This window comes from Microbacterium sp. (genome assembly GCF_036823965.1).
Classification (GTDB): Bacteria; Actinomycetota; Actinomycetes; order Actinomycetales; family Microbacteriaceae; genus Microbacterium.
Map to the genome: position 1 here is coordinate 54,351 of NZ_DAITBE010000010.1, position 51,861 is coordinate 106,211.

The 51,861-nt window shown below is 68.4% G+C and carries 55 protein-coding genes and 1 other RNA gene; 41 read left to right on the top strand and 15 right to left on the bottom strand.

Annotated elements, in window-relative coordinates:
- The first annotated feature begins 83 nt into the window (after positions 1-83).
- The 19 genes from V7Z82_RS15585 to V7Z82_RS15675 all read left to right on the top strand — a co-directional run bounded on the left by V7Z82_RS15585 (position 84) and on the right by V7Z82_RS15675 (position 14,777).
- Entirely contained in the window at positions 84-299 is a 216-nt protein-coding gene (locus V7Z82_RS15585) for a flagellar FlbD family protein (RefSeq protein WP_334152532.1), read from the top strand.
- Between the two features lie 2 nt (positions 300-301).
- Positions 302-1,111: a motility protein A gene (locus V7Z82_RS15590; protein WP_334152534.1), complete on the top strand. Its 810-nt coding sequence runs from the start codon at positions 302-304 to the stop codon at positions 1,109-1,111.
- Entirely contained in the window at positions 1,108-1,923 is an 816-nt protein-coding gene (locus V7Z82_RS15595; protein WP_334152535.1) for an OmpA/MotB family protein, read from the top strand. The genes V7Z82_RS15590 and V7Z82_RS15595 overlap by 4 nt, the downstream gene beginning before the upstream one ends.
- A gap of 33 nt (positions 1,924-1,956) precedes the next feature.
- Entirely contained in the window at positions 1,957-2,850 is an 894-nt protein-coding gene (locus V7Z82_RS15600; protein WP_334152536.1) for a flagellar motor switch protein FliM, read from the top strand.
- Complete coding sequence (locus tag V7Z82_RS15605) at positions 2,850-3,509, top strand: FliM/FliN family flagellar motor switch protein (RefSeq protein ID WP_334152538.1); 660 nt, start codon at positions 2,850-2,852, stop codon at positions 3,507-3,509. Before V7Z82_RS15600 ends, V7Z82_RS15605 begins: the two co-directional genes overlap by 1 nt.
- Positions 3,510-3,511: 2 nt before the next feature.
- Positions 3,512-3,976, top strand: coding sequence for a flagellar biosynthetic protein FliO (locus V7Z82_RS15610; protein WP_334152539.1), 465 nt, complete (start codon positions 3,512-3,514; stop codon positions 3,974-3,976).
- 126 nt (positions 3,977-4,102) lie between these two features.
- Positions 4,103-4,942 (top strand): flagellar type III secretion system pore protein FliP, encoded by an 840-nt coding sequence (gene fliP, locus V7Z82_RS15615; RefSeq protein WP_334152540.1) that lies wholly within the window; start codon positions 4,103-4,105, stop codon positions 4,940-4,942.
- On the top strand, positions 4,939-5,214 hold the full coding sequence (fliQ, locus tag V7Z82_RS15620; RefSeq protein ID WP_141871861.1) for a flagellar biosynthesis protein FliQ: 276 nt from the start codon (positions 4,939-4,941) through the stop codon (positions 5,212-5,214). Before fliP ends, fliQ begins: the two co-directional genes overlap by 4 nt.
- Positions 5,214-5,975 (top strand): flagellar biosynthetic protein FliR, encoded by a 762-nt coding sequence (locus V7Z82_RS15625; protein ID WP_334152542.1) that lies wholly within the window; start codon positions 5,214-5,216, stop codon positions 5,973-5,975. Before fliQ ends, V7Z82_RS15625 begins: the two co-directional genes overlap by 1 nt.
- Positions 5,972-7,075, top strand: a complete 1,104-nt coding sequence (locus V7Z82_RS15630) for an EscU/YscU/HrcU family type III secretion system export apparatus switch protein (protein ID WP_334152543.1) — start codon at positions 5,972-5,974, stop codon at positions 7,073-7,075. Before V7Z82_RS15625 ends, V7Z82_RS15630 begins: the two co-directional genes overlap by 4 nt.
- A gap of 42 nt (positions 7,076-7,117) precedes the next feature.
- Positions 7,118-9,184 carry a flagellar biosynthesis protein FlhA gene (locus tag V7Z82_RS15635; RefSeq protein WP_334152544.1) on the top strand — a complete coding sequence of 689 codons (2,067 nt, stop codon included), beginning with the start codon at positions 7,118-7,120 and terminating at the stop codon, positions 9,182-9,184.
- A gap of 89 nt (positions 9,185-9,273) precedes the next feature.
- Complete coding sequence (gene csrA, locus V7Z82_RS15640; RefSeq protein ID WP_334152545.1) at positions 9,274-9,522, top strand: carbon storage regulator CsrA; 249 nt, start codon at positions 9,274-9,276, stop codon at positions 9,520-9,522.
- A 143-nt stretch (positions 9,523-9,665) separates the two neighbouring features.
- Entirely contained in the window at positions 9,666-10,127 is a 462-nt protein-coding gene (gene flgN, locus V7Z82_RS15645; RefSeq protein WP_334152546.1) for a flagellar export chaperone FlgN, read from the top strand.
- 7 nt (positions 10,128-10,134) lie between these two features.
- A complete protein-coding gene (flgK, locus tag V7Z82_RS15650) occupies positions 10,135-11,541 on the top strand; it encodes a flagellar hook-associated protein FlgK (protein ID WP_334152548.1) in 1,407 nt (468 codons plus the stop codon).
- A 13-nt stretch (positions 11,542-11,554) separates the two neighbouring features.
- Positions 11,555-12,442, top strand: a complete 888-nt coding sequence (gene flgL / locus V7Z82_RS15655) for a flagellar hook-associated protein FlgL (protein ID WP_334152550.1) — start codon at positions 11,555-11,557, stop codon at positions 12,440-12,442.
- On the top strand, positions 12,439-12,837 hold the full coding sequence (locus V7Z82_RS15660; RefSeq protein WP_334152551.1) for a flagellar assembly protein FliW: 399 nt from the start codon (positions 12,439-12,441) through the stop codon (positions 12,835-12,837). The genes flgL and V7Z82_RS15660 overlap by 4 nt, the downstream gene beginning before the upstream one ends.
- A 3-nt stretch (positions 12,838-12,840) precedes the next feature.
- A complete protein-coding gene (locus V7Z82_RS15665; protein WP_334152552.1) occupies positions 12,841-13,404 on the top strand; it encodes a hypothetical protein in 564 nt (187 codons plus the stop codon).
- A 118-nt stretch (positions 13,405-13,522) separates the two neighbouring features.
- Entirely contained in the window at positions 13,523-13,837 is a 315-nt protein-coding gene (locus V7Z82_RS15670) for an HU family DNA-binding protein (protein WP_334152553.1), read from the top strand.
- 169 nt (positions 13,838-14,006) lie between these two features.
- Positions 14,007-14,777, top strand: a complete 771-nt coding sequence (locus V7Z82_RS15675; protein ID WP_334152554.1) for a sigma-70 family RNA polymerase sigma factor — start codon at positions 14,007-14,009, stop codon at positions 14,775-14,777.
- Here the strand turns inward: V7Z82_RS15675 and V7Z82_RS15680 are convergent.
- The gene (locus tag V7Z82_RS15680; RefSeq protein ID WP_334152555.1) at positions 14,732-15,847 is read right to left on the bottom strand and encodes an AAA family ATPase; all 1,116 of its coding nucleotides are present in this window, start codon (positions 15,845-15,847) and stop codon (positions 14,732-14,734) included. The genes V7Z82_RS15675 and V7Z82_RS15680 overlap by 46 nt on opposite strands.
- Before the next feature lie 311 nt (positions 15,848-16,158).
- Between V7Z82_RS15680 and V7Z82_RS15685 the strand changes: the two genes are divergently transcribed.
- From V7Z82_RS15685 to V7Z82_RS15695, 3 genes are all read left to right on the top strand, one after another.
- Complete coding sequence (locus V7Z82_RS15685; RefSeq protein ID WP_334152556.1) at positions 16,159-16,524, top strand: hypothetical protein; 366 nt, start codon at positions 16,159-16,161, stop codon at positions 16,522-16,524.
- 291 nt (positions 16,525-16,815) lie between these two features.
- Positions 16,816-17,061: a hypothetical protein gene (locus tag V7Z82_RS15690; RefSeq protein WP_045280156.1), complete on the top strand. Its 246-nt coding sequence runs from the start codon at positions 16,816-16,818 to the stop codon at positions 17,059-17,061.
- A gap of 51 nt (positions 17,062-17,112) precedes the next feature.
- The gene (locus V7Z82_RS15695) at positions 17,113-18,063 is read left to right on the top strand and encodes an L-lactate dehydrogenase (RefSeq protein WP_334152557.1); all 951 of its coding nucleotides are present in this window, start codon (positions 17,113-17,115) and stop codon (positions 18,061-18,063) included.
- A gap of 9 nt (positions 18,064-18,072) precedes the next feature.
- Here the strand turns inward: V7Z82_RS15695 and V7Z82_RS15700 are convergent, their stop codons facing one another.
- Complete coding sequence (locus V7Z82_RS15700; protein WP_334152558.1) at positions 18,073-18,837, bottom strand: SDR family oxidoreductase; 765 nt, start codon at positions 18,835-18,837, stop codon at positions 18,073-18,075.
- 100 nt (positions 18,838-18,937) lie between these two features.
- On the opposite strand from V7Z82_RS15700, the gene V7Z82_RS15705 reads away from it, so the two are divergent.
- On the top strand, positions 18,938-19,774 hold the full coding sequence (locus V7Z82_RS15705; protein WP_334152559.1) for a helix-turn-helix transcriptional regulator: 837 nt from the start codon (positions 18,938-18,940) through the stop codon (positions 19,772-19,774).
- A gap of 25 nt (positions 19,775-19,799) precedes the next feature.
- Here V7Z82_RS15705 and V7Z82_RS15710 read toward each other — a convergent pair whose 3' ends face one another.
- Entirely contained in the window at positions 19,800-20,648 is an 849-nt protein-coding gene (locus tag V7Z82_RS15710; protein WP_334152560.1) for an aldo/keto reductase, read from the bottom strand.
- A 42-nt stretch (positions 20,649-20,690) separates the two neighbouring features.
- Between V7Z82_RS15710 and V7Z82_RS15715 the strand changes: the two genes are divergently transcribed.
- From V7Z82_RS15715 to rnpB, 4 genes are all read left to right on the top strand, one after another.
- Entirely contained in the window at positions 20,691-21,113 is a 423-nt protein-coding gene (locus tag V7Z82_RS15715) for a YchJ family protein (RefSeq protein WP_334152561.1), read from the top strand.
- 36 nt (positions 21,114-21,149) lie between these two features.
- Positions 21,150-21,884 (top strand): zinc ribbon domain-containing protein, encoded by a 735-nt coding sequence (locus V7Z82_RS15720; protein WP_334152562.1) that lies wholly within the window; start codon positions 21,150-21,152, stop codon positions 21,882-21,884.
- Between the two features lie 22 nt (positions 21,885-21,906).
- Positions 21,907-23,604 carry a bifunctional 3'-5' exonuclease/DNA polymerase gene (locus V7Z82_RS15725; protein WP_334152563.1) on the top strand — a complete coding sequence of 566 codons (1,698 nt, stop codon included), beginning with the start codon at positions 21,907-21,909 and terminating at the stop codon, positions 23,602-23,604.
- A 25-nt stretch (positions 23,605-23,629) separates the two neighbouring features.
- Positions 23,630-23,986: RNase P RNA component class A (gene rnpB, locus V7Z82_RS15730), an RNA gene on the top strand.
- Between the two features lie 134 nt (positions 23,987-24,120).
- Here the strand turns inward: rnpB and ppgK are convergent.
- A complete protein-coding gene (gene ppgK / locus V7Z82_RS15735; protein WP_334152564.1) occupies positions 24,121-24,867 on the bottom strand; it encodes a polyphosphate--glucose phosphotransferase in 747 nt (248 codons plus the stop codon).
- A 69-nt stretch (positions 24,868-24,936) separates the two neighbouring features.
- Between ppgK and V7Z82_RS15740 the strand changes: the two genes are divergently transcribed.
- The 4 genes from V7Z82_RS15740 to V7Z82_RS15755 are packed head-to-tail and all read left to right on the top strand — an operon-like array spanning position 24,937 to position 30,448.
- Entirely contained in the window at positions 24,937-25,149 is a 213-nt protein-coding gene (locus V7Z82_RS15740) for a hypothetical protein (protein WP_045280164.1), read from the top strand.
- Positions 25,150-25,154: 5 nt separating this feature from the next.
- The gene (gene glnA / locus V7Z82_RS15745; protein WP_045280165.1) at positions 25,155-26,492 is read left to right on the top strand and encodes a type I glutamate--ammonia ligase; all 1,338 of its coding nucleotides are present in this window, start codon (positions 25,155-25,157) and stop codon (positions 26,490-26,492) included.
- 7 nt (positions 26,493-26,499) lie between these two features.
- Positions 26,500-29,475 (top strand): bifunctional [glutamine synthetase] adenylyltransferase/[glutamine synthetase]-adenylyl-L-tyrosine phosphorylase, encoded by a 2,976-nt coding sequence (locus V7Z82_RS15750; RefSeq protein WP_334152566.1) that lies wholly within the window; start codon positions 26,500-26,502, stop codon positions 29,473-29,475.
- Positions 29,476-29,524: 49 nt separating this feature from the next.
- Positions 29,525-30,448: a diacylglycerol/lipid kinase family protein gene (locus V7Z82_RS15755; RefSeq protein WP_334152567.1), complete on the top strand. Its 924-nt coding sequence runs from the start codon at positions 29,525-29,527 to the stop codon at positions 30,446-30,448.
- 53 nt (positions 30,449-30,501) lie between these two features.
- Here the strand turns inward: V7Z82_RS15755 and V7Z82_RS15760 are convergent, their stop codons facing one another.
- A complete protein-coding gene (locus V7Z82_RS15760; protein ID WP_334152569.1) occupies positions 30,502-31,644 on the bottom strand; it encodes an AI-2E family transporter in 1,143 nt (380 codons plus the stop codon).
- 285 nt (positions 31,645-31,929) lie between these two features.
- Between V7Z82_RS15760 and V7Z82_RS15765 the strand changes: the two genes are divergently transcribed.
- On the top strand, positions 31,930-32,766 hold the full coding sequence (locus V7Z82_RS15765) for an AraC family transcriptional regulator (protein ID WP_334152570.1): 837 nt from the start codon (positions 31,930-31,932) through the stop codon (positions 32,764-32,766).
- Between the two features lie 215 nt (positions 32,767-32,981).
- Complete coding sequence (locus V7Z82_RS15770; protein ID WP_334152571.1) at positions 32,982-33,590, top strand: hypothetical protein; 609 nt, start codon at positions 32,982-32,984, stop codon at positions 33,588-33,590.
- Between the two features lie 76 nt (positions 33,591-33,666).
- Here the strand turns inward: V7Z82_RS15770 and V7Z82_RS15775 are convergent, their stop codons facing one another.
- From V7Z82_RS15775 to glnA (V7Z82_RS15785), 3 genes are all read right to left on the bottom strand, one after another.
- A complete protein-coding gene (locus V7Z82_RS15775) occupies positions 33,667-33,939 on the bottom strand; it encodes a hypothetical protein (RefSeq protein ID WP_334152572.1) in 273 nt (90 codons plus the stop codon).
- 9 nt (positions 33,940-33,948) lie between these two features.
- Positions 33,949-34,431, bottom strand: coding sequence for a pyridoxamine 5'-phosphate oxidase family protein (locus V7Z82_RS15780; RefSeq protein ID WP_334152573.1), 483 nt, complete (start codon positions 34,429-34,431; stop codon positions 33,949-33,951).
- Positions 34,432-34,603: 172 nt separating this feature from the next.
- A complete protein-coding gene (gene glnA, locus V7Z82_RS15785) occupies positions 34,604-36,028 on the bottom strand; it encodes a type I glutamate--ammonia ligase (RefSeq protein ID WP_334152574.1) in 1,425 nt (474 codons plus the stop codon).
- Between the two features lie 158 nt (positions 36,029-36,186).
- On the opposite strand from glnA (V7Z82_RS15785), the gene V7Z82_RS15790 reads away from it, so the two are divergent.
- Complete coding sequence (locus V7Z82_RS15790; protein WP_334152594.1) at positions 36,187-36,597, top strand: RDD family protein; 411 nt, start codon at positions 36,187-36,189, stop codon at positions 36,595-36,597.
- A 43-nt stretch (positions 36,598-36,640) separates the two neighbouring features.
- On the opposite strand, the gene V7Z82_RS15795 is transcribed toward V7Z82_RS15790, so the two are convergent.
- The gene (locus tag V7Z82_RS15795) at positions 36,641-37,129 is read right to left on the bottom strand and encodes an ATP-dependent zinc protease family protein (RefSeq protein ID WP_334152575.1); all 489 of its coding nucleotides are present in this window, start codon (positions 37,127-37,129) and stop codon (positions 36,641-36,643) included.
- Positions 37,130-37,146: 17 nt separating this feature from the next.
- Between V7Z82_RS15795 and V7Z82_RS15800 the strand changes: the two genes are divergently transcribed.
- Positions 37,147-38,334 carry a RimK family alpha-L-glutamate ligase gene (locus V7Z82_RS15800; protein WP_334152576.1) on the top strand — a complete coding sequence of 396 codons (1,188 nt, stop codon included), beginning with the start codon at positions 37,147-37,149 and terminating at the stop codon, positions 38,332-38,334.
- A gap of 87 nt (positions 38,335-38,421) precedes the next feature.
- Here the strand turns inward: V7Z82_RS15800 and V7Z82_RS15805 are convergent, their stop codons facing one another.
- The gene (locus V7Z82_RS15805) at positions 38,422-39,132 is read right to left on the bottom strand and encodes a DUF4191 family protein (protein ID WP_334152577.1); all 711 of its coding nucleotides are present in this window, start codon (positions 39,130-39,132) and stop codon (positions 38,422-38,424) included.
- A 168-nt stretch (positions 39,133-39,300) separates the two neighbouring features.
- Between V7Z82_RS15805 and V7Z82_RS15810 the strand changes: the two genes are divergently transcribed.
- Positions 39,301-40,833, top strand: coding sequence for a hypothetical protein (locus V7Z82_RS15810; protein ID WP_334152578.1), 1,533 nt, complete (start codon positions 39,301-39,303; stop codon positions 40,831-40,833).
- Between the two features lie 7 nt (positions 40,834-40,840).
- On the opposite strand, the gene sucB is transcribed toward V7Z82_RS15810, so the two are convergent.
- The 3 genes from sucB to V7Z82_RS15825 all read right to left on the bottom strand — a co-directional run bounded on the left by sucB (position 40,841) and on the right by V7Z82_RS15825 (position 45,542).
- Entirely contained in the window at positions 40,841-42,616 is a 1,776-nt protein-coding gene (gene sucB / locus V7Z82_RS15815; protein WP_334152579.1) for a 2-oxoglutarate dehydrogenase, E2 component, dihydrolipoamide succinyltransferase, read from the bottom strand.
- Between the two features lie 67 nt (positions 42,617-42,683).
- Complete coding sequence (lpdA, locus tag V7Z82_RS15820; protein ID WP_334152581.1) at positions 42,684-44,057, bottom strand: dihydrolipoyl dehydrogenase; 1,374 nt, start codon at positions 44,055-44,057, stop codon at positions 42,684-42,686.
- A gap of 3 nt (positions 44,058-44,060) precedes the next feature.
- Positions 44,061-45,542 (bottom strand): leucyl aminopeptidase, encoded by a 1,482-nt coding sequence (locus V7Z82_RS15825; protein ID WP_334152584.1) that lies wholly within the window; start codon positions 45,540-45,542, stop codon positions 44,061-44,063.
- A 113-nt stretch (positions 45,543-45,655) separates the two neighbouring features.
- Between V7Z82_RS15825 and V7Z82_RS15830 the strand changes: the two genes are divergently transcribed.
- From V7Z82_RS15830 to V7Z82_RS15840, 3 genes are all read left to right on the top strand, one after another.
- The gene (locus V7Z82_RS15830) at positions 45,656-46,594 is read left to right on the top strand and encodes a proteasome assembly chaperone family protein (RefSeq protein WP_334152586.1); all 939 of its coding nucleotides are present in this window, start codon (positions 45,656-45,658) and stop codon (positions 46,592-46,594) included.
- A 168-nt stretch (positions 46,595-46,762) separates the two neighbouring features.
- The gene (locus tag V7Z82_RS15835) at positions 46,763-48,013 is read left to right on the top strand and encodes an RNA polymerase sigma factor (RefSeq protein ID WP_045280180.1); all 1,251 of its coding nucleotides are present in this window, start codon (positions 46,763-46,765) and stop codon (positions 48,011-48,013) included.
- The gene (locus V7Z82_RS15840; protein ID WP_334152588.1) at positions 48,010-48,717 is read left to right on the top strand and encodes a coenzyme F420-0:L-glutamate ligase; all 708 of its coding nucleotides are present in this window, start codon (positions 48,010-48,012) and stop codon (positions 48,715-48,717) included. The genes V7Z82_RS15835 and V7Z82_RS15840 overlap by 4 nt, the downstream gene beginning before the upstream one ends.
- Positions 48,718-48,865: 148 nt before the next feature.
- Here the strand turns inward: V7Z82_RS15840 and V7Z82_RS15845 are convergent, their stop codons facing one another.
- Positions 48,866-49,882 (bottom strand): sugar-transfer associated ATP-grasp domain-containing protein, encoded by a 1,017-nt coding sequence (locus tag V7Z82_RS15845; RefSeq protein ID WP_334152590.1) that lies wholly within the window; start codon positions 49,880-49,882, stop codon positions 48,866-48,868.
- Positions 49,883-49,963: 81 nt separating this feature from the next.
- Here V7Z82_RS15845 and V7Z82_RS15850 point away from each other — a divergent pair, with 81 nt between their 5' ends.
- Together V7Z82_RS15850 and V7Z82_RS15855 are read left to right on the top strand one after the other, a co-directional pair.
- Positions 49,964-50,668 carry an alanine racemase gene (locus tag V7Z82_RS15850; protein WP_334152591.1) on the top strand — a complete coding sequence of 235 codons (705 nt, stop codon included), beginning with the start codon at positions 49,964-49,966 and terminating at the stop codon, positions 50,666-50,668.
- Positions 50,665-51,705, top strand: coding sequence for an alanine racemase (locus tag V7Z82_RS15855; RefSeq protein ID WP_334152592.1), 1,041 nt, complete (start codon positions 50,665-50,667; stop codon positions 51,703-51,705). Before V7Z82_RS15850 ends, V7Z82_RS15855 begins: the two co-directional genes overlap by 4 nt.
- A 47-nt stretch (positions 51,706-51,752) precedes the next feature.
- On the opposite strand, the gene V7Z82_RS18140 is transcribed toward V7Z82_RS15855, so the two are convergent.
- A partial coding sequence (locus V7Z82_RS18140; protein WP_442927647.1) for a DUF7455 domain-containing protein occupies positions 51,753-51,861 on the bottom strand: 109 nt, incomplete at its 5' end.

Below are 51,861 nucleotides of genomic sequence, written 5' to 3' on the forward strand. Positions count from 1 at the left end.
GCCCGCCCTGGTTACCCGGGGCGGGCCGCGTCGCGATAGTCGGGGCTGCCCCGCCTCTCGCCCCATGCCCGGAGACCCACCCGATGATCATCGTCACCCGCCTCGACCGCACCCGGTTCGCGGTGAACCCTGACCTGATCGAACGCGTGCACGCATCGCCGGATACGACGCTGCACATGGTCGACGGCGGCGTCTACGTCGTGCAGGAGGGGCTCGACGTCATCGTCGACCTGATCGTCGCGTACCGCGCCCGAGTGCTCGACGCCGCACAGGCACTCGGCCGGAAGACGGGGGACTGACCGTGGATCCCGCATTCCTCATCGGCGTCTTCCTGGCGTTCGGTGCACTCGTCGCGATGATCACGATGGAGGGAGCGAGCTTCGAGGCACTGCTCATCCCCGCCCCGATGATCCTGGTGCTCGGCTCCACGATCGGCGTCGGCATCGCGAGCCACACGCTGCGCGATACGCGGCTGGCGTTCGCGAGCCTCGGCCGCATGGTGCGCGGTCCGAAGTCCACGCCGGAAGCGGTGATCCCGTTCCTGGTCGGCTATGCCGAGAAGGCGCGCGGTGACGGTCTTCTCGCCCTCGAGCAGGAGCTCGACGGCGCACCGGACGACTTCACCAGGCAGGCGCTGCAGGCTCTCGCCGATGGCACGGATGCCGAAGACCTGCGCATGATGATGGACGACGAGATCACCGCGACCTCGTCGCGCAACCGCATCGCCGCGAAGTTCTTCGCCTCCCTGGGTGGCTATGCCCCGACCATCGGCATCGTCGGCACCGTCGTCTCGCTCACGCACGTGCTCGAGAAGCTCGACGAGCCGGACCACCTCGGCCCGATGATCGCCGCCGCGTTCGTCGCGACCCTCTGGGGCCTGCTCTCCGCCAACTTCATCTGGAACCCGATCGCCGGTCGCCTCGGTCGCATCGGCGCGGTCGAGCTGGAGCGCATGACGCTCGTCAGCGAGGGGATGCTCGCGATCCAGTCCGGCAGCGCACCGCACCTGCTGCAGGAGCGCCTCGAGGCTCTGTCGACGGTCAAGCCGAAGCGCCGCAAAACCGATGACTCGAAGAGCGCCGAGCCGAAGGGCGCGGAGGAGCCGCGGTGAGCACTGCCCGTCGTGGCAGCCGTCGCGGGCACGAGGACGACGCGCACGACGAGCCGGACGAGCGCTGGGCGGTCTCCTACGCCGACATGGTGACCGTGCTGATGTGTCTGTTCATCGTGCTGTTCGCGGTGTCGAACGTCGACAAGACGAAGTTCGAGCTGCTCGCCAACAGCCTGGCGACCGGCTTCGGCCAGGAGGAGACGACCACGGGCGGCGCCGACATCTCGGAGGGACTCGTGATCCCACCGGAGATGGAGGATGAGCAGGGCGAGGCCGACCTCACGAACCGAGCCGCCGCGGAGTACGAGTCGCTCGAGGAGCTGCGCGAGCGGATCAAGGCGTCGCTCGCCGCACAGGGCCTGCAGGACACGGTCGACTTCGCGATCGACGATCGTGGCCTCAAGGTCGGCCTGGTCGGCGCCGAGACGTTCTTCGGCGACAACAGCACCGACCTCTCGGCGAAGGCCGATGGTGTGCTCGATGCGATCGGCGATGTGCTCGCGACCGTCGACAACCAGGTGAGTATCGAGGGGCACGCGGACCGACGACTCGCCGCCGATCCGTACCCGACCAACTGGGAGCTCTCGGGCGGTCGGGCGACGCAGGTCGCCCGCTTCCTGGTCGAGCACGAGACCATCGCCGGCGCCCGCGTGAAGGCCACCGCGTTCTCCGACACGCGACCGCTCATGGACGGCGACAGTCCGGAAGCCCTCGCCAGCAACCGACGCGTCGACATCGTCGTCGAATCGAACGAGGAGGACCAGGTGCGCGCACTGCTCCCCGCCCTCGCCGAAGCCGCAGAGAAGAGCTGACGCATCGTGTCCACCATCTCCGAGGAGACCACCATGACCGCAGCCAGCGTGATCGACGATCCGGCCGGCCGCTATCCCGCCTACGACTTCAGCCGTCCGGCGCAGCTCGGCCGTGACAGCATCCGACGTCTCGAGGCGTCGTTCGAGTCGTTCGCGCGGCTCTGGTCGTCGCAGCTGACCGCGAAGATCCGCGTGCGGACCCACCTGTCCCTCGACAGCGTCGAGCTCGTCTCCTATGAGGAGTATGCGCAGACCCTGCCGAGCACGACCGCGATGATCGCCGGATCCTTCGCCGACCGTGACGAGCCGTGCGTCGTGCAGTTCGGCCTCGACAGCGCGCTGCTCTGGGTCGTGCAGATGATGGGCGGGCGGAGCACCTCGCTGCCGGAGGCGCGCACCTTCACGCCGATCGAGCTCGCGCTCGTCCGCAACCTGATGGAGGGCACGTTCGAGCATCTCTCCGCCAGCATGGGAACACTGCTGCCGGGAGAGCCGATGTTCGGCGGCGTGCACTACAACCCGCAGTATCTGCAGGTGATCGCGGGATCTGCCGCGGTGATCGTCGCCCGGTACACGATGCGCCTCGGTGACACGCAGACGGTGGCCTCGGTCATGCTCCCCGCGTCTGCGGTCGTCGACCGCCTCGCGGCCTCGGGAGCGGATGCCGCGGCGGCCCGCGGTGCGGTGCACACCCGTGACCAGGTGCACAGCACGCCGCTCGAGATCACGCTGCGCCTCGCGCCGATCACGATCGGGGCGGGCGAGATCCTGAATCTCGCACCGGGCGACCTGCTGCGCCTTCCGCACCCCGAGACCACGCCGTACGAACTGATGGCTGGGCAGACGCCCATCGCCCGCGCCACGCCGGGCAGTCGGGGCTCGCGCCTCGCCTGCACGATCACGACCACCCACGAGGAGACCCACTGATGAGCACCTTCCACGAGACGGCCATCGCTGCGGCGATCGCAGGCAAGCTGCCGTTCGGCTATCCCGTCATCCCGACGCCCTCCACCGACCCCGGTGCGACCGGCGAGGCCGTGGCCGTGACCTTCACCGGCACACCTGGAGCGCGCATCGCGATCCAGGTGGTCGACCCGACCCACCTCGAGGACGGTTCGCAGGGCGCAGACCTCGCCGATCGCCTGCACCCGGTGTTCGAGGCTGCGGCCATCGTGCTCGGCACCGGCTCGCTCGGCGACGGCGAGCGCGTGAACGCCGCCGAGGTGTTCACCGCCTCCGGCACGCAGGTGTTCGACCTGGTCGACGCATCCGGCGCGATCGCGGCTCGCGCGTCGGTGCGCATCGACGGCGACCGTGCTGCCGCAGCGTCCACCGGCCCGCAGCGGCTGAGCCGCATCGCCGGTGTCGAGATGGAACTCGTCGTCGAGATCGGCCGCACGCGGATGCCGGTGCGCGACGTGCTCTCGCTCGAACCCGGTCATGTCGTCGAGCTCGATCGTGCTGCCGGGTCGCCGGCGGACATCAAGCTCAACGGCCGCCTGATCGGCCACGGCACGGTCGTCGTCGCCGACGGCGACTTCGCGATCCGCGTCGAGCGCATCCTCGACGGCGCAGAGAGCGTCTGAGCATGGACGAGGTGCTCGTCGCGCTGCGGATGATCGTCGCGCTGGCCGCAGTGCTCGGCCTCCTGCTGTTCCTCAGCCGCCGGCTGCAGAAGGCGGGCGCGAAGGGCGACAATCCCATGTCCGCGCTGCTGCCGAAGAAGCTCGGCCGGATGACCGGGCTCCGCCAGAGCCGCGTCACGCAGGGGCGGGGCGCGAAGGCGCGGCCGGAGAAGATCACGGTCGTCGCGCGCTCGGGGATCGGGGCGAAGGCGCAGCTCGTCGTGGCCGAGTTCGGCGGTATCCGCTACGTGCTCGGCGTCACCGAGCACGGCATCAGCGTCGTCGACACGCAGGAGGCGCCGCTGCCTGAGGAGGAGGTCGAGGCGCTCGACGAGGCCGATCAGGCGGATCCCACGGCTGACGCGTCGTCGGCGGACGACCTCGACATCTTCGACGACACGGAGCGCCCGCTGAAGTCGGTCGCCTGAGGGCTCCCGCGCCGGTCGCGCGTCGGTTACGCGATGCCGCCGATGTCGCGATAGTCCCCATCGAGCACGGATCGCTCGACCTCTCGGCTACGGATCGGCCACGTCTCCCATCTTCGGAGTGCCGCCGTGCCCGCAACCGCCCCTGTCGCCGCGCTGTCGGCGAGCGTGCGGTCGACGCGCAGGCGTATCTGGATCCTGATCGCCGTCGCGCTCGGCGTCGCGGCGCTGCTCGTGTGCTGGAGCGCCACCGGTGCGCACGCCGCGGCATCCGTCCTGCCGACCGAGACGAACGACGGCGAAGGCGTGACGATCAACGGCATCAACGGCACGCCGTCCGACAGCATCATGACGCTGCTCGGCATCACGGTGCTGAGCGTGGCACCTGCGCTGCTGCTGATGATGTCGAGCTTCACGAAGATCTTCGTGGTGCTGGCGCTCACCCGCAACGCGCTGTCGCTGCCGTCGATCCCGCCGAACCAGGTGCTCGCGGGGCTCAGCCTCTTCCTGACGCTGTTCATCATGTGGCCGGTGCTCACCGACATCAATGCGGTCGCGGTCGCACCGTTCACCGACGGACAGGTCGACTTCGGGCAGGCGTTCGAGCTCGCGCAGCAGCCCCTCAGAGAATGGATGCTCGCGTTCACGCGTGAAGAGGACATCGCGCTGATGTACCGCGCCGCTCAGATGGACAACCCCGCTGACGCGGCCGGCATCCCGCTGCAGACCCTCGTGCCGGCGTTCATGCTGAGCGAGCTCCGCGCCGCGTTCCTGATCGGTTTCATCATCTTCGTGCCGTTCCTCGTGATCGATCTCGTCGTCGCCAGCGCGCTGATGTCGATGGGCATGATGATGCTGCCGCCGGTGATGATCTCGCTGCCGTTCAAGATCCTGCTCTTCCTGCTGATCGACGGGTGGGGGATGGTCATCACGGCCCTCGTGCAGTCCTACAACGGGGGTGGCGGATGAACCCGGAAGCGGTCATCGACATCGGCCAGGCGGCGCTCATCCTCGCGGCGAAGCTCTGCGCGCCCCTGCTGATCACGGCACTCGTGGTCGGGTTCGCGATCTCGCTGCTGCAGTCGATCACGCAGGTGCAGGAGATGACCATCTCGTTCGTGCCGAAGCTCGTCGCCGTCGGCATCGCGCTGCTCGTGAGCGGGCACTGGATGATCGCCGAGATGATCGCCTTCACGAACGAGCTGTTCGCGCGGATACCGTCGCTGCTGAACGGCGGCTGATGAACATCCCGATCGACTTCACCTGGCTCGAGGCGACCGCGCTGGCGTGCGTGCGGATCACGGCGTTCCTCGTGATCGCACCGCCGTTCAGCCACGGCACCGTGCCGATGCGGATCCGCGCGATGCTGGGAGTCGGCCTGGCCCTCGCGGTGTCGCCGGTCGTCACGGTCGAGTACGAGCGGCTCGACACCGGGGGATTCATGCTCGCGCTGGCCGGGCAGGCGCTCACCGGTGCGCTGCTGGGCTTCCTCGTGATGCTGCTGTTCAGCGCGATCCAGGGGGCCGGTCACCTCGTCGACACCTTCGGCGGGTTCCAGCTGGCGCAAGCGTTCGACCCGGGCATGGCGGTGAACGGCGCGCAGTTCACCCGCCTGTTCCAGATGACGGCGATCGTGCTGCTGTTCGCGTCCGACGGCTACCAGCTCGTCCTCGGCGGGCTGTTCCGCTCGTTCGACGCGATCCCGGTCAGCGGCATGATCGATCTCGCCGAGCCAGCCGAAGCCCTGGTCGGCGCGACCGCGCAGATGATGCTCAGCGCCGTGCAGATCGCCGGTCCGCTGCTGATCGTGCTCTTCCTCGCCGACGTCGGCCTCGGGCTCGTGACCAGGGTCGCGCCCGCCCTGAACGCGTTCGCGATGGGCTTCCCGATCAAGATCGGCCTCACCCTGCTGCTCGTCGGCTTCGTCTACGCGGCCCTGCCAGGCGTGGTCGCCGCGATCGCGGATGACGCGGTCCGACTGCTGCTGGGGGTGACCGGATGAGCGAGACCGACACCGGCGAACGGAGCGAGAGGACCACCGACCGTCGCCTGAAGGAAGCCCGCCGAAAGGGACAGATCGGACGCAGCCAGGACTTCACCGCGTGGGTCTGCATCGCGGCGGCCGCGATCATGTCGCTGCCGGCGATCGCCTCGGCGACACAGGTGCTCACCGAGCTCTTCCTGCGCGTCGCACCGGTGGCGACGCACCCCACCGACGGCGCGGCCGTGGAGGTGCTCGGTGCCGCACTGCAGTCGATGGGCGGCATCCTGCTGCCGCTGCTGCTCGTCGTGCTGCTCGCGACCACGGCGACCGCCGTCGCCCAGGGCGGGATCCACCTGCGCGGTGTGACGATGCGCACCGAGCAGCTGAACATCGTGACGGGGCTGAAGCGCGTCCTCGGTCGGCAGGCGCTCTGGGAGGGCGCGAAGGCGCTGCTGAAGACCGCGGCGATCGGCCTCTCGCTGTGGATCGTCGTCTCGGGGCTCGTGCCGGTGCTCATGGCCAGCGGCAGCCACAACATCACCTGGCTGCTCGAGCAGGCCGCAGGGGGAGCGGTGGCGCTGCTGCAGGTCGCGGTCGTCGTGGGCATCCTGCTCGCCGCGATCGACGTGGCGGTCGTGATGCGACGCAACCGCAAGCACACCCACATGACGAAGAAGGAAGCCAAGGACGAGCACAAGAAGAGCGAGGGTGATCCGCTGGTGCGGTCGCAGCGACGCTCTCGTCAGCTCGCCATGAGTCGCAACCGCATGATCGCGGCGGTCAGCGACAGCGACGTCGTGCTCGTGAACCCGACCCACGTCGCCGTTGCGCTGCGCTACGAGCCGGGCAAGGCCGCGCCACGGGTCGTCGCCAAGGGCGCGGGCATCGTGGCCCTGAAGATCCGCGAGCGGGCCGAGGCGGCGGGTGTGCCGATGGTGCGCGACATCCCGCTCGCCCGCGCACTGCACGCGGCATGCGAGATCGGCCGGGAGATCCCGGAGGAGCTCTACACGGCGGTCGCCCAGGTGCTCGCCTTCATCGAGCATCTGAAACGCCGCGGCTCAGCCCGCGGCACCCACACGATGCCGTTCGCGAGCACTCGCGAACGCGGTCTCTGAACCCCGATCCCACCCCCGAACCGAAACGAGAAGGCGAAGCGCATGATCGGTCAGCTGCTGTCCAAGGGAGCCGTTCCCGTCGGTGTCGTCGGCATCATCCTGCTGCTCATCGTGCCGATTCCGACGCCGCTGCTCGACGTGCTCATCGTCGTGAACATCGCGTTCGCGCTGTTGATCCTCCTCACCGCGATGTTCGTGAAGAAGCCGCTCGACTTCTCGGTGTTCCCGAGCCTGCTGCTGGTCGCGACGCTGTTCCGGCTCGGGCTGAACGTGGCATCCACCCGCCTCATCCTCAGCGAGGCGCACGCCGGCCAGGTCATCCAGGCGTTCGGGCAGATCACGATCAGCGGGTCGCTCGTGATCGGCGCCGTGATCTTCCTGATCCTCACCGTCATCCAGTTCGTCGTGGTGACCAAGGGTGCCGAGCGCGTGGCCGAGGTCGGCGCGCGGTTCACGCTCGACGCCATGCCCGGCAAGCAGATGGCGATCGACGCCGACCTGAACGCCGGGCTCATCACCGACACCGAGGCGCGCAGACGTCGTGCCGAGGTGGCGGCAGAAGCCGACTTCTACGGTGCCATGGACGGTGCGTCGAAGTTCGTGAAGGGCGATGCGATCGCCGGCATCGTGATCGTGATCATCAACTTCGTCGGCGGCATCGTCATCGGCATGGTGCAGCACGGCATGGAGATGGGCGATGCGCTGGAGACGTACAGCATCCTGACCATCGGCGACGGTCTGGTCACGCAGATCCCCGCGCTGCTGATGGCGGTCTCCACCGGCATGATCGTGACGCGCGAGAACGTCGAAGCGGAGATGGGGCAAGCGGCGGCCAAGCAGCTGCTGCAGTCGCGCAACGCGCTCGTGATCACCGGACTCGCGGCGATCGCGATGGGCTTCATCCCCGGCATGCCGCTGCTGGTGTTCGCCGGGATCGGCGCAGTGCTGCTGTTCGCGGCCTCCCGCGTCAAGGCGAGCGAGGATCGCGAGGCTGCGATCGAGGCGGATGCGCAGCACCAGGAGGCAGTCGAAGCCGGGACGGAGGGGCCGGAGGAGCTCATGGACCGGATGCGCGTCCACGCGCTCGAGATCTCGCTCTCGCCCGACATCGTCGACCTTGCGTCCGGGGGAGCGGGCGACCTGCTCACCAGGGTGAAATCGCTCCGACGCAAGCTCGCACTCGAGATCGGCATCCTGATGCCCCCGGTGCGCACGCGCGACAACATCGAGCTGCCGGCCCAGACCTATGCGATCCTCATCGCGGGCGTCGAGGTCGGGCGCGGCTCGGTGCCGCGCGGCCACGTGCTCGCGATCGGAACAGGGCTCGACCAGCTGCCGGGCACCGTCGTGGTCGACCCGGTGTTCGGGCTCGAGGGCAAGTGGGTGCCCACCGAGATGTCGCACGCCGCCGACATGGCCGGCGCCACGGTGATCGACCGCGCGAGCGTGATCATCACGCACCTCTCGGATGTCGTGCAGAGCCAGGCGCATCGCCTGCTCTCGCTGGAGGACGTTCGTCAGCTCACCGAGCACCTGAAGCAGACCAGTCCGACCACGGTCGAGGAGCTCACTCCCGCAGTGCTCTCGCTCGCCGGCATCCAGCGGGTGCTCGCCGGGCTCCTGGCGGAGCGGGTGCCGATCAACGACCTCGCCCGCATCTATGAGGCGCTCGCCCTGCGCGGCAAGACGTCGACCGAGACCCCGGGGCTGATCGAGGCGGCGCGTGCCGCGCTCGGCCCGGCGATCGCCGCGCGCTTCGCCGAAGACGGACGCATCCGCGTCGTCATGTTCGAGCCGATGCTGGAGCAGCAGATGCTCGAGGGGATGCGCATCGTCGAGGGGCTCCCGCAGATCGTGCTCACCCCGGAGGCGACGATGCAGGTGCTCGAGAACGTCCGCCGCACGATCGCCGAACTCGATCAGGCGGGGCCTGAGCCGGTGCTCGTCTGCGCGCCATCGCTGCGTCAGGCCGTGCGGCGGATGATCGCTCCCCAGGTCGCGGGACTGCCGGTGCTCTCGTACGACGAGGCTGGGGCAGGCGGTCTCGCCACCGACGTCGTCGGGGTCGTGCGGGTGACCAGGTCCGCGCTGCCGAGCGCCGCTGGGTAGCGGGTCGAATCCGCTCGTTTACGAGGCTATGCACTAGCTTTGTGAGCAGGATGGCGTGAACGCGCCGAAGCCATGGAAGGCGGATTGACATGCTGGTGCTGACGAGGCGCGCGAACGAGAGCATCGTGATCGGAGACGACATCACGGTGACCATCCTGGCGGTGACGCCTGGTGGTGTGCGGGTCGGCATCGACGCCCCGCGCGACATGCGCATCCACCGCGCTGAGATCGTGCTCGCGATCGGCGATGCCAACCAGGAAGCCGTGCAGACCGCATCCGACGCCGCCGCCGAGAACGCGCTCCTCGGAGCCCTCGGACGGTTGACCTCTGCGCCCTGAGCGCTGTCAATGGGGAGTTCTCCCCATGCAGGCCGAGTTACTGCCCTTCGCGTTGTCGCGATAGTCGTGTGTGTGACGGGAGTTCCTGTCACGGAAGCTTCGACCCGACGAGGTGACGTACTGTGGCCGCCCATGATCTGAGCATGCAACTCCTGCGGGAGCGCGAACTGCTCGAGATGCTGCTCTTCAAGCTCGACGAGCAGCAGATGCTCCTGGCGACCGGGCGCAATCGCTGGATCCGTCATGCGTCCACCGAGATCGAGCGCGTGCTCGCCGCCATGCCGACCGTCGCCCTCTCGAGGGACGCGCTGGTCATCGCGACGGCGGACGAGTGGGGTGCGCCGGAGGCGACGACGCTTCGCGACCTCATCGAGGCGGCACCGGACGACGGCTGGCGCGAGGTCCTCACCGGACACCTGACGACCATGACCGCACTGGCGGACGAGATCGAGCAGATGAAGCAGATCAACGAGCAGCGACTGCGCACGGCGATCCGCATCACCCAGGAGACCATCGCCGGGCTCGGGGCGCCGACCGGCGAGTACAGCCCGTCCGGCGATGTCGTCCGCGACGGCGACGCCCGACTGCTCGACACCCGGATGTGAGGTGACCATGTCTTCGTTCGCAGGTCTTCGTCTGGCGGAATCCGCCCTCAACGCCGCACGCGCCGGCATGACCGTCACCGGTCAGAACATCGCCAACCAGACCACGACGGGGTACACCCGTCAGCGCGTCGACCAGGCTCCGGTGTCCGGTCCCGGGCAGACCGGACTCTGGAAGAGCGGCCTCGGTATCGGCGGTGGCGTGAATGTGACCGGTGTCGCGCGCCTCGGCGACGCCGTGCTCGACGCCAGGGTCCGCGATGCGCTGTCGACCTCCGGCTTCTGGAGCGCTCGGGCGGCGGCTGCCGGGCAGGTGGAGAGCATGCTCGCCGAGCCGACGAAGGACGGGCTGGCGGCGAACATGAATCGCTTCTGGTCCGGATGGTCCGATCTCGCCAACACCCCCGAGCCGGCCGCCGCGCAGGTCGTGCTCACGAACGCGCAGGTGCTCATCGGGCAGATCTCCGCCGGTTACGAGTCGGTCGCGGGGCAGTGGACGGATCTGCGCGGCCAGGTCGATCGCGACATCGCCGACGTCAACGCCGTCGCCGGCCAGGTCGCCACGCTCAACGGCCAGATCCGCGATGCGCTGCAGTCCGGGCGCAACGCCAACGAGCTGATCGATCAGCGCAACGTGCTCGCACAGCAGCTGTCGACCGCGGTCGGCGCCAAGGGCATCGTCGAGAACGACGGCACGCTCACCGTACGAGTCGACGGCAACGCGCTCGTGTCCGGGGACAGCAGTCGAGCACTCGTCGTCAGCGGTCCGCGGGAGATCCAGGATGCCGGCCGCATCACCGTCGCCTGGGCTGACCGACCCGACCTTCCGGTCGCGATCGGCGGCGGCGTGATCGGTGGCACCATCAGCGCACTCGCCCCCGCGACGGAAGGCGGATCGCTCGCCAGTGTGGCCGCCGCCTACAACGAGACCGCGACCGCGCTGGCCACGGCCGTCAACGACATCCACCGCACGGGTGTCACGGCGAGCGGCACGCCTGGAGGCGACTTCTTCGCGCTCGACGGCAGCGGCCCCGCCGCGCTCGGTCTTCGCGTGGTGCCGACCGGCCTCGATCAGCTGGCACTGGCCGCGCCGGGCGCCGGCGCGAAGGACACCACGATCGCCGACCGCATCAGCACGCTCGGCGCGTCGGCGACCGGACCGAGCAGGACCTGGTCGAGTTTCGTCACCGGGTTCGCGGTCACCGTCGCCGGGGACCTGCAGCGCGCGGACATCGCCGACATGGGTGCCGTCGCGGCCGTGACGGCCCAGCAGTCGAATGCGTCTGTGGACGGCGACGAGGAGACGATCAACCTCCTCACCTACCAGACCGCCTATCAGGCGGCAGCCCGCGTGCTCACCGCCATGGATGAGGCGCTGGACCTGCTGATCAACCGAACCGGCCTCGTCGGCCGCTGACTGGGGAGTCGACATGATCGGACGCATCACGAGCAGCACCATGACGCAGCAGTCGCTGCGCACCCTGCAGACCAACCTCGCCGACCGCGAGCGTCTGCAGAATCAGGCCGCATCGCAGCGGGCGTTCCGCTCGCCGAGCGAGGACCCTGCCGCTGCGGCGACGACCCTGGGCGTGCACGGCGAGCAGTCGAGGGTCGCGCAGTACGCCCGCAATCTCAGCGACGGCATGGCATGGGTGACCACGGTCGACACCGCGCTCGGCGCGAGCACCGACCTGCTCAACCGTGCGCGCGACCTGACCGCGCAGGGAGCGAACTCCGGCGCGCTCAGCCAGACCGCGCGCGAGTCGATCGCGCAGGAGCTCGAGACGATCAGCGCCGAGCTGCTCGCCCAGGCGAACACGACGGTGCTCGGGCGCAGCGTCTTCGCGGGGACCAGCGATTCCGGCGCGGCGTTCGAACCGGGAACCTTCGCGTTCAACGGCAGTGCCGGAGACGGCGTGCGCCGACGCATCAGCGACAACGAGACCGTTCGCGTGGACTTCGACGGCTCGCAGGCGTTCGGCGTCGGCGCGAACAGCGCCTTCGCACTCCTCACGGACATCGCGGCCGAACTCCGAGGGGGAGCGAACGTCGGCTCCCGCCTCGACGACATCGATGCGAGGCTCAAGGACGTGGTCGCGGCTCGCGGCACGACCGGCGCTCGTCAGGTGCAGATCGAGCGTGCCGCATCCCAGAACCTCTCGACCTCGACCGACCTGGAAGCGCGTCGTGCCGAGGTCGAGAACGTCGACAGCCTCGAGGTGCTCGTGCGCCTGCAGTCCGCCGAGCTCGTGTTCCAATCAGCCCTGCAGGTGACCGCGAAGTCGCTGCAGACCAATCTCCTGGAGTTCCTGCGATGACCGCGACGGCAGCAGACCACCCCGCCATCGCGATCGAGTTCGCCTCGGCGATGCACGGGCTCAGCCCGTACACGGCGTTCAGTCTGGCGAGCATCGCCGGGGTCGAGGGACTCTACGCGCTGCGCGCAGTGGATGCCGACGTGCGACTGTTTTTGCTCGAGGCAGCGTCCGTTGACCTGGCGTACGCGCCACGGATCCCAGCCGGCGTCCGCGCGGAGATCGGCGTTTCCGAGGCCGAGGAGCTTCGGCTGTTCGTGATCGCCAACCCCTCGGATGACGGCGTCCATGTGAATCTGCGAGCGCCCGTCATCATCCATCCGGAGACGGGCCGGGCCGCGCAAGTGATCCTCGATGACCAGGACTACCCGATCCGCGCGCTCCTCGGCGGACGCTGACACATGGTCGATCTGCGCTTCCGGACACACGGGCCCGGCGCGACGATGGGCGTGAATCTCGTCGTGCTGGCCTATGACGACCGCGTCGACATCGACCGGGACAGCACAGTGTCACATCACCATCTCGACGTCCGGGTGCACCCGGCGGACCGCCGTGCACCAGGGGAGACCGACCTCGCGCTCGTGCCGCTGAAGCACGATGATGCGGCGCGCGGTCACCGCCGCACAGCCGCGTACACGGCAGAGCAGTTCACCTCGATCATCGGCGTCGCCGCTGACAACACCGCCATGCTCACGGACGCGCACGGGCAGCACGTGGGAACTGCCTACGGCATCAAGGCGGATCTGCTGATCGCCGACGGCGACGTGGTCGTGAACACCAAGACCCTCGCGCCGACCGATCTGTCGGTGGGTGCCGATGGTGACGGCAGGGACATCCGATCGCAGATCGCCGTCTCGACAGCCGCTGCGAGCGACGGTCTCGAGCGAGCGAGGCGACTCGCGAACCAGCGAAATCGGATATTCACCGCAGATACGAAGGAACAAGCACTATCCTCTGAGGGGTAAGGGCTGGGGCCTCACAGAACCCGGTGTCGTCGAGATGGGACTCGATGATCCGTGGAGCTGGCTGTCGGGGTACGGCGAAGCAGCTCGGTGACGGGCGAACACACAGGGGACGAAGATCATGAGCACATCGAAGACGTTGGATGCCAACCGAGTGAGCAAGCGCGAGTTCGTGCAGCGATTCGCACGACGCGGCGGGATCTCGGTCTTCGCCGCGCAGACCGCCTACAACGCCATGATCGATGAGCTGCTCGACCTCGTGAGCCAGGGCAACACCGTCACATTGACCAACTTCGGCAAGTTCTACCCGCAGAACCACAAGGGGCACCGCGTGCAGTTCGGCAAGGACGACGGCACCGGCGAGGTCACCGACTACACCGTGCTGAAGTTCTCCGCGACCCGTGAGGTGAACAGGCGCGTCAAGACCAACGACTGACGATCGTGATCCGATCGTGAGCAGAATCCCCGGGAGTCGAGGCTCTCGGGGATTCTCTGTCTGTGCAGCGCATCTAGCATGGAGTCCAGATCATCCGACCGCCGTGGCGCGGTCGCACTGCGGGTCACTGGGGAGCGCTCGCATCGACAGTGAAAGAGACGAACTCCCCATGCCCCTGCGTGTGCGCAATCAGCTCGTCGTCGAGCATCTCCACATCGTCGGCGCGGTGGCGGCTCAGGTGGGCTCGCGGGTGACGCAGGTGCGGCACGACGACCTGACCTCGGCCGGCGCCTTCGCGCTCGTCCGCGCGGCCGACCGGTACGACTCGAGTCTCGGTGTGCCGTTCGGAGCGTTCGCTCGCGGGCGGATCAACTGGGCCCTGAAGGACGAGCTCCGTTCGATGGACTGGGCGCCGCGCGAGGTGCGCGCCGGCGCCAGAGCGGTCACCACGGCGCGCGAGCGCCTCACCGCTTCACTCGGACGGACGCCCACCATGGCCGAGATCGCGCAGATGATGGACCTCGAGCCTGAGGTCGTGCGGGAGCGCCTCGCGGATGCTGATCGTGTCGTCTCCAGTCTGGATGCGCCCGAGGTGGGGGAGTTCGTCTGGACCGGCGCGCTCCCCGATGAGGTCGTGATCGCCTCCGAGCGCGACGAGTTCCTGCACCGTGCCGTCGACGCGCTCCCTGAGCGGAAGCGATTCGTCGTCCGCGCCATCTACTTCGAGGATCGGACGGTCAAGGACCTCGCCGCAGAGCTCGGTGTCTCACACGCTGCAGTGTCCCAGCAGCGCTCGGATGCCGTGCGGATGCTGAGGGACGCCGTCGAACGGTACTTCGGTGATGCTGCTCCGACGACGACGCCATCGCGCTCCACCGCGAGGGCGCTGGACGCCTATCTCGAGCGGATCTCGGCGGGCGGCCAGAGACCGAATCCGTAGCCGGACTGACCGACGAGCGTCAGGCTGACGGTCGTGGGGTAGACCTCGGGTTCCTCATCGTCGTCGCCGAGCAGATCGAGCCGGTCGATCGGAACGAAGATGCTGCCATCGGGCTCGAAGATGAGATCACGTGGCACGAACGACGCGAAGATCGAGCGGGTCGAATTGCGAAGCTCGAACGTGCGGCCGACATCGCCACGCTCGAACAGGTTCATCTCCACCTCGTCGGACCAGATCTTGCCATCGGGGAAGCGCGCCTCGATGCGGTATGTGCTCGGCTCGATGGTCCGGATGTTCAGGTCGTCGACGATCTCGGAGAACAGCGCGTCCGGCTGCCGGAGCTCGAAGGCGATCGCACGGAGGTGGTCGTAGTTCAGCCGCGCTCGGCGGGAGAACAGCGCGACGTTCTCGATCTCCTCCGGGTCGGCACCCGGGGCCTGATCGACCAGGTACTGGCGGACCTCGTCGGGACCCGGATAGTCGAACCGCAGGTGGTAGTGGAAGCGACCAGGCCGATTGACCAGGTACGTGCTCACGTCCGACATGTCGTTCACCGAGAGGCAGTAGATGCGTTTGATGGACGACAGCCCGTCGAAAAGCGACAGGAACTGGTTCTGGCGATTGAGGCCGTCGGCGAGACCGCGACGCCCTGCCGGGAAGATCTTCTCGAACTCGTCGAAGACGATCAGGCATTCGTCGAGGCTGTCGAGGAAGTCGACGACGCCGTCATTGTCCTCTGACACCACCACGACCGGCAGCCCCTGTTCGCGTGCCGCTTCGGCGACCATGCGCAGGAACAGCGACTTGCCGATGCCCTTGTCGCCCGACAGCATCACTCCGAGGCTGCGATCGGCGCGTGCGTAGGACTGGAAGATCTTCGAGACCTTCTTGTCGCGCCCGCCGTACACCCGCTCGGTGCCCACGGTGAGGTCGTCGATCCTGATCAGGCTGAACCCCTCTTTGGATGAGAAGCCCACCCGATAGGTGCCCAGCGGAAACCCCTGGTGCGTGCGCACTGCGTCGTCGTATACGCGCACGTGCCCGCCGGTCTCGATGTAGGTGCTTGCCAACACCCTCCTCCTTCACTCCCGGATGTACCTATCGGCGGGACTCCGCGATCGGTAAGGCGGTGCTGACGGCTGTTCGTCGGCCGCGATGCGAGCAGGAGCCACGCAGAAGTCCGGATGTGCGCGCGATGAGCGCTCCGCCTGCACACTGTGTCACGTCGTCGGATGGTTGGACAAGTGCGAAACGGCGTGTCGAAGATGAGTTTTCTCCTCGTTTACGTGGAGCACGAGTGCGGCGTTGCAGACACTCCACCGCATCGGATGCTCCGACAGTATCCTGAGCGAGCCGGGGGCGAGCAGGTCGGAGCGCGAGCATGATCGATGAAGAGGATGAGCCGGTCGCCGGGTCGATCGTCATCGAGGTCGAGGCCGCGCCGCAGGGGGTCATGCGCTTCACCTTGGACGCCGAGGGGCCACGACGCGCCTGGTGGACGGTGCTGCTCGCGCACGATGACGCCGTGATGGGAGCTGCGACAACGCCGGAGCAGATGGCGAACCTGCTCGTGCGCGGCAGTATCGACTGCATCCGGCTGAGCGTCCCGAGCCTCGAGGTGGGCGGGTTGACCATGCGACTGGAACCCGGGCCGAACGACAACGCGCAGATCGTCTCCGCCGGTCCGGCTCGGTTCCGTCCCACTGAGTGGGACGCAGCCGTTCATGCGCAGCGGTGCGAAGATTAACGGAACGGGCACCGGAGTGTGATCGGATTTCCTTCATACTCGGGAGTCGGAGACTACCTGTCATGACAGGCGGGTGCTCCGAGGATGTCCTGCAATCCGTAGAGGCGTCGGCCCCGAACCAGGAGTGAGTGGGTGGGCTGACGGCAGCGACGTTCAGCCTTCTTCTGGAGGCAAGGGAAGGGTACGGGATCGAGCGATCGAGTTCCGTGCGGAAACTGGGAAGCCGCGCGCAGCGCAGGTCAGGGGTGGGATCCGATCTGCGGGCAGCACCCTGAAGTGAAGTTGGTAATAGTGCATGACGACGTCCTCCGATCCATCAAAGCCGAGATGCTGCGCGACGCAGCGGCAGAATTCCGTCGTACCGCCGCGGCGGGAGAGAACCCTCAGCTGAACATCGCTGCTGCCTGCATGCTCGAACAGCGGGCCGAGCGCATCGTGGCCGGAGAAGACGACCACTCCATGCTCCCCGTCGACCCTTCCGTGAAGCCGAACCCGGCCGACCTCGCTCCGAGCGAACCGGAGTCGCGCGCCGGCTGATCGTCGGCGCACCGCTGGCTCAGGGTGCGTCCGCACTGCGAGACTGAGCCCATGGAGATCATCGAGAACTCGAAGCTCACGGTCGTCGGCGCGGGAAGCGTCGGATCCAGCGTCGCCTACGCGGCACTGATCCGCGGATCCGCACGGCATGTCGCGCTCTACGACATCGCGACCGAGAAGGTCGAGGCCGAGGTGCTCGACCTCGCGCACGGCACCCAGTTCACCGGGACGAGCGACATCATCGGCGGCAGCGACATCTCGGTGGTCGCCGGTTCGCACGTCGTGGTGATCACGGCAGGGGCGAAACAGCGTCCTGGACAGAGCCGCATCGAGCTCGCCGCCGTCAATGCGGGGATCATCCGCAGCATGATGCCGCAGCTGCTCGAGGTGGCGCCCCACGCGATCTACGTGATCGTGACCAATCCGTGCGATGTGCTCACGGTGATCGCGCAGCAGGAGACCGGGCTCCCGCCCGAGCGCATCTTCGCCTCAGGCACGGTGCTCGACACATCCCGGCTGCGCTGGAAGCTGGGCGAGCGCGCCGGCGTCTCGACCGCGAGCGTGCACGCCCACATCGTCGGCGAGCACGGCGACACCGAGTTCCCGCTGTGGTCGAGGGCGACGATCGGAACCGTGCCGATCCTGGAGTGGGAGGCACCGGGGCATCCGCTGATCAGTCGCGAGGAGCTCGATGAGATCGCCGTCGACGTCCGCGACGCCGCATACAAGGTGATCCAGGGGAAGGGTGCGACCAACTACGCCATCGGCCTGTCGAGTGCCCGCATCGTCGAGGCGATCCTCGGCGATGAGCACGCGGTGATGCCGGTGAGCACGGTGCTGCGCGACTTCCACGGAGTGGACGGCGTGGCGCTGTCGGTCCCGTCGATCGTGAGCGCGCAAGGAGCGGTACCGATCCGCAACACCACGTTCTCCGACGAGGAGCTCGCGCTGCTGCGGCGTTCGGCGGATGCCCTCGCCGACGCCGCAGCCTCCCTCCGCTGAGGCGCGCGCCTACTTGCCGTGCGGATCCGTGCGGTTGAGCGCGTCGACGACCTGGGCGTAGTCGCCCCGCGCTTCGCCGTAGCGGAGGAACTTCACGCGCTCGACCTGGATCTCGGTGGCTGAAGGCTGCGTCTCGATCAGCGTCAGCACCTCGTCGATGAACTCGCCCAGCGGCATCGCCGACTCGTTCTCGGCGTGCCCGGGCATCAGATCAGTCCGAACGGCCGGCGGCTCGAGTTCGAGGACCGACACGCCGGTGCCGACGAGCTGCAGCCGCAGCGACTCGCTGAGCATGTGGATCGCCGCCTTGCTCGCGTTGTAGCTCGGCGTGACCTTCAGTGGTGCGAACGCCAGCCCGGACGAGACGGTCATGATCGTCGCATCCGGCTTGCTGCGCAGGTGTTCGATGAACGCGCCGATCAGGCGGATCGGACCGAGGACGTTGGTGATGATCGTGTCCTCGGCGCTGTCGAGGAAGCCGGCCGGCTTCGTCCAGTCCTCCGCACGCATGACACCGGCCATGGCGATCAGGACGTTCAGGTCGGGGTGCGCCGCGAGCACCTCGCGGGCGGCGGTGTCGATGCTGGCTGGGTCCGTCGTGTCGATCTGCACGGTGTGCAAGCCGGTGTCCCGTTCCGCGATCTGCTGCAGGAGCTCCTGGCGGCGCCCGCCGACGATCACCGTGTTGCCTGCATCGCGCAGCCGCTGCGCCAGTGCGAGTCCGATGCCGCTCGTCGCGCCGGGGATGAAGATGGTGTTTCCGCTGATGTTCATGACTCCACTCTCTGCGCGCCGGAGTCGCGGCTCCAGAGATCGCTCATCCAGGGATCGGCGATCCCTGGAACGCGGCGGAGGGACGGGGGATACTGCAGGAGTGGATCGAGACGCACTGGCCGAATTCCTGCTCCGGCGCCGAGAGGCGCTGACCCCCGCCGACGTGGGGCTGAGCGCCGGTCCGCGGCGCCGCACGGTCGGACTCCGTCGTGAGGAGGTGGCCCAGCTCGCCGCGATGTCGACCGACTACTACACGCGGCTCGAGCAGCGACGTGGTCCGCAGCCGAGCGTGCAGATCGTGTCGTCGCTCGCGCGCGCGCTGCGTCTCACCTCGGACGAGCGCGACTACCTGCATCGGGTCTGCGGCTATCCGGCCCCCGATCGCGCGGTGTTCACCGACTATGTGCGTCCCGGCATGCTGCGCGTGCTCGACCGGCTGCACGACACCCCGGCGTTCGTCGTCTCGGCGCTCGACGAGGTGCTGGTGCAGAACGATGCGGCCAGGGCGCTGCTCGGCGACGCCAGCCACCTCACCGGCCTCGAGCGCAGCGGGATCTACCGCTGGTTCGCCCGGCCGGAGACCGAACGTCAGCGCTATCCCGAGTCGGATCACGCCAGACAGAGCCGCTCGCTCGTCGCCTCGCTCCGCGCGGCGCACGGTGCCTGGGGTGCGCGCTCCCGCGCGGGCGAGATCGTCGCGGCGCTCACTGCGGTCAGTGCTGAGTTCGCCCAGTTGTGGCAGATCCACGAGGTGCAGCGGCGCTTCGAGCACCACAAAGTGCTGATCCACCCGGAGCTCGGCGAGATCGAGGTCGACTGCCAGGCGATGTTCACCGAGGACGAGTCCCAGGCGCTGATCGTGCTGACCGCTGCGCCTGGCAGCGAGGCCGAGAGCAAACTCGAACTCCTCAGGGTGCTCGGCACGCAGAACGTCTGAGCTGCCGGCGGAGGCTCGACCGAGGTCAGGACTCCTCGTGGGTCCTCGGATCGGCGTCGAACAGGCGGCCGTCAGCGCGCCCGAGGGCGGTGATGGCAGCGACCTCCGCATCGTCGAGCACGATCTCCGCCGCGGCCAGGTTCGTCGTCTGGTGCGCGAGCGACGAGGCCTTGGGGATCGAGACGACACCGCGAGCCACATGCCACGCGAGGACGGTCTGTGCGGCGCTGATGCCGTGGGCTGCGGCGACCTCGGCGATCACCGACTCATCGAGGAGCTCTTTCGCGCGTCCGAGCGGGCTCCACGCTTCGGTGAGGATGCCGTGCTCGCGGTGATACGCGAGCTGCTCCTCCTGTGGGAAATACGGGTGCAGTTCGATCTGGTTGACCACCGGGCGGACACCGGTCTCGCGTTCGATGCGCTCGAGGTGCTCCGGGAGGAAGTTCGAGACGCCGATCTGCCGCACGACGCCGCGCTGCTGCGCGTCGACGAGGGCGGCCCATGCCTGCACGTACTCGTCCTGGCTGGGGTTCGGCCAGTGGATCAGGTGCAGATCGGTGATGTCGAGCCCGAGCCGCGATCGGCTCTCCTCGATGCTCGTCCGTGCCTGCGCCGAGGGGTGGTGGCGACCGGGGAGTTTCGTGGTCACGATGATCTCGGAACGATCGACGTCGACCGCAGCGACACCGCGGCCGACAGAGCCCTCGTTCTCGTAGTTGAACGCCGAGTCCACGAGCCGGTAGCCGGCCTCGATCGCGCCGGCGACGGCATCCGCGCCTGCGTCGCCGTTGAGCGCATACGTGCCGAGGCCGATGGCCGGCAGTGCGAAGCCGTTGTGGGCGGTGAACTGGGGGATGACGGGCTGCGCGGTCACGGTTCTCCTTCTCGACGGGAATCCTCAGCGTACGCTGGTGCGGTGACGACGACGGGCCGGATTGCGCCGGATGACACCCTTCCGGACGACGCCGCTCGGTGCCCCTGCTTCTCCGGCGATCTCTTCGGCGGATGCTGCGGACCACTGCTGCGCGGTGCTGCGGCGCCCACGGCGGAGCGGCTGATGCGTTCGCGCTACACGGCCTTCTCCGTGGGCGATGCCGCGTATCTCCGCGACACCTGGCACGCCTCGACCCGTCCTGACTCGATCGAGATCGAACCCGACCTCGTCTGGCGACGGCTCGTGATCGTGGACCGCGAATCCGGCGGTCCGTTCGACCACGACGGCGTCGTGGAGTTCGAGGCGTTCTGGCGTCAGGGGGAGGAGCGCGGATCCCTGCACGAGCGCAGTCGTTTCGTGCGCGAGGACCGGCGGTGGCTCTACCTCGACGGCGATGTTCGATGACCGGGCGAGCAGCTGCGTAGACGGTAGATTGGAGAGGTGAACTCCAGCCCCGAGAACCAGCGCATCCTGCTCGACATCGCCGACCTCGATCGGCGGATCGCGCAGGCGGAGCGAGCACGGACCAAGCCCACCCAGGCGGCGCGCATCGCCGAGCTCGTCGCAGTGCGCCAGGAGCAGCTGCGCGAACTCACCGCGGCGACGGGAACGCGCGACGATGCCCGCACCGAGCTGACGCGTCTCGAGTCCGACGTGCGGCTGGTCGAGCAGCGGCGCGCACGCGATGCCGAGCGCCTCGCGACAGCGACCAACTCCAAGGAGGCCCAGGCGCTCGAGCACGAGATCGCCAGCCTCACCCAGCGTCAGAGCAACCTCGAGGACGCCGAGCTCGACATCATGGGCCGCGTGGAAGAGGCCGATGCCGCTGTCGCTGCGCAGCAGGCGCTGATCGACACGACGACCGCCGAGGGATCGGCGCTCACCGCGCAGGCGAAGGCCGATGTCGCCGCGGCCACCGAGCTCGGCGCACAGCTCGCTCGCGACCGGGAGGCCGTCTCTGCCCGCATCCCCGCCGAGCTGTTCGCCGAGTACACGCGTCGCGCCGCCAACAGCGCCGGCGCCGCGCTGCTCACTCGCGGCACGTGCGAGGGCTGCCGCATCGTGCTCCCACGCACCGATCTGAGCCAGATCCGCACGGCGCCCGACGACGCCGTCGTCTTCTGCCCCGAGTGCGGATGCATCCTGGTGCGCACCGAGGAATCCGGTCTCTCTTGACCGGAGCCGGCGCGCGACGGGCATGACCGCCGCACCGCCAGCCGAGCGGCGGATCGCGCTCATCGCGAGCGGCGCCGGCAGCTACACCGCCGTCGAACTCGACGAGGACGATGCGGAAGTCCGTCGCGATGTCGTGGCCTCTGCCGAGCTGGCCGAGTGGGTCAGCATGGCCGATGCGGCCGCGCAGACCCGCTGGATCATCCGCAGTGCGCGAGAGACCTACGCGACACTGCTGGCCGACGGCGTCATCCTCAACCGCACCCACGATCTGCTGCTGTGCCATGCGATCCTCCGCGACACGGATGCCGTCGCCCGACCGCTCGCGCCGTCGCAGGCATGGGTGCGCCGCGACCCCACGGATGCCACGCCCTCGCTGTTCGACGCGCTGCATGACGATTCGGCCGGGGATCCGGTCGACGAAGCGCTCGAGCAGTATCGGGAGCAGCGACGCGTGATCGCCGCTGGTCGCGACGGGCGGCTGACGCTCCTGTGCGCCGCCGAGTCGGCGGGCGGGCTGATCGCCGAGGAGATGCGGGTCGCCGGGCTTCCGTGGGACGTGGCCGCGCACGACGCGATCCTGACCGAGACGCTCGGCACCCGTGCCGCTGGTGGCGGGATCCCGAGTCGGATGGCGGAGCTCGGTGCGCAGGTGCGCAGCATCCTCGGTGATGAGACCCTGCATCTCGACAGTCAGCAGAAGCTGCTCAGGGCGCTGCACCGCGTCGGCGTGCACGTCGAGTCCACGAGCCGGTGGGAGCTCGCGGAGCAGTCGCATGCGGTGGTCGAGCCGCTGCTCGCATACAAGAAGATGTCGCGGTTGCTGAGCGCCAACGGCTGGGCTTGGCTTGCCGAGTGGGTGCACGACGGCCGGTTCCGGCCCGTCTACATCCCCGGCGGCGTGGTGACGGGGCGCTGGGCATCGGCGGGCGGGGGAGCGCTGCAGCTGCCGCGAAGCCTGCGCCCGGCGGTGCGCGCCGATCCGGGATGGACGCTGATCGTCGCCGATGTCGCGCAGCTGGAGCCACGGATGCTCGCGGCGATGTCGGCCGACCGGGCGATGGCCCGTGCGGCCCAGGGGCGCGACCTGTACGCCGGTGTCGTCGACTCCGGTGCGGTCGGCACGCGCGAGGAGGCGAAGTACGCCGTGCTCGGTGCGATGTACGGTGCGACGACCGGCGACAGCGGTCGACTCGTCCCGCGACTGCGCAAGGTCTATCCGCGGGCGATGGCGCACGTCGATGCAGCAGCGCGCACGGGTGAGGACGGGGGGATCGTGTCGACGTGGCTCGGACGCTCGTCGCCGCGGCCGTCTGCGGAGTGGTCGCGCCTGCAGTCCGAGGCGACCTCCGCCGACGCCGACCCTGCAGTGGTCGCGCTCGCCCGCCGTCGCGCACGGGACTGGGGGCGGTTCACCCGCAATTTCGTCGTGCAGGGCACCGCGGCGGAGTGGTCGTTGATCTGGCTCGCCGAGATCCGCCACCGTTTGCAGCAGATCCCGCCGAGCTTCACCGAGGCCACGGCATCCGGCCCCTTCGCTCGAACCCCGCACCTCGCGTTCTTCCTGCATGACGAGGTGATCCTGCACGTGCCGGAGCAGCACGCCGAGGCAGCAGCCGATGCCGTGCGCGAGGCTGCCGCCGTGGCCACCCGACGGCTGTTCGGTGCCTTCCCGATCGACGTGCCGCTCGATCTGCGCATCGCGATGTCGGCCGAGAAGTAGCCGCGCCGTAGACTGGATGCGCGAATGGGTCGACTGGACGGCCGCGTGGCGGGCAACCGCACCGAGGAACGTCCGGGCTCCTCAGGGCAGGACGGTGGGTAACGCCCACCCGGAGCAATCCGCGAGACAGTGCCACAGAGAGTAGACCGCCCCGCAAGGGGTAAGGGTGAAAGGGTGGTGTAAGAGACCACCGGGGGCCATGGTGACATGGCCCGCCAGGTAAACCTCGTCCGGAGCAAGGTCAGACAGAGGATGTTGACGCGGCTCGCCGAGTCCTCGGGTAGACCGCTGGAGCGCCACGGCAACGTGTCGCCGAGAGAGATGGCCGTCGAAGGGGCGAAGAACCCCGGAACAGAACCCGGCGTACAGGTCGGCCCATTCGCCTCACACCGACGAAGGCCCCGATGACTGCAGAGTCATCGGGGCCTTCTCGTCCGGGTCCCTGAGCTCCTCTGAGCCCCTGAGCTCGTCCGCGTCCCTGAGCTCGTCTGGGTCCCTGAGCCTGTCGAAGGGGAATCAGTCGCCGGCGAGGGATGCCGCGCCGATGATGCCCGAGTTGTTCCGGTGGATCGCCGGGACGATCGGGGTCTTGAGCTCGAGGAGCGGGAGGAAGTCGCCGGCGTTCTTCGACACGCCGCCGCCGACCACGAACAGGTCGGGGCTGAAGAGGAACTCGATGTGCGAGTAGAACGCCTGCAGGCGCTCCGCCCACGCGGCCCAGCTGAGGTTCTCGCGCTCGCGCGCCGAGGTCGCCGCCCACTGCTCGACGGACTCGTAGGTGCCGAAGTTCAGGTGGCCGAGTTCGGTGTTGGGGATCAGGACCCCGTCGTAGAGGAAGGCCGAGCCGATGCCGGTGCCGAGCGTGGTGAGCAGGGTGAGGCCGCGGACGTCCCTGGCTGCGCCGTGACGGGCCTCGGCGACGCCGGCGGCATCTGCGTCGTTCACGAAGACGATGTTGCGACCGAGGCCGTCACGGAAGAACCGCTCGGCGTCGAAGTCGACCCATTCCTTCGAGACGTTCGCCGCCGACAGCGTCTTGCCGCGCTTGACGATGGCCGGGAAGGCCACGCCGAGGGGCAGCGTCGAGTCGTGCACGTCGAGCGTCTTCAGGACCGTCTGCACCGCGTTGAGGACGTCCTGCGGCGACGCGCCGTTCGGAGTGGGAACGCGTACGCGATCCGAGTCCATCGTCCCGTGCGTGAGGTCGACGATTCCAGCCTTGATTCCCGTGCCGCCGATGTCGACGCCGATCGCTTTTGCCATGGGGGATAGCTTAGCGACCACGGCGTACGCCAGTAGGATCGGAGTCACCACGTGAAGGAGGGACAGATCATGTCTGACGGTGACAGCAAGTACTGGTACAACCTGGAAACGAAGCAGGTCGAGTTCGGCATGATCTCGCCCTCGGCCGACCGGGTCGGTCCCTTCGACACCGAGGCGGAGGCCACCCGTGCCCCTGAGGTGCTGAAGGAGCGCTCGCGCGCATGGGCCGAGGAGGAAGCAGCCGAGTCGGGCTGGGACTCCAAGAGCCAGAGCGCCGAGTAGTGTCCATGGACAAGCAGAGGGATTTCGTCCTGCGGACGATCGAGGAGCGCGGCGTCAAGTTCGTCCGTCTCTGGTTCACCGATGTGATCGGCACGCTGAAGTCCGTCGCGATCGCTCCGGCCGAGGTCGAGGGCGCATTCGCCGAGGGAATCGGTTTCGACGGCTCCGCGATCGAGGGCCTCACCCGCACCTACGAGTCGGATCTGCTCGCGCAGCCCGACCCGACCACCTTCCAGACACTTCCGTGGCGCGGCGAGATCGACCCGACGGCCCGCATGTTCTGCGACCTGACCACGCCCGACGGACAGCCGGCGGTCGCCGACCCCCGTCACGTGCTCAAGCGCACGCTCGCGAAGGCGGCCGACGCCGGATTCACGTTCTACACGCACCCCGAGATCGAGTTCTACCTGCTGAAGTCGTCGTCGTTCGGACCGGAGGGCCCGGTTCCGGTGGACTCCGCCGGCTACTTCGACAACGTCCCAGGCGGCACGGCGCACGACTTCCGTCGTCGCTCGGTGCGGATGCTGGAAGACCTCGGCATCTCCGTCGAGTTCAGCCACCACGAGGGCGGACCCGGCCAGAACGAGATCGACCTCCGCTACGCCGATGCGCTCACCACGGCCGACAACGTCATGACGTTCCGCACCGTGATCAAGGAGGTCGCGATCGAGCAGGGCGTCTACGCCACGTTCATGCCGAAGCCGCTCAGCGGCCACCCCGGCAGCGGCATGCACACGCACATGTCGCTGTTCGAGGGCGACCAGAACGCCTTCTACGAGGAGGGCGCGAAGTACCAGCTCTCCAAGACCGGTCGCCATTTCATCGCCGGCCTTCTGCGGCACGCCAACGAGATCTCTGCGGTCACGAATCAGTTCGTGAACTCGTACAAGCGGCTCTGGGGCGGCGACGAGGCGCCGAGCTTCGTCACGTGGGGCCACAACAACCGCTCCGCACTCGTGCGCGTGCCGATGTACAAGCCGAACAAGGGGCAGTCCTCGCGGGTCGAATACCGCGCGCTGGACTCCGCCGCGAACCCGTACCTGGCATACGCGCTCATGCTCGCAGCCGGGCTCAAGGGCATCGAGGAGGGCTACGAGCTCCCCCCGGAGGCCGAGGACAACGTCTGGTCGCTCAGCGACGCCGAGCGCCGTGCGCTCGGCTACTCCTCGCTCCCCGCGAGCCTCGACCACGCCCTCGAGTACATGGAGGAGTCCGAGCTGGTCGCCGAAACGCTGGGGGAGCAGGTGTTCAACTACGTGCTGCTCAACAAGCGCAAGGAGTGGGAGGCCTACCGCGGTCAGGTCACGCCCCTGGAGCTGAAGAACAACCTCGAACTGCTCTGACCTGCGCATGGCCCGCCCGGACGACTCCGTCTCGCTCTCCGCCCTGGCACGGCTCGGTTTCTCCGAGCTGAGCGAGGCCGCGGCTTCGCTGTCGGAGCTGGCTGAGATCCTCGGCTCCCCGCGCGCAGAGATCCTCGATGCCGCGGGGGTCGCGGATCCCGATGCCGCTGTGCGCGGACTGCTCAGGGTCGCCCGGCGGGATGCCGCTCCCGTCAAGGCGCTCCTGGACGACCCCGTCACGCGCCACCGCGCCTGGCGGGTGTTCGGAGCATCCGAGGGGCTCGCAGACTTCTTCCTCCGGCATCCGGACGAGCTCACCGCGCTCTCCGAGCCGATGGAGCACCTGCCGAGTTCGATCGATCTCCGCGCGCGGCTGCTGTCGTCGGTCGATTCGGTCGCCGGCTTCGCGGCATCGGGCGAGGACGCCGCTGTCGTGGCGCTGCGTGTCGCGTACCGCTCCAGCCTCGCGGTGATCGCCGCCTACGACCTCACGCACGCCGATCCGGTCACGGTGGTCGGGGACGTGTCGGCGGCACTCGCGGATGCCGCTGGTGCCGCGCTGGAGGCCGCGCTGGCCGTCGCGCGAACGCGGGTCGGCGAGGCGTATCCGAAGGATGAGGTCGCCGCGACCCGCCTCGCGATCATCGGCATGGGCAAGTCCGGGGCGCGTGAGCTCAACTACGTGAGCGACGTCGACGTGATCTTCGTCGGCGGCACGGTCGACGAGGAGGTCGTGAGCGAGGCGCGGTCCATCGACATCGCGACCAGGCTCGCCCGCGAGACCATGCGCGGTCTCAGCGGCATCGAGATCGAGCCGCCGCTCTGGGAGGTCGATGCCGCGCTGCGCCCTGAGGGCAAGCAGGGCGCGCTCGTGCGCTCGCTCGGGTCGCACCTCGCGTACTACGACCGCTGGGCGAAGAGCTGGGAGTTCCAGGCGCTGCTGAAGGCGCGGCCGCTCGCGGGAGACGACGAACTCGGTGCCGAGTACATCGCTGCGGTGCAGCCGAAGATCTGGTCGAGCGCGGCTCGACAGGACTTCGTCGACAGCGTGCAGCGCATGCGGCGGCGCGTGATGGAGCACATCGATCCCGAGGATGCGCCGTATCAGATCAAGCTCGGCTCCGGAGGGCTGCGCGACATCGAGTTCACCGTGCAGCTGCTGCAGCTCGTCCACGGGCTGACCGATGAGACCCTGCGCACCCGCGGGACGTTGGAGAGCCTCGACGCGCTCGTCGAGGGCGGGTACATCGGCCGTGCAGAGGCCGCAGCCTTCGCGCAGGACTACTGCGTGCTGCGTGTCATGGAGCACCGCCTCCAGCTGCGCGAGCTCAGTCGCACGCACCTGATGCCGCGGACACCGGCGGGTCTGCGTGTCCTGGCACGTGCGACGGGTCTCGCCGAGACCGGCGACGGCATCTGGGCACGCTGGGAGAGCGTGCGGCGCGAGGTGCGCGACATCCACACGCGGCTGTTCTACCGCCCGCTGCTGAGCGCGGTCGCCGCGCTGCCGGAAGAGGAACGGACGCTGTCGGCGGCGCAGGCGCACGATCGACTCGCGGCGATCGGGTTCCGGGATCCGGCCGGCGCGCTGCGCCACATCGGCGCGCTGACCACGGGACTGAGCCGCAAGGCGACGATCCAACGACACCTGATGCCGATCATGGTGCGGTGGTTCGCCGACGGCAGCGACCCCGACTACGGCCTCATCGCCTTCCGTCGCATCAGCGAACGGCTGGGGGACACCCCGTGGTTCCTCCGGATGCTGCGCGACTCCTCGGGTGCGGCCGAGAGCCTCACCCGCATCCTGTCGTCGTCGCGGTACATCGGCGAACTGATGGAGTGGATCCCCGAGTCGGTCGCCTGGCTCGACAAGCGCGAGCTGCTGCGTCCGCGTGGTGCGGCCGCGCTCGACGAGGAAGCCCGAGCCATCCAGACGCGGCACGAGTCCGTCGGCGACGCGCTGCGAGCGGTGCGGGCCAACCGCCGGCGAGAGCTGCTGCGTACGGCCATGGGCGCGGTGCTCGACGTGCTGACGATCGAGGAGATCGCGACCGCGCTGACCGAGATCACCGAGACCACGATCCAGGCGGCCCTGCGCGCGGTCTTCCGCGAGGTGGTGCCGGCGGAAGACGCAGCTCTGGACTTCGCGGTGATCGGCATGGGACGCTTCGGCGGGGCCGAGCTCGGCTTCGGCTCGGACGCCGACATCCTGTACGTGTACGACGCGAACGGTGTCGAGCCCCAGCGCGCGCAGGAGCTCGCGACACAGATCGTGACCAGGCTGCGCGAGCACCTCACCGACCACCGTGTACCGCTCGACCTCGACGCGGATCTGCGGCCCGAAGGGCGCAGCGGACCGCTGGTGCGCTCGATCGAGGCGTACACGGCCTACTACCGGCGATGGTCGCTGTCGTGGGAGGCGCAGGCGCTGCTTCGGGGCCGTGGGGTCGCCGGCAGCGCCAAGCTGATCGCGAAGTTCGTCGAGCTGGCCGATTCGATCCGGTACCCCGAGACGGTGGACCAGCAGGGCCTCCGTGAGATCAAGCGCATCAAGGCACGCGTCGAAGGCGAGCGGCTGCCGCAGGGCGCCGATCCTCGTCGGCACCTCAAGCTCGGCCCCGGCACGCTCAGCGACGTGGAGTGGCTCGTGCAGCTGCTGCAGCTGCAGCATGCGCACGCGATCCCGGGCCTTCGGACCACATCGACGATCGCGGCGCTCGACTCGGCCGTCGAGGCCGAGCTCGTGCCGGAGGACGCCGCCGAGCGTCTGTCCGAGGCCTGGCGCCTGGCGAGCCGGCTGCGCTCGGCGATCACGCTCCTCACCGGACAGACCAGCGACGTGCTGCCGGCTGATCGGCGGGAACTCGACGCGATCGCCCGGCTGCTCGGCTATCCCGACCGATCCGCGACCGAGTTGGAAGAGGACTATCTGGGCGTGACGCGACGGTCTCGAAAAGCCTTCGAGCACCTGTTCTACGGATAGCCCGCGCGCCCGAGTTGCAGTATCGGCCGTCGTCGCCCAAGCTGACGCTATGACCCACGCACGCATCGGTATCGTCTGGAACCCCTCGAAGGTCGAGCAGGAGGTTCTGCAGGATGCCGTGACGCGCGTGTTCGGCGATGAGCCGGACATCCGGTGGTGGGAGACCAGTCAGGAGGACCCCGGCCGTGGCATGGCGCGTGAGGCCGTCGAGGACGGCCGGGAGATCGTCATCGCCGTGGGCGGTGACGGCACGGTCCGCGCGGTCGCCGAGTCGCTCGCAGGCTCGGAGACGGCCCTCGGCATCGTTCCGCAGGGCACCGGCAATCTGCTCGCCCGCAACCTCGAGGTGCCGCTGAACAACATCCCCGCCGCGCTCGAGCGGGTTCGCGATGCGGAGCCCCGCCGGATCGATCTGGGCTGGGTGGCATACGACGGGACCGAGCACGCCTTCGCGGTGATGGTCGGCTTCGGCATCGACGCGCAGATGCTGGTCGAGACCGATGACGACCTCAAGTCGAAGGCAGGGTGGCTCGCCTACGTCGAGGCGATGGGTCGAGCGCTGGCCGGCACCGAGATGACCGACATCACCCTCACGGTCGACGGCCAGGAGCCTGTCGCGGTTCGCGGCCACACGATGCTCGTCGGCAACTGCGGCATGGTGCAGGGCGGCATCCGCCTGCTCCCGGACGCCGTGCTCGACGACGGCAAGCTCGACGTGCTGATGGTGAGCGCCGACGGTGCGCTGCAGTGGCTCGACACCTTCCGCTCGTTCGTCTGGGACAACGGCATCCGTCGCTTCTTCGCCGGCGGCAAGGATGAAGCGGTGAGCACCGACTCGGCACGCCACCTCCCTGTGGAGACGATCGGTGTCGAGCTGGAGACGCCGCTCATGTTCGAGATCGACGGCGAGGAGATGGGCGAGGTCACGTCATTCGACGTCCGCGTCCAGGCCGGCGCACTGCTCGTGCGCTGAGACGCGTCGCATGCTGGTCGCTGAGACCGTCCGACGACGGTCTCAGCGACCATTTAGACTGCCGGCTCCGGCGGGACGACCTTGCGGTCCTGTGCGGGGAAGACGACCTTCTGCACGATGATGATGATGCTCGCCGCGACCGGGATCGCCACCAGGGCTCCGAGGATCCCGCCGAGCGCGCCGCCCGCGACCGCGGCGATCACCACGAGCGCTCCGGGGACCGCGACGGCCTTGCTCATGATCCGCGGCGAGAGCACGTATGCCTCGATCTGCATGTAGACGAGGTAGTAGATGATCGCGATCAGCGCGGTGATCGGGCTGACGAAGAGGCAGATCAGCGAGTTGATGATCGAGGCGCTGAGCGTGCCGACCAGCGGGATCATCGAGCCGATGAAGGCGATCAGAGCGAGGAGGGCCGGTACCGGGGCGCCGATGATGCTGAGCACGATCAGGCTCAGCACGCCGTTCACGAGCGCGAGGCTGGCCTGACCCATGACATAGCGGCCGACGGCCCCCGACACGTCCTCGAGCAGTCCGCTGAACGTCTCGCGCTGGTAGGCGGGCACGAAGCGGGCGGCGACCTTCTTCATGCTGCGCAGCGACGCCATGAAGTACAGCGTGAGGATCAGCACGATGGTCACGCCGGTGAAGCCGCCGGCGATCCCGGCGCCGACGGCGAAGACGCCGCCGCCGATGTTCGCCAGGTTGCCGGGGTCCTGCAGGAAGGAGAGGATGCCGTTCGCGGCATCCTCGAGGGTCGATCCGAACTGATTGTTCAGGTCCTTGAACCAGTCGGCGGCCATGATGTCCTTGACCATCTGCGGACCGTTGTCGATCAGGTTCGTGATCTGCTGGACCAGGATCGGCACGATGGCGAGGATGATGCCCGCGAACGCCAGGACGACCACAGCGACCACGATCGCGACCGCGGCCGGTCGGGGGAGCTTCCGCTCGATGAACGACACGATCGGGTCGAGGCCGAGCGAGAGGAAGATCGCGACGCCGATGTAGACCAGGACCGTGGCCAGCTGGTCGACGATGCCGCCGATCACGAGGGCGACGAGGACGCCGAGTGCACCCATCAGACCCAGCATGAAGGGATTGGTCCGTGCCAGTGCGGCGACCGATGCGGGTCGCCTGGTCGCGGCCGGAGCACTCACGTGTTCGGTCTTCGCGTTCTCGGTCTTGCGGCGCATGGTTCCCTCACTCTGTCGGTCCGGACCCCTCAGTTGATCACCGGAGTCCGACCCGGTCAAGCAAGCCACGCCGACGCTGTCCGCCGACCTGTCATCGGAGGCTCGACATCTGCGATCAGAGCAGCGTGCCGATCCCCTAGGCTCGGGGATGGCCCTCACCCGAAGGGGGCTGTGATCGCGGATGAGGGGATCCGCGGTCGATCCGCCTGGGGAGGGTCACATGAGGCTGTCTGTTGCGCGCGCTCGTACCATTCACGCTCTGCCGGACGACGGTGCGTCGTGCCGGTGACGCGAGCACGAACGCTGGCCATGTTCGGCAGCGTTCGCATCCGGGAATTCGTCCGCGGGCGCGATGACGGCCGGTCGCGGCTCGACCGTGTCGCAGGGATGGTCGGTCTGCACAGCATCCGCTCCGGTGGCATGGAGATCGACACCTCGTCCGGCCGCGTCCGGCTCGGTGCGAACGAGGCGTTCCTCTTCGGGCATGACAGCGCCCTTCGAGCGGCTCCGCTTCCGGAGCTGCGGCTGCTGTCGATCGTGATCCCGGCTGAGGTGCTGACCGGTGTCGACGTTCCCGGACCGGGGGAGATCCGCTCCGTGTCTTCGGCCAGCGCCCTGCTCGATCCGGCACTCGCCTTCGCTGAGCGCGCTGCTGAGCTCGATCCGGAACCGGTCAGCGGCTTCGGCAGCTACTACTTCGAGCGGCTCCTCCAGGAGATGGTCATCGGCGTGGCAGTCGAGGGGGCCAAGGTTCCGCAGAAGGCGCCCAAGGCAGACATCTACCTGAGCGCGCTGGCGATGATCGCCGCGCAGCGCGAAGACCCTGCGCTGGCGCCGCACATGATCGCCGACCAGCTCGCGATCTCGATGCGGCAGCTGCAGCGTGCCTTCCGCTCGCACGAGACGACGCCCGAGCGGCAGATCCGACGGGCGCGGGTCGAGCACGCGGCGACGCTGCTCGCGGACCGCGTGTACGACGCGCTCAGCATCGCGGAGATCGGACGCTACGCGGGGTTCGCCGACGGTTCCAGCCTCGCTCGTGCGATGGCGCAGGAAGGACATCGATCGCCCGCTTCCCTGCGTCGCGCTTCACGGTCGGCAGACGGGGTCGCGACGGGCTGACGATACCCAGAACGACGAACGACGGGTCCACAGCGACAGAGTCGTCCACTCTCGTCGCGAGGGCGGATGCGGACGCCACCATGACTCCCGGAAGACATCTTCCCGGAGATCCCGCCACGACTCGGCACGCGCGACGCCCGTTCGCCGTGCCTCGGCATCGCGCATGCGTGCTCAGGTCGCCGGGGCGTCCGCCTACCCCAGAGGAGAACGACATCATGAGTGTCAACGAGCACGAGATCGAGTGCGGCGCGGGAATGAAGCGCCGCACCGTCATCAGGGCAGCGGCGTGGTCCGCGCCCGTCATCGCCGTCGCCATCGCCACGCCGATGGCCGCAGCCAGCGTGGCCGCGCCGCTGACCGCACCGGGAGGCGGCCTGTCCGAGTGGCAGGGCAGCACATCGGTCGGCACGTGGACCGTGACGCAGCCGAACCGGGTGCAGGTCAACACCGGACAGAGCGTCGGCTTCAACGTGCTCAACCCCGACACCGGTGATGTCGAGCCTGCAGGAAAATTCACCTCGGGCGGCATCACGGTCACGGTGCAGTGGGGTGCAGGCAACGGCGTCACCAACCCGACGAGCTATCGCCTCGAGGAGCGCACGCTCAACGGGTGGACGCGTCTCGGCGCACTCCCCACTGAAGGCGTCAGCGGCACGGTGCAGTACGTGTACACCGGCATCCTGAACGGCGCCTCGAACCTCGTGCAGCTCCCGGTGGTGTGGCTCTACCCCTCCGCCGGCGGCGTGCTCACCGCCAGCTACGTGAACACGTCGCTGTCGGCCGAGTACCTGAGCGAGAAGACCTCGGGCGCCCGCGTTCCCTGAGCTCGAACCACCCAACAGCACGAGCCCCGCATCGGATGCCGATGCGGGGCTCTTCGCATGCCGGTGCGTGCGGCGGTCAGTCGTGCCGGACCGAGAGCATGCGCCATCCCTCGGGAACCTTCGCCTCGAGCGCTGCCATGCTCTCGCCCTCGATCTCGGTCGGCGCATCGCGGCGGTCGAAGGTGCCGACCACCGTGCGGATGCCGCCGGCCTGCATCGTGACGCTCGCGGTGGTCATGTCCCAGCCTTCAGGCGCCTGCGCGAGGAGCTGTTCGCGGAGCACCGGGATGTCCGGACCTTCGACGGTCGCGGTGCGGGTCTCGGCGGGGCGGATCAGGGCGAACAGCATCCTCCCAGACTACGGGAGCTCGACGGTCTCGTTCTCGGCGTCGAGCGGCTCGCCGGTGATCTTCGACTTGACGAAGCTGAAGATCGACGCGAGCTTGCCGCCGGGGCTGTCCCAGTACTCTGCCGACTCGGCGGAGAACTTCAGCAGGCCGACGTTCGGGTCCTCGGGGCCGTCGGTGAACCAGGCCTCGACCGTGGGGCTCCAGAGTTCCCGGATCTTCGCCTGATCGTCGACGAGCTCGGCAGTGCCCGAGAGCGAGACCCAGGCGTCGTTCGAGCTGAGCGAGACGCCGACGCGCTCATCGCGCTCGATGTCGACCGCGAGCGATGCGCTCTTCGCGATGAGGAACCAGAGGTCGCCGTCGAACTCGGACTCCTGCACGGTGAGCGGGTGCGCGACGAGTCGGTCCTGTGCATTGCGGGTCGTGAACATCGCGAAGCGGAAGTCCTTGATCAGCTCTGCGACGCGCTGGGTGGGGGTGGTGTCGCTCATGGGAGTCGTCCTCTCGAGTGGGGCGGTGGAGACGGAGATCTCAGCATGCCTCTCGAGGGCGACGAGACCGAGGGGGTTGCGGTCCTGAGCTCCCCGCGTTATGCACGCACATCGCGCATGCGAAGAGCCCCCAGAGCAGATGCTCTGAGGGCTCTTCGCGTGCATGCTCGGGTCAGACGCCGAAGTACAGCTCGTACTCGAACGGGTGCGGACGCTGTGCCATCGGCAGGATCTCGTTCTCGTACTTGTACGAGATCCAGGTCTCGATGAGCTCCTTGGTGAACACGCCGCCCTCGAGGAGGAACTGGTGGTCAGCCGCGAGCGCGTCGAGCGAGTCGAGCAGCGAGTTCGGCACCTGCGGGATGCCCTTGGCCTCCTCGGGGGGAAGCTCGTAGAGGTCCTTGTCGACGGGCTCGTGCGGCTCGGTGCGGTTCTTGATGCCGTCGAGGCCGGCCATCAGCTGCGCGGCGAACGCGAGGTACGGGTTGCCCGACGCATCCGGAGCGCGGAACTCGATGCGCTTGGCCTTCGGGTTGGAGCCCGTGATCGGGATGCGGATCGCGGCGGAGCGGTTCCCGGCCGAGTAGACCAGGTTGACCGGAGCCTCGAAGCCCTTGACCAGACGGTGGTAGCTGTTCAGCGTCGGGTTGGTGAAGGCGAGCAGCGCCGGCGCGTGCGCCAGGATGCCACCGATGTACCAACGCGCGATGTCGCTGAGCTGGCCGTAGCCTGCCTCGTCGTAGAACAGCGGCTTGCCGCCCTCCCACAGGGACTGGTGCGTGTGCATACCGGAACCGTTGTCGCCGTAGAGCGGCTTGGGCATGAAGGTCGCGACCTTGCCCCACTCGTTGGCGGTGTTCTTGACGATGTACTTGAACTTCAGGATGTCGTCTGCCGCGTGCACCATGGTGTCGAAGCGGTAGTTGATCTCCTGCTGGCCCGCGGTGCCCACCTCGTGGTGCGAGCGCTCCAGGATGAACCCGGCGTCGATCAGCTTGAGCGTGATGTCGTCGCGGAGGTCAGCCGTCTTGTCGACAGGGGAGACGGGGAAGTAGCCGCCCTTGTACGGGGTCTTGTTGGCGAGGTTTCCACCCTCTTCCTCGCGACCGGTGTTCCATGCGGCCTCTTCGGAGTCGACCTTGTAGAAGCTCTCGCCTGCGGTGACCGAGTAGCGGACGTCGTCGAAGATGTAGAACTCGGCCTCGGGGGCGAAGTACGCGGTGTCGGCGATGCCGGTGGAGGCGAGGTACTTCTCAGCCTTCTTGGCGACCTGACGCGGGTCCTTCGAGTAGATCTCGCCCGTGCGCGGGTTGTAGATGTCGAAGATCATCACGAGCGTGCTCGCCTCGCGGAACGGGTCGACGTATGCCGTGGTCACGTCCGGGATGAGCTGCATGTCGGACTCGTGGATGCTGGCGAAGCCGCGGATCGACGAGCCGTCGAACAGCTGACCCTCCGTGAAGAACGCCTCGTCCACCGTCGACGCAGGAATGTTGAAGTGCTGCTGCACGCCAGGGAGATCGGTGAAACGGATGTCAAGGAACTTGACGTCGTTCTCCTTGATGTAGCTCAGGACTTCGGACGAATCTTTGAACATAAACGACTCCTGTGTAGCGGAACGATGGCTTCACGGCCATTCTGCACAGTACGGCTGAGTGATTTCTCCTGGGTGTCCGCTTTGTTTCGAGCTTGTTACGGCGAAAGGGGTGGCTGAGCCCTCGGTATTCTGGAGGGGTGACGGATGCTGCTGCGAACATGTACCCCGGCGAGCGACTCGGGCTCCCGGAATCAGGACCTCGAAGCATCGGCCGAGCCGGACGTCGGATCGGCGCCCTGCTGATCGACTACGTCGCCGCCACGATCATCGCCACCGGCTTCCTCGGGTTCGATCAGTTCGCGCTGCCGTCCGAGGCCGGTCTCACCCAGTTCGCGCCGATGGTCGTCTTCGCGCTCCTGCAGATCATCTTCATCCCGGTCGTCGGCGGAAGCCCCGGCCACCGCATCCTCGGCATGCGGGTCGTGCGCATCGACGGCAGCTGGATCGGTCTGTGGCGTCCGATCGTCCGCACGCTGCTGCTCGTGCTCGTGATCCCCGCGGTGATCTGGGACGGCGACCAGCGCGGCCTGCACGACAAGATCGTCGGCACGGTGCTCATCCGCGCCTGAGGGACGTCATCAGCGCCCGAGAGACCCGCTCGGTCCGGTTCGGTCAGTCCTTGCCGCGGTTGCGTCGACGCGCCTCGCGCGGCGCACGGCCGCCGAGGAACGACCGTGCCGGGTCGACGGTGTAGCCGTGCCGGAGCGCTTCGCGCCCGATCAGCATCCGGAAGCCCATCTCGTCGCGGTTGCTCAGCGTGACCTCCGCGAGCACCTCGCGGTCGACCAGGCGGAGCAGCAGCTGCACGACGATCCGCTGCTGTGCGTGACCGGAGGAGCTCCGCACGGCCCGTCGATCGTGGATCGGAGTCTCGACGACGACGGCATCCTCCTGGCTGTCCTGCCAGGGCTTCACGCGGAACCGGACCCACGACTCGCCGTCCTGCTCGAACTCCACGACGTCGAAGGCATGCAGCGAGGAAGTGCGTGCGCCGGTGTCGATCTTGGCCTTGATCCAGTCGACGCCGAGATCGGGGAGCGCCACCCATTCTCGCCACCCCGTAAGAGTGTTTGAATGGGATGTCTTCGTCACTCGATACATCTTGGCAGGAATTCCCCGTGAAGCTCGCAGTACTCTCCCGTGCGCCGCAGGCGTACTCCACTCAGCGACTGCGTGCTGCCGCGCTCCAGCGCGGTCACAACGTCAAGGTGCTGAACACGCTGCGATTCGCGATCGACCTCACTGCGGATGAACCGGACCTGCACTACCGGGGCAGGCAGCTCAGCGACTACGACGCGATCCTCCCTCGTATCGGCAACTCGATCACGTACTTCGGCACCGCCGTGGTGCGCCAGTTCGAGCAGATGGACGTCTACACGCCGAATACGGCGAACGGCATCTCGAGCGCCCGCGACAAGCTCCGCGCCAACCAGATCCTCTCCCGTCACAACATCGCCATGCCGCCCACGGCGTTCGTGCGCAACCGTGCCGATGTGCGCCCTGCGATCGAGCGGGTCGGTGGCGCCCCCGTCGTGATCAAGCTGCTCGAGGGCACGCAGGGCATCGGCGTGATCCTGGCACCCCAGGTGAAGGTCGCCGAGGCCATCATCGAGACGCTGCACTCGACGAAGCAGAACGTGCTGATCCAGAAGTTCATCTCCGAGAGCCGTGGGCGCGACATCCGTGCCCTGGTGGTCGGCGATCGGGTCGTGGCCGCGATGCGTCGTTCTGCGGCGGGCGACGAGTTCCGCTCGAACGTGCACCGCGGAGGCTCGGTCGAAGCGGTCGAGCTCGACCCCGTGTACGAACGCGCTGCCGTGCGGTCGGCGCAGATCATGGGTCTTCGCGTCGCCGGTGTCGACATGCTCGAGGGCGATGACGGCCCGCTGGTGATGGAGGTCAACTCCTCGCCGGGACTGCAGGGCATCGAGACCGCGACCAAGCTCGACGTGGCCGGCGCGATCATCGACTACATCGCCGGACAGGTCGCCTTCCCCGAGATCGACGTGCGGCAGCGCCTGACGGTGTCGACGGGCTACGGCGTCGCGGAGCTCATGGTGCACGGCGCGGTCGACCTGGTCGGCAAGACGCTGGGCGAGGCGGGCCTGTGGGAGCGCGACATCACGGTGCTGACGCTGCACCGTGGGGTCAGCGTGATCCCGAACCCGCGCAAGCACGTCGTGCTCGAAGCCGACGACAGGCTGTTCTGCTTCGGCAAGCTCGACGAGATGCGCAGCATGATCCCGGAGCGTCGTCGGCGCCGCGCCAAGGTGCGCCGCCTGCCGCGGCAGCCGCTCTCCGAATGAGCGCGGGTCGCCGCAGCACAGCCCGCTGAACCGAGAAGCGCGGCCGCCCCGAGAGGGACGGCCGCGCTTCTCAATGGAAGAGGCGGGTCAGCGCGGACGCTGGGCGCGCACCTTGGTCGGGTCGATGCCCTTCGGGATCGGCAGCGACGACAGCGACTGCGAGACCGACTCGATACGACGGATGACGGCACCCATGGTCGCCTTGTCGATCGTCTTCGGAAGCTTCTTGATGGTCTTGGAGAGGTCCGCGATCGCGACCTCGTCATCTCCGTGGCCGACGTAGAGCACGGTCACCGGCACGCCGTTGGCGACGCGCTGGACCTTGCTGCGCTCCTCGTTCACGAGACGCGTGAGACGACCGCGCGCACCCTCGCCGACGATCACGACGCCGCCGCGGCCGACCGTGCGGTACACGGCCTCCTGCGTCTTCGGGTTGATGCCGACCGGCGTCTCGGATGCCTGCCAGCGGCGTCCGAGGCTCGTGCTCAGCACGTGACCGGTCGCGCCCGGCATGCCGTCGATCTTGGCGTACATCGCCGTCGTGGAGAGGCGCGTCATCAGGAACATCGCGCCGAGCACACCGAGCATGAGGCCGGTGATGCCCCACAGCACGAGGGTCCAGACCTGGAACGGGGGGATCAGGTAGCCGGCGATGAGTCCGAGGAGGACACCGCCGATGAGGATGCCGATCTGTGCCCAGGGCAGCCAGGAGTACACCTCACGCGTGAACCGGAAGAGGGACTTGATCTGGGAGAAGAACCCAGGACGCTTCTCGGGTTCGGGAGCACGTTTTGCCATACCGTTCAGCCTACCGATTCCTGAGCGCTCTGATGGCGTCGTTCGCGCCCAGCGGAGGGCGGATGGGCGGTCTCGCACTCATCCTGCACACGGCGCCGTCTGCGCGGATCTGATTCACAGCCGACCGAACGTACCCCATCGCCGGGCGAGACCGGGTCAGATGGAGACATGACGCGCACACCGGACACTGAGCAGGCACCGCTGCTCACTCGTGCGCATCGGATGATCCGTGTGCTGGACAACGGCGACGGGCCGTTCCCCGGTGCGCTGGTCACGGATGGTGACATCATCCTCGTGGCGCGGGATGCCGTGGAACTCAGCGGATGGGAGGCGTGGCGGTTCGCAGGATCGGAACACGTGGCCGCGCCGATGGATCTCGTGCGTCGTGCAGACGGACACGACGTGCTGCTGCCCTGGTGCACGGAGCGGGTGGGTGTCTTCCTGGCACGGCGCGCTGGGGCTGGGGAGCCGCTGACGCCGGGGGAGAGCTGCACGCTGGTGGTGAGTGTGCTGCGCGCGCTCGCGGAGCTCGGGGCGAACGACTGCACCGATGTCCGCGGGACCTGGTGGCTCACCGACGAGGGCAGACCGGTGTTCGTGATGGGCGAGGGGGAGCCGGGGCGTTCGGGGGCCGCGTCGCTCGTCGTGCTGCTCGGTGAGCAGAACCGCGATCGGACGCTGGGGCGCCTGCTCGCGGCGATGCATGCGGGGCTGGGGAAGAGCGTCGCTGAGCATCCGGGCATCCCGCAGCTCCTGCTCGATCGGTGGGAGAACGAGGTGCTCGAGACGGCGTCTCCACGCGCGCTCCGACGTGATGTGCGCACGCCGGAACCGGTGCAGGCGGCGGTCAGGCCCGGCGCGGTCGGTCAGGTGCCGGTGCCGCCGCGCAGAGCGTCGAGGCGGGTGCGCGTGCAGTCTGGGGCTCGCGCGCACTCGTCTCGACTCGTCGAGGCTTTCAGGCAGCATGGGTCCGAACGGGTCGAGAGAGCCGGTCGCCTGATCGTGTCGTTCTTCGGCCGCACGCGTTCGAGCCCTCCTCGCGCGGTGCTTCCGACGCCGCCGGCTCATCCGGCAGGAGCTGTTCCCGCCCCCAGGAGTCGACGCCGTCCGCTCGTGGTAGCCGGGGCTGCCGCGGCGGTCGTGCTGGCGATCGGCGTGCTCTGGCCGAGCGGTGGCGACGGCACTGCCTCGGGGAACGATCGGATGCCGGCTCCGACGGGCTCAGCGGAGCCGGCGGGGCCGCCGATGGCGACGCCGGCATCGAGCGCGGCTGCTGTCGATGAGGCGGCGTCGAACACGAACACGCGCGCGCCGAAGGAGAATGCCGTCGCGGCAGACGACGACCCGGTGGAGGCGTCAGCGGCGCTGTGGGAGGAGATCGAAGCGTGCCGGAAGGCGCAGGATGCCGTGTGCGAGCGTGCGGTCGTTCCGGGGGCGGTGGGTGTGGTCGACGCCCTGGACGTCGATTCGAAGACACCGCACGTCTTCGCGATGATCGACCAGTACGGCGATATCGCGGTGGTGCGAGCCGAGCCGGACAGCGCCGAGCAGGACGGCACCGAGCAGGACGGCGTCGAGCAGTCCGAGGGCTCAGGAGAGGCTGAAGAGGCGGCACGATCCGCGAAGGTGCTGGTGCTCGCGCGCCTCGACGAGAAATGGCTGGTCCGCGACGTCTATGACGTCGCGGACCAGCCAGGTTGACGCAGTGTCAGGCGCCGAGCTGTGCAGCGAACTGCGCGGACTCGAGGCGAGCCTTCACAGCGCCGAGGAAGCGAGCAGCGTCAGCCCCGTCGATGATCCGGTGGTCGTACGAGAGTGCGAAGTACACGTACGAACGGATCGCGATGGCGTCCGAGCCGCCGACCTTGACGAGACCGGGGCGCTTGACGACGGTTCCGGTGCCGAGGATCGCGGACTGGGGCAGGAACACGACAGGCGTGTCGAACAGTGCGCCACGCGAACCGGTGTTGGTCAGCGTGAACGTGCCGCCGGCGAGCTCGTCGGGCTTGAGCTTGTTGTCGCGGGTGCGTGCGGCGAGGTCAGCGATCTCGTGCGCGATCTCCGCGATGTTCTTCGAGGCGGCGTCGCGCAGCACCGGCGTGAGCAGCCCACGCTCGGTGTCGACGGCGATCGAGAGGTTCTCGGTGGCGGGGTACACGATCTTGTCGCCGTCGACCGTGGAGTTCACGATCGGGAACGCCTGCAGCGCCTCAGCGGCGGCAAGCGCGAAGAACGGGAGGAACGACAGCTTGTCGCCCGTCTTCTCGAGGAACGAGCCCTTCACGCTGTCGCGGTAGTCCGCCAGCGCCGTGACGTCGATCTCGACCACGGTGGTGAGCTGCGCGGTCTGCTGCATCGATGCGACGGCGCGCTCGGCCAGGACCTTGCGCAGACGCGACATCGGCTGCGTGGTGCCACGCAGCGGCGAGACCTCGAGCGGAGCCGGAGCAGCGGGCGCAGCGGCAGCCGCCGGAGCGGATGCAGCGGACTCGGCTGCCTTCAGCACATCCTCTTTGCGGATGCGGCCGCCGACGCCGGTGCCGGTGACGGACGCGAGGTCGACACCCTGCTGGGAGGCGAGCCGGCGAACGAGCGGCGTGACGTACAGGTTGTCGTTGTCGCCGGCAGCCGGAGCCGGAGCAGCGGCGGGTGCCGGAGCAGCGGCGGGTGCCGGAGCAGCGGCGGGTGCCGGAGCAGCGGCAGGTGCCGGAGCAGCGGCAGGGGCCGGAGCGGCAGGTGCAGCAGCAACGGGGGCCGCGGCAGGAGCCGGTGCAGCAGGTGCCGGGGCGGGAGCGGCAGCAGGAGCCTCAGCGGCAGGTGCGGCAGCCGGGGCGGCGCCGGAACCGACGCGCGCGAGCACAGCGCCGACGGCGACCGTCTCGTCCTCACCGGCGACGATCTCCTGGAGCACGCCGGCGACCGGCGAAGGGATCTCGGTGTCGACCTTATCGGTGGAGATCTCGAGCAGAGCCTCGTCGACCTCGATCGAGTCGCCGACCTGCTTGAGCCAGCGAGTGACCGTGCCCTCGGTGACGCTCTCGCCGAGCTCGGGGAGCACGATGTCGGTCGCATCGCCCGCAGGTGCGGCCTCTGCAGCAGGGGCGGGCTCGGCGGCAGGTGCCGGAGCGGCCTCAGCGGCAGGAGCAGCCTCGGCAGGAGCAGCCTCGGCAGGAGCGGCCTCTGCGGGCGCTGCCTCAGCCTCGGGGGCTGCGGCAGCCGGAGCATCCGCTGCCGGTGCTGCTGCGCTGCCGTCGCCGATGCGCGCGAGCAGCGCGCCGACCTCGACGGTCTCGTCCTCGGCCACGAGGATCTCCTCGATGACGCCGCTGACGGGGGAGGGGATCTCGGTGTCGACCTTGTCGGTCGAGATCTCGAGCAGGCCCTCGTCAGCCTGCACGGTGTCTCCCACCTGCTTGAGCCAGCGGGTGACCGTACCCTCGGTGACGCTCTCTCCGAGAGCGGGGAGGACCACGGATGTGCTCATGACTGAGTCTCCTTCAAGAAGTTGTATGACGCTTGTCTAGCTTACTGACTCGGGCACCGGTTGGTGCTCAGAGGGCGTGCAGGGGCTTTCCCGCCAGAGCGAGGAAGGCCTCACCCAGGGCTTCGCTCTGGGTGGGGTGTGCATGGATGAGGGGTGCGATGTCCTCCGGGTGGGCTTCCCAGGCGACAGCGAGCTGCCCCTCGGTGATGAGCTCTCCGACGCGGTCGCCCAGCAGGTGCACGCCGAGGACGGGGCCGTCCTTGAGGCGGACGACCTTCACCAGGCCACCGGTTCCGATGATCTCGCTCTTGCCGTTTCCGGCGAGGTTGTACTCGTAGGCGAGCACCGCCTCCGCGCCGTGCTCGGCGATCGCAGCGGCCTCGGTCACACCGACCGATGCCACCTCCGGGCTGGAGTATGTGACCTTCGGGATCTGCGAGTCCGGGATGTTCGCGGGGCTGAGACCGGCGATGCGCTCGGCGACCGCGATGCCCTGCTGGAAGCCGCGATGCGCGAGCTGCAGGCCGGGGACGATGTCGCCGACCGCCCAGAGGCCCTGCACACCGGTGCGGAGATCCTGGTCGACCGTGACGAACCCGCGGTCGAGCGTGACGCCGGCATCCTCGAATCCGAGGTCAGCCGTCACCGGACCGCGACCGACGGCGACGAGCAGGTAGTCCGCTGTGAACTCCTTGCCGTCTTCCAGGGTCACGGTCACGGAGGCGTCGTCCTGCACCGCCGTCTGGAATCGCACTCCGAGCGAGTACTGGATGCCGCGACGGCGGAACGCCCGCTCGAGGCCCTTGCTCATCGCGATGTCCTCGTTGGGGACGAGGTGGGGGAGCGCCTCCACGATCGTCACCTCGGAGCCGAAGGAGCGCCACACGCTGGCGAACTCGACGCCGATGACGCCGCCGCCGAGGATGAGCACGCGATCGGGGATGACGTCGAGGGCGAGTGCCTGCTCGCTCGTGATGATCCGCCCGCCGATCTCGAGCCCGGGAAGCGTGCGGCTGTACGACCCCGTCGCCAGGATCACATCGGTGCTGGCGTAGACGTCGTCGCCCACGCTCACCGTGCGGTCGGCGTTCAGGCGTCCGGTGCCGGCGACGGTCGTGATGCCGCGTGCCTTCACCAGGCCCTCGAGGCCCTTGAACTTCTTCGCGACGATGCCCTCGCGGTATGTGCGAACGCCGACGGGGTCGACGCCGCCGAATGTCGCGGTCACGCCGACGGATGCCGCATCGCGCACGTGATCGGCGACCTCGGCCGCATGCAGCAGCGCCTTGGTCGGGATGCAGCCGCGGTGCAGGCAGGTGCCGCCGACCTTGTCCTTCTCGATCAGGGCGACCGACTTGCCGAGCTCACTGGCCCGGAGTGCGGCTGCATAGCCGCCGCTGCCGCCGCCCAGGACGACGATGTCGAAGGTGTGTGTGGTCATCGGTCATGCCTCCGGGTGGGATGCGTCTTCGGCGAAGGCGACGATCGATCGGACCATCGCCCCCGTTGGGCCCTTCTCAGTGAAACCGTACGGCGCGCCTGCGTGCTCGCCGGAACCGGCGATGTCGAGGTGCACCCAGGGGATGCGCGGCGCATCATCGGCATCCGACACGCGACCGACGAATCGTCGGAGGAACAGGCCGGCGAACGATGCGCCACCGGCACGGTCGCTCATGTTCGCATTGATGAGATCCGCGATGGGGGAGTCGAGGGTGTCCTCCATGTACTCCGGGAGCGGCATCTGCCAGGCGGGCTCGTCGACCGAGCGCGCGATGTCGAGGAACGATGCGACGGTGTCGTCGTCGCCCATGACACCGGTGTGGCGGTGGCCCAGGGCCATCACGATCGCGCCGGTGAGCGTCGCGACATCGATGATGACGTCAGGGTTCTCGCGGCTCGCGGCGACGAGTCCGTCGGCCATCACGAGGCGCCCCTCGGCATCGGTGTTCAGGACCTCGACGGTGGTGCCGTCGAGCATCCGCAGCACGTCGCCAGGACGCGTGGCGCGCCCTGATGGCATGTTGTCGGCGATGCAGAGCCAGGCGGTCACGTGCACCGGCAGGCCGAGCGTGGCGATCGCGCGGAGCGCGGCGAGGCTGGTGGCCGCGCCGGCCATGTCGAACTTCATGCCGACCATCGAGGCGGCGGGCTTCAGGGAGAGCCCGCCGGTGTCGAAGGTGATGCCCTTGCCGACGAGCGCGATGTGGCGGTTCGCGTCCGCGGGCGCATAGTCGAGGCGGACCAGGCGCGGGGGACGATCGGAACCCTGGCCGACACCGAGGATGCCGCCGAAGCCCTGGTCCGCGAGCGCCGTCTCGTCGAGGATCTCGACCGTGACCGGCAGGTCTGCGACGCTCTCCGACGCGCTCTCCGCGAGCTGCGCCGGGCTCTGCCATTCGGCCGGGACGTTGACGAGATCCTTCACGAGCGCGACGGCATCTCCGATGGCCTGTGCCCGCTGGACGGTGGCGTCGTCGAGGTCTGCATGCAGCGTGACGGCGGTGGCGCGGACCTTGCCCTTGCCCTTCTCCGACCGGTAGCCGTCGAAGCGGTGACCGCCGAGGACCGCACCCTCAGCCGCTGCAGCGCCGAAGGACTCCAGTCCAGGTGCGAGCGTGACGGCGAGGTGGTCGAATCCCGTGAAGCTGCGAACAGCGGCACCGACGGCGTTGCGCACGGCGAGTGCGGTGGCCTCGGAGCCGGTGCCGACGACGGCGAAGGGCACCGAGGAGACCTCGGGTGCGTGCACGCGCGTGAACGACGATGCGGAACCGGTGAAGCCGATCCCGGCGAGGATGTCGGCGAGGCCGGGGTATCCGTCGAGCGATGCCTGCGACTCCGAGATGTCGGGGACGACGAGCACTGCGGCATCTGCAGCGCTTCCGGGGAACTGATCGGTTGTGTGCGAGAGCACGGGAAGCGTCATACCTCCATCCTAGGGATCGTCGCGCGTGCCGGGGCACGAGGGGGTGCCCGCGTGTTCGCTCTCAGCATGACGTCGCCCACCCCTGGGTCTGGAGCGCCTCGTAGCATGGAGGAATGCCCCCCTCCGGTGAGATCCATGAACGAGTAGCGAACGCTCCGGCCGTCCCCCGCGGACTCCCGTTGGTGGTGCTCCTGACCGGCTTCACCGATGCCGGCAACGCCGTCTCCGGGCTCATCGAGCACCTTCGTGAGACCGCATCCCCTGAGCCGATCGTCGTGTTCGACAACGACGTGCTCCTCGACTACCGCGCGCGCCGCCCGGTCATCTCGTTCGATCAGGACCATCTGACCGAGTTCCGTCCGCAGAAGCTCGATCTCTCGCTCGCCAAGGATGCGCTCGGCCAGCCCTTCCTGCTGCTCTCCGGGTACGAGCCCGACTTCGCCTGGAACGCGTTCGCCCGTACCGTCCTCGACCTCGCGACCGAGTTCGAGGTCGCGGGTCTCAGCTGGGTGCACTCCATCGCGATGCCGGTGCCGCACACCCGGCCGATCGGCACGACCGTGAGCGGCAACCGCCGTGACCTCACGGTGGCGCACTCCGTGTGGCGTCCCCGAACGCAGGTGCCGGCGACTGCGGGCCATCTCCTCGAGTTCCGCTTCGCGGAGCGCGGCGATCGTGCGGTCGGCTTCGTCCTGCTCGTGCCGCACTACCTGGCCGAGACCGAGAACCCTGATGCCGTGATCACGGCTGCGCAGCGGCTCATGGCAGCGACGGGTCTCGTGCTGGTGCTCGACGCGGTGCAGGAGCGCCGCGAGGACTACCTCGCCCGTGTCGACGAGCAGGTGCTGGGCAACGACGAGCTGCAGCAGATGGTGCAGAACCTCGAGCGGCGGTACGACGCCTACATGGCCGGACGCAATCCTGACGACGACTCCTACGACGAGGGCGGCTTCAGCGAACGCGACCTCCCGAGTGCGGATGAGCTCGCCGCCGAGCTCGAGCGCTACCTGGCCTCACGTCCCTCGGATGAGGACAAGCCGGGCCGAGGCTGAGCGGGATCCGGACGAACTTCGTCCGAATGCGACTGCATCGCCACACGTGTGCGATACTAGGAGTCCGACCCGTTGTCAATCAGTGCTTTTCCAGACTGGACTTGACAAGGGTCTTACTAGTGTCCGAAATGTCCCGGGGTGGTCCTGCCGCCCCGTGAAAGGCGAAACGTGACTCCTGCCACGACAAACAAATCCCGGACGACGAAGAAGGCCGCCGAAGAGACGGCAGTCGACGCCCAGGTCGAGTCGAAGGATGCAGCCGAGAAGCCTGCGCCCCTGAGCGCAGCGAAGCGCGCAGCGGCCAAGCGCGCCCCCGTCAAGAAGAAGAAGGCCGATGACGTCGTCGAAGACGACGAGGCTCCCGCGGCGGGGACCGTTGAAGACGGTGCAGACGACGACGAAGACAGCAAGCCGAAGTTCACCGAGCCGCTGCCGACCGGCGCGATCGTCATCTCATCGAGCGACGATGAAGACGTCCCCGTCTACTCGACGCAGATCACCGGTGCGACGGCCGACCCGGTCAAGGACTACCTGAAGCAGATCGGTAAGGTCGCGCTGCTGAACGCGGCCGAAGAGGTCGAGCTCGCGATGCGGATCGAAGCCGGTCTCTTCGCCGAGGAGAAGCTCTCGACCATGACGGCCGCCGAGAAGGCCGGCCAGCTCGGTCTCGACCTGCAGTGGGTCGCCCGCGACGGTCAGCGTGCCAAGAGCCACCTGCTTGGTGCGAACCTCCGACTCGTCGTCTCGCTCGCGAAGCGCTACACGGGTCGAGGGATGCAGTTCCTGGACCTCATCCAGGAGGGCAACCTGGGTCTCATCCGTGCGGTCGAGAAGTTCGACTACACCAAGGGCTTCAAGTTCTCGACCTACGCCACCTGGTGGATCCGCCAGGCGATCACCCGCGCCATGGCCGACCAGGCCCGCACGATCCGCATCCCTGTGCACATGGTCGAGGTCATCAACAAGCTCGCCCGCGTGCAGCGTCAGATGCTGCAGGACCTCGGTCGTGAACCCACGCCCGAGGAGCTCAGCCGCGAGCTGGACATGACGCCCGAGAAGGTCGTCGAGGTCCAGAAGTACGGGCGCGAACCCATCTCGCTGCACACGCCCCTCGGTGAGGACGGCGACAGCGAGTTCGGTGACCTGATCGAGGACACGGAAGCGGTCGTCCCGGCCGACGCCGTCGGCTTCACGATGCTGCAGCGTCAGCTCGAGCAGCTGCTCGACTCGCTCTCGGAGCGCGAGGCCGGTGTCATCCGCATGCGCTTCGGCCTCGGCGACGGACAGCCCAAGACCCTCGACCAGATCGGCGACACGTTCGGCGTGACGCGTGAGCGCATCCGCCAGATCGAGTCCAAGACGATGGCCAAGCTGCGCCACCCGAGCCGCTCGCAGTCGCTGCGGGACTACCTCGAATGAGCCAGGAGAACGGCACCGCGAACGACGGCAAGGCGCTCGAGACGAGCGTCGACGGCACGAGCTACGCGCGCATCCCGCTGCGTACTCGGGTCGTCATGCCCGACGACGACCTCGACGCGATCATCACGGAGTACGCGAAGGATCACGTGCAGGCCGGTGACCTCCTGTTCGTGACCGAGAAGATCGTCGCCATCACGCAGGGGCGGTCCTACCGTCTCGACGAGATCCAGCCGCGCAAGCTCGCGCTGTTCCTGTCGAAGTACGTCACGCGCACGCCCTACGGCATCGGCCTCGGTATGCCCGAGACGATGGAGATGGCGCTGCGGGAGTGCGGCACGCCGCGGATCCTGTTCGCCGCCGCCGTCTCGGCCGTCACGAAGGCCTTCGGGCGCCGTGGTGACTTCTACCGCATCGCCGGTGACAAGGCCCGCGCGATCGACGGCCCGACCAAGCACACGATCCCGCCGTACAACCAGGCGGTCGTGCTGGGCCCGAAGAACCCCCGTGAGGTCGCTGCGCGTGTGAAGACGCTCATCGGCGGGATCGCGGAGGTCGCAGTGGTCGACATCAATGACATCGGCGGCAACATCCTCGGGTCCACGCTCGACAAGGACGGCGAACGCCGCCTGGTCAAGATCCTCAAGGACAACCCGCTCGGTCAGGGGCTGGAGTCCACGCCGCTCGGCATCGTCCGCGCTGTCTGAAGCCTTCGACAGGCTCAAGGCCCCAGCAGCGAAGGCTCAAGGGGCCAGCAGCGAAGGACCAGGGACCAGGCGATGAAGAAGGCCCGGATGCTCAGCATCCGGGCCTTCTTCTTGCTCGTCGAGCCTGGTCCCTGAGCCCGTCGAAGGGTCAGAAGCCGATGACCTCGCGGTAGCGCGGCTTGTGACCGGTCCGGATGCCGGTCACGCTCGGCTTGTTCTCGTAGACGCCTGCGCCCCAGTTGCCCTCTACGAGTACGGGCCCGTCGGGCGAGACCACGATGTCCCAGCCCACGTACTGCACCTGCGGGACGACACGGGCGACCTGGTCGATGAACGCGCGCACCTCGTCCATGTAGGGGAGCTGGAAGTCCGCGATCCGAAAGCCGGAGTCCGGGTGCGTCTCGTGGACGTGGCCGTGCGAGTCGTACCCTGCGCCGACCGCGTGGCCGTTCTCGTCGAGCATCGTGTAGAAGCCGCCGAAGGTCATCTGGTCACTCACCGCGCCGCGGCCGAACTTCTGGGCCATCGCGAGGATGTGCGCCTTCTCGCCGTCGAAGAAGGCGGTGATTCTCGTGGTGTTGACCGTGCCGGGGCACACTGCCGCGAGGGCGTCGTGCTGACGGATGACCTCTTCGATCAGCAGCTCGCCGCGGTCGAGGAGGCCTCGGTGGAACTCGGTCCAGTCCTCGACATCTGCGGCGTGGTAGCGGTGCACGCCGGTGCCGGCCTGTCCGACCGGCTCCTTCGTGACGATCGTGCCGAGGCGCTCGGTGAGCTCGCGCACGGCATCCGCGTTGCCTTCCTCGACGACGAGCCACTCGCGATGCAGGTGCTCGGAGAAGAGCTTGTCGAACTCGACCTTGTCCTGGAAGATCCAGCGGAAGTCAGGGTGGTCGTAGCGCTGCGACAGCTGGTTCGACACCGGATGGGTCATGTACGTCTCGCGCTCGGCGCGGGTGAGCATCGCGAAGTCGTAGTCGATGTAATCCTGGAACCCGACGTTGTGCCGAGCGGCCGACCAGAGCATGTCGACGACGATGCCCGGCACCGCCTTGTGGTGCTGAGCCGAGGCCTCCTTCGCGCGCTCGACGACCGATCCGACGTCGATGCGACGGGCGCGGCCGAGCAGATAACGGATGCGGGGCGCGAGGGAAAGACGTGACATGGAGCTCCGAAGGGTTGGGGTCCCACCAGTCTACGGGGGCTCCACAGAGAACCTGAGAGCTCGGAAGCTAGGGTGGAACACGTGTGTGAGACGACTTCGAGCGCCCGACCGCGCGCGGTGATCTCCCGTTCGGCCCTGGCCGCGGCGGCGCGCCTCGCGATCGACAGCGGCGGCGGGCTCGCTGACCTGCGCCGAGACGCGTGGGGCCACGGAGTGCTCGCCGTCGCGCATGCGGTCACGGCTGCTGGCGCGGTGCAGGTGCTGGTCGACTCGACCGGCGAGGCCGAGGCGCTGGGCCTGGAGGGCATCGACGCGGTCGTCGCCGGCGAGCCCGACATCGATGCTGCACTCCTCTACGGCCTGCCGGAGTCCGACGGCACCCTGGTCACGCGCCCGGTGCTGCGTCTGGTCGGCCACGTCCTGTCGACCAAGCAGCTGCGTGCCGGTGACGCCGTATCGTACGGCTACACCCACCGCGCTGCCGTCGATACGACGGTGGCCCTGGTCACCGGCGGATACGCGCAGGGGATCGTGCGTGCGCTCGGGAATCAGGCGCATGTCGAGATCGCCGGAATGCAGCGCCCCATCATCGGGCGGGTCGCCATGGACGTCTGCGTCGTCGATCTGGAAGGCACCGACGTCGGGGCCGGCACCGAGGCGACGTACTTCGGCGGGACGGGCGCCGCGGCTCCGGCGCTCGCCCGCTGGGCGCAGGTCACCGGCCTTTCGATCGGCGAGCTCGTGACGGTCGCCGGCGCGCACGCCGAGAGAGGCTGGGAAGCATGATCCGCCCCGAGCTGCGCATCAGCGCCGGCACCTTCCGCGCGAACATCGACGCGGTTCGCGCGCGCATCGCGCCGTCGACGCTGCTGCTCGTCGTGAAGGACGATGCCTACGGCCACGGTCTGGCGCGGACCGTTCGCGAGGCCAGCGCGGCCGGTGTGGAGTGGTTCGGCAGCTATGACATCCCGACGGCGCTCGATGTGCGTCGCGCGGCTGCGTCGGGCGCGCGGATCTTCGCCTGGGCGACCTCGACGGACACCGAGATCGATGACGCGCTCCTGAGCGACATCGACCTCGGTGTCGGAAGCGCCGAGTATCTCGAGCGCGTGATCGCTCGTGCGTTCGAGCTGGGGCGTCTCGCCCGCGTGCACCTCAAGATCGACACCGGCCTGCATCGCAACGGTCTGCTCCCGGAGCAATGGGCTGCGGCGGTCGCGGTCGCCCGTGCAGCGGAGGCATCCGGTGCCATCGAACTCGTGGGGATCTGGAGTCACATCGCTGAAGCGAGCGATGCGGAGGACGACGACGCGCAGCTCGTGTTTCTCGACGCGATCCGGGTTGCATCGGAGTCCGGCGCACCCCCCGCTCTGCAGCACCTCACGGCCTCCGCTGCGTCCTGGTGGCGCCCGGAGCTCCGCGGGTCGCTCTCGCGCATCGGCGCGTTCTGCTACGGCGTGCGGTCAGCAGACGGGCCTGAGCTCGACGGCATCCGTCCGATCGCATCGCTCGTCGCGAACGTCGTCGACCTCGACGGCTCGGATGCGGTGATCAGCATCGGCAGCTTCGACGGGCTGCCCTCGACACTCGCCGGCGCACCGGTCGGCACGCCTGCCGGCGCGCGCCATCTGCGCCGGATCGACCGCACCTCGAGCGTGGTCGACGGCTGGCCGGGAATGGCCGTGGGCGACGAGGTTCGGGTCTTCGGTGCGGGTGATCTCGGAGAGGTCAGCGCGACGACGCTCGCCGAGCGCATCGAGACGGTGGGCGAGGAGATCCTCACCCGCCTGAGCACAAGAGTGCGCCGGACCGTCAGCGACTGACGTTCCGGCGCAGGTGACGTGCGGCGCCCTGATTCGGGCGCTCTGCGTCAGACGGCTTCGATGAGACGCGAGGTCTCGTCGTGCCAGCTCGTTGCGATGCTGCGGAGCTTCTCTTCGTACTTGCGGCCGTGGTGGGCGCAGAAGAGGAGTTCGGAG

What these genes read in the sequence shown, in the direction of transcription:
- V7Z82_RS15605 (WP_334152538.1), top strand. Translation starts at nt 2,850, where the DNA reads ATGAGCACCTTCCACGAGACGGCCATCGCTGCGGCGATCGCAGGCAAG.
- sucB (WP_334152579.1), bottom strand. Translation starts at nt 42,616, where the DNA reads ATGAGCACATCCGTGGTCCTCCCCGCTCTCGGAGAGAGCGTCACCGAG.
- V7Z82_RS15625 (WP_334152542.1), top strand. Translation starts at nt 5,214, where the DNA reads ATGAACATCCCGATCGACTTCACCTGGCTCGAGGCGACCGCGCTGGCG.
- V7Z82_RS15775 (WP_334152572.1), bottom strand. Translation starts at nt 33,939, where the DNA reads ATGCTGTTCGCCCTGATCCGCCCCGCCGAGACCCGCACCGCGACCGTC.
- V7Z82_RS15675 (WP_334152554.1), top strand. Translation starts at nt 14,007, where the DNA reads ATGCCCCTGCGTGTGCGCAATCAGCTCGTCGTCGAGCATCTCCACATC.
- ppgK (WP_334152564.1), bottom strand. Translation starts at nt 24,867, where the DNA reads ATGGCAAAAGCGATCGGCGTCGACATCGGCGGCACGGGAATCAAGGCT.
- V7Z82_RS15630 (WP_334152543.1), top strand. Translation starts at nt 5,972, where the DNA reads ATGAGCGAGACCGACACCGGCGAACGGAGCGAGAGGACCACCGACCGT.
- V7Z82_RS15760 (WP_334152569.1), bottom strand. Translation starts at nt 31,644, where the DNA reads ATGCGCCGCAAGACCGAGAACGCGAAGACCGAACACGTGAGTGCTCCG.
- V7Z82_RS15805 (WP_334152577.1), bottom strand. Translation starts at nt 39,132, where the DNA reads ATGGCAAAACGTGCTCCCGAACCCGAGAAGCGTCCTGGGTTCTTCTCC.
- V7Z82_RS15795 (WP_334152575.1), bottom strand. Translation starts at nt 37,129, where the DNA reads ATGTATCGAGTGACGAAGACATCCCATTCAAACACTCTTACGGGGTGG.
- V7Z82_RS15825 (WP_334152584.1), bottom strand. Translation starts at nt 45,542, where the DNA reads ATGACGCTTCCCGTGCTCTCGCACACAACCGATCAGTTCCCCGGAAGC.
- V7Z82_RS15660 (WP_334152551.1), top strand. Translation starts at nt 12,439, where the DNA reads ATGACCGCGACGGCAGCAGACCACCCCGCCATCGCGATCGAGTTCGCC.
- glnA (WP_045280165.1), top strand. Translation starts at nt 25,155, where the DNA reads ATGGACAAGCAGAGGGATTTCGTCCTGCGGACGATCGAGGAGCGCGGC.
- csrA (WP_334152545.1), top strand. Translation starts at nt 9,274, where the DNA reads ATGCTGGTGCTGACGAGGCGCGCGAACGAGAGCATCGTGATCGGAGAC.
- V7Z82_RS15830 (WP_334152586.1), top strand. Translation starts at nt 45,656, where the DNA reads ATGCCCCCCTCCGGTGAGATCCATGAACGAGTAGCGAACGCTCCGGCC.
- V7Z82_RS15665 (WP_334152552.1), top strand. Translation starts at nt 12,841, where the DNA reads ATGGTCGATCTGCGCTTCCGGACACACGGGCCCGGCGCGACGATGGGC.
- V7Z82_RS15585 (WP_334152532.1), top strand. Translation starts at nt 84, where the DNA reads ATGATCATCGTCACCCGCCTCGACCGCACCCGGTTCGCGGTGAACCCT.
- V7Z82_RS15750 (WP_334152566.1), top strand. Translation starts at nt 26,500, where the DNA reads ATGGCCCGCCCGGACGACTCCGTCTCGCTCTCCGCCCTGGCACGGCTC.
- flgN (WP_334152546.1), top strand. Translation starts at nt 9,666, where the DNA reads ATGCAACTCCTGCGGGAGCGCGAACTGCTCGAGATGCTGCTCTTCAAG.
- V7Z82_RS15725 (WP_334152563.1), top strand. Translation starts at nt 21,907, where the DNA reads ATGACCGCCGCACCGCCAGCCGAGCGGCGGATCGCGCTCATCGCGAGC.
- V7Z82_RS15740 (WP_045280164.1), top strand. Translation starts at nt 24,937, where the DNA reads ATGTCTGACGGTGACAGCAAGTACTGGTACAACCTGGAAACGAAGCAG.
- V7Z82_RS15635 (WP_334152544.1), top strand. Translation starts at nt 7,118, where the DNA reads ATGATCGGTCAGCTGCTGTCCAAGGGAGCCGTTCCCGTCGGTGTCGTC.
- V7Z82_RS15855 (WP_334152592.1), top strand. Translation starts at nt 50,665, where the DNA reads ATGATCCGCCCCGAGCTGCGCATCAGCGCCGGCACCTTCCGCGCGAAC.
- V7Z82_RS15770 (WP_334152571.1), top strand. Translation starts at nt 32,982, where the DNA reads ATGAGTGTCAACGAGCACGAGATCGAGTGCGGCGCGGGAATGAAGCGC.
- V7Z82_RS15700 (WP_334152558.1), bottom strand. Translation starts at nt 18,837, where the DNA reads ATGAACATCAGCGGAAACACCATCTTCATCCCCGGCGCGACGAGCGGC.
- V7Z82_RS15840 (WP_334152588.1), top strand. Translation starts at nt 48,010, where the DNA reads ATGAGCCAGGAGAACGGCACCGCGAACGACGGCAAGGCGCTCGAGACG.
- V7Z82_RS15600 (WP_334152536.1), top strand. Translation starts at nt 1,957, where the DNA reads ATGACCGCAGCCAGCGTGATCGACGATCCGGCCGGCCGCTATCCCGCC.
- V7Z82_RS15780 (WP_334152573.1), bottom strand. Translation starts at nt 34,431, where the DNA reads ATGAGCGACACCACCCCCACCCAGCGCGTCGCAGAGCTGATCAAGGAC.
- glnA (WP_334152574.1), bottom strand. Translation starts at nt 36,028, where the DNA reads ATGTTCAAAGATTCGTCCGAAGTCCTGAGCTACATCAAGGAGAACGAC.
- V7Z82_RS15845 (WP_334152590.1), bottom strand. Translation starts at nt 49,882, where the DNA reads ATGTCACGTCTTTCCCTCGCGCCCCGCATCCGTTATCTGCTCGGCCGC.
- V7Z82_RS15610 (WP_334152539.1), top strand. Translation starts at nt 3,512, where the DNA reads ATGGACGAGGTGCTCGTCGCGCTGCGGATGATCGTCGCGCTGGCCGCA.
- V7Z82_RS15695 (WP_334152557.1), top strand. Translation starts at nt 17,113, where the DNA reads ATGGAGATCATCGAGAACTCGAAGCTCACGGTCGTCGGCGCGGGAAGC.
- fliQ (WP_141871861.1), top strand. Translation starts at nt 4,939, where the DNA reads ATGAACCCGGAAGCGGTCATCGACATCGGCCAGGCGGCGCTCATCCTC.
- V7Z82_RS15810 (WP_334152578.1), top strand. Translation starts at nt 39,301, where the DNA reads ATGACGCGCACACCGGACACTGAGCAGGCACCGCTGCTCACTCGTGCG.
- lpdA (WP_334152581.1), bottom strand. Translation starts at nt 44,057, where the DNA reads ATGACCACACACACCTTCGACATCGTCGTCCTGGGCGGCGGCAGCGGC.
- flgL (WP_334152550.1), top strand. Translation starts at nt 11,555, where the DNA reads ATGATCGGACGCATCACGAGCAGCACCATGACGCAGCAGTCGCTGCGC.
- V7Z82_RS15790 (WP_334152594.1), top strand. Translation starts at nt 36,187, where the DNA reads ATGTACCCCGGCGAGCGACTCGGGCTCCCGGAATCAGGACCTCGAAGC.
- V7Z82_RS15685 (WP_334152556.1), top strand. Translation starts at nt 16,159, where the DNA reads ATGATCGATGAAGAGGATGAGCCGGTCGCCGGGTCGATCGTCATCGAG.
- V7Z82_RS15755 (WP_334152567.1), top strand. Translation starts at nt 29,525, where the DNA reads ATGACCCACGCACGCATCGGTATCGTCTGGAACCCCTCGAAGGTCGAG.
- flgK (WP_334152548.1), top strand. Translation starts at nt 10,135, where the DNA reads ATGTCTTCGTTCGCAGGTCTTCGTCTGGCGGAATCCGCCCTCAACGCC.
- V7Z82_RS15670 (WP_334152553.1), top strand. Translation starts at nt 13,523, where the DNA reads ATGAGCACATCGAAGACGTTGGATGCCAACCGAGTGAGCAAGCGCGAG.